The sequence below is a fragment of the Streptomyces sp. NPDC034111 genome, assembly GCF_055575375.1.
Map to the genome: position 1 here is coordinate 620419 of NZ_JBVIST010000002.1, position 56291 is coordinate 676709.

Sequence of the window (56291 nt, forward strand, 5' to 3'; positions counted from 1 at the left end):
CGGATAGCGCTTGCCGGCCAGTTCGGCGTGGAGCGCGCGCACCCCGGTCAGCTCCATGTGAACCGTGGAGCCGGGGGTCGCATCGCCGTGGTGCTCGGACAGGTGCAGGACGAGCCCGCCGCGCGAGACCTGGGTGTAGAGCGGCATACCGGGCTCGAAGCGGTGCTCCCAGTCGACGGTACAGCCGAGGTAGTCGACGTAGAACTCATGGGCCTTGGCCACGTCGAAGATCCGGAAGACCGGCGCGGTGCGGTGGAAGACGATGTCCATGGCCGCCATCCCATCACGTCGCTCTCGCCTCACGCCGCCCTCACAGCGCAATCGGCGTCGCCTCACCCCGCCCCGCCCGGAAACATCTCGCTGGTGATCGCCCACCGTTCGTGGTCGCGCCAGGCGCCGTCGATGAAGAGGAAGTCCGGGGAGAAGCCCTCCAGGCGGAAGCCGGCCCGTTTGGCCAGGGCGATCGACTGTTCGTTGGCCGGCTGGATGTTGACCTCCAGGCGGTGCAGACCCAGCCGGGTGAAGGCGTGGTGCAGTACAAGGCGCAGGCCCTCGCTCATCAGGCCGCGGCCGGCCGCGTGGGCGAAGGCGCCGTAGCCGATCGCGCCGCAGCGGAAGGCGCCGTGCACGATGTTGTTGATCGTGAGGTAGCCGGCGATCCGGCCGTCGTCGAGTTCGCAGATCAAGAAGCCTTCGCGGGACGGCTCCTGGAGCCTTTGCAGATAGCCGTCGTACGCGGCGTCGTCGGCCGGCGGGAAGAGCCACGGCCGGTGCAGCTCCGCGCTCTCCCGCGCGGCGGTGGTGAACTCGTCCCGGTCGGCGGCGGTGAAGTGGCGGATGCCGACCCGTGGGCCTTGAGCCAGGTAGCGGTCGCTGGTCGTCATCGGCAGATGGTACGGAGCGGCGGCGGTGGCCTGCCAGTGATCGGCCGGGTCGCCCTGTTCCGCGGGCGGAGCACACCGGCCACGCCTGTGACGGATCGCGCCCATCCGATGACAAAGTGTGATCATTCGTCCCCGTGTGACCCCAGGAGTCCGTTATGGCCCGTATCACCATTAATGGCATCACCATGGACCCATTGGTCCAGTCCGCGGAGCTGGCCAGTGCCTCACTGGTCTCGGAGGACGCCTCCGCGTCCAACTACCTGCTCGTACAGACCACACATGTGCCCACCGCCGAGGAGCGGGAGCAGCTCGCGGCGCTCGGCGTGGAGATCCACGAATACGTTCCGGAGAGCACCTATCTGTGCGGCTACCGGCCTTCAGACCTGGAGGCCGTACGCGAGCTGCCCTTCGTGACCTGGGCGGATGTGTATCTCAAGGGGTTCAAGATCGCGCCGTCGCTGCGTTCGGCCCGGATGCGGCCGGCCGTCGCCGTCCTGGCCGATCCCCTTGCGGGTGCCGGCGGGCCCGACACCCGTACGGTCGATGTCGTCGTCCATGACGATGTCGACGCCGGGGCGGACGGTGTGCAGCAGCGGATCGCCCGGGCCGCGGGCTCCCAACCCGAGGCGGTCGAGGCGAACGGGCACAAGGTGCGCATGACGGTCCGGGAACAGGACCTGGCCGCGCTGGCCTCCCTCGACGAGGTCCGGCATGTGGAGGAGGTCCCCAAGGCGGTGCTGTACAACACCGTCGCCGGAAAGCTGATGAATGCCCAGGTATCCGTCAACGGCACCAAGTTTCGAGGAAAGGGCCAGGTCGTGGCCGTCGCCGACACCGGCTTCGACCGCGGTTCCACGACGAATGTGCACCCCGCCTTCACCGGCCGGGTCAAGCGCCTGACCGCCTTCGGCCGTACCAACCCCAATAGGACGGACGACCCCGACGGGCACGGAACCCACGTGGCGGGCTCGGTCCTCGGCGACGGGACATCGGCGTCCATGGGCGGTCCCATCACGGGCACGGCGCCCGAGGCGACGCTGGTCCTCCAGTCCCTCCTGGACGACTTCGGCGGACTCGGCGGCATCCCGTCCGATCTGCGGGATCTTTTCGAGCCGCCCTTCCGCGACGACGGGGCACGGATCCACACCAACTCGTGGGGGCCCAAAGACCCGGGCCTTCCGTATGGCACCACCGGTGGCGAGGTCGACAAGATGGTCTGGGACCACAAGGACCTCGTCATCCTCTTCGCCGCGGGCAATGACGGCCGCGACCAGAACCGGGACGGCCGTATCGACGAGGGAGCAGTCAGTGGGTGGACAGGGGCCAAGAACTGCATCACCGTGGGCGCCAGCGAAGGCAAGCGCCCCGACATTCCCAAAACCTATGGCCAGCTGAGCTTCGCCCGGTTCGGCGTGAACCCGATCCGCGACGACCCGATGGCGAACAACCCGGCCGGGATGGCAGCCTTCAGCAGCCGCGGACCGACCCGGGAGGGCCGTATCAAGCCGGACGTCGTCGCGCCCGGAACCTCGATCCTGTCGACGCACTCGCGGGTGGCGCCCACCGACGTACGCTTCGGTGTCTCCTCGGACCCCGATTTCTTCTTTGAATCCGGCACCAGCATGGCCACCCCTCTGGTCGCGGGCTGTGTGGCGGTGCTGCGCGAGACCCTGGTGAACAACGGCACCCCCAAGCCGAGCGCCGCGCTCATCAAGGCCATGCTGATCAACGGAGCGGGCGAACTTCCCGGCCAGTACAACCCCAGCGAGGCGGGCCCCTCCCCGAACAACAGCTCCGGCTTCGGGCGCGTCAACCTCGAACGGTCCATCATCATCCCTGGTAACGCCGACGAGGCGGGCTTCGCCGACGAGGCGGAGCTGGAGCAGGACGAGGAACGCGCGTTCAACATCGCCATCCCGAGTCAGGGCGATCACACGCTGAAGATCACCCTGGTCTGGACGGACCCGCCCGGAGCGGCCCTGCAGAACGACCTCGACCTCATCGTCCGCGCCGGTGGTCAGGAACGCCACGGCAACATGGGCACGGGGCCGGGATTCGACCGCGTCAACAACGTTGAGCAGGTCAACTGGAAGACGATTCCCGCCGGGAACGCCGAGATCGTCGTGCGGGCGCACCGGATCACTCGGTTTGCTCAGCCGTACGCGGTTGCCTGGCGCGTCTCCTGACCCGTACCGGCCCCATACCGGCGCGTCCAGCAAGGTCGCCGCCGAGCGCCGCCCAGGCCTGCTCCGTCCCCGAATGCGCCCCCGCTCAGACCCGCGCCGCCTCGCGCTCCGCCGCGCTCGGTGCGGCCAGCGCCAGCCGGCGGTGGAAACGGCGCAGCATCAGCCGGGCCATGTACGGGTGGACTTGGCGCACGACGGCGAAGTAGAGCCGGCCCGCCGTGTTGTGGAGGCGGACGACCGTACCGAGGGTGACCTGGCCGTCCGCGACGAGGATCGAGGCGCGGAAGTCCAGGTGCCCGGCGTCCCGGCCGAGCAGGATCTCACCGCCCGCGCGCCCCATGACGGGGAAGGACGCACCGGGAAACACCCCCTCCCAGGCCTCCGGTTCGCGCGGCATGCCCGGCAGCAGCTCCATCTGCCAGGCGTCCTGGAAGTCGGGGCGGGAGAAGGCCTGGTGCGCCAGCCGGGCGGCGGCGGGGAGCTCGACGGCCTTGGGGCGGTCCCACAGCAGGCGGTTGAGAAGCCGGACGAGGGGCCTGCGGCGGACCGGTGCCAGGACCCGGCCGGTGGCGGCCCTTTCGATGTTGTCGAAGATCTCCTCGACGACCGTGCCGTGCACGGCGCGCACCGCCAGCGACCACGTAAGCCGACCGGTGAACGTCAGGCGGCTCTCCAGTACGTGTTCCACCCGGCAGTGGTCCGGTCCCACCGGCCGCACGGTGATCTCGTGCCAGCCGTGACCGTCCGTGAAGTCGAAGCGGATACGGCGGCCCGGCTCGTAGGCGGCGACGCGGTAGCGGACGGGTCCGTGCCCGCCGTCGGCGCCGACGCCGAGCGGCCGGTCGAAGCGCATCGCCGGCCACACGGGGGTGGGGAAGAGCGGATCACGGTCGCCGCCCAGCCGGTCGAGCAGGGCGCCGACGGCCTCGGCAGGGGCCGCGACGGTGCGGGCATGGACGTCTCGGACGGTACTCACAAGGGCACCTCCATACGGTTGCGTATGTTTGACCATACGGTAGCGTATGGGTATGGCACGACAGCGGGCGAGGGAGACCGGCGGCAGCGGCGCGCGACAGCGACTGACCGCCCAGGACTGGGCCGATGCGGCCCTGGCGGCGATCGGCGAGGGCGGGCTCGCGGCGGTGGCCGTGGAGCCGCTGGCCGCCCGGCTGGGCACCACCAAGGGCAGCTTCTACTGGCACTTCGCCAATCGGGACGCGCTGATCGAGGCCGCGCTGGAGCGCTGGGAAGAGCTCGGCACGGAGGCCGTGATCACCGAGATCGAGGCCGAGCCCGACCCCGGCAAGCGGCTGCGCCGACTGCTGCTGCGGGCCACCGAGCGGGCCGCCGAGGACCCCCTGGAGCTGGCCCTGCTGGCCACCGCGGCACAGCCCCGGGTCGCCGCCGTGCTCGCCCGGGTGACCGACCGGCGGATCGGCTATGTCGCCTCGCTCTTCGCGGAGTTGGGCTTCCCCGAGGACGAGGCGCGACGGCGCGGCCTGCTCGCGTACACCGCCTACCTCGGGCACGCCCAGCTGGGGCACGCGGTCCCCCAGATCCTGCCGGCCGGCGCCGCACGCGAGCGCTATCTCGACGGGGTGATCGACACCCTGATGCACCCCTGCGATAGCGCCCAGTAGGGCCATGAAGGTACTCAACTCGGCCGATTTTCCACCAAGTTGGCCGATCTCCGGGTAGACGGGCCCGAGGCCCTCGACGTGAAGTGGAGATCAGCGCGGCCAATACGGCGCGCTTCAGCATTGACAACTCAACACACGGGGGCTTCGAGTCCACTCGAACCCCCCGCACGGGAGGAATTCGTGACCGAAGCCATCCCCTACTTCCAGGACCGCACCTGCCCCTACCACCCCCCGTCCGGCTATCAGCCGCTGCGCGAGGCGGGCCCGCTGACGCACGTCACCTTCTACGACGGCCGCAAGGTATGGGCGGTGACCGGCCACGCCGAGGCCCGGGCGCTCCTGAGCGACCAGCGGCTCTCCGCCGACCGGCAGAATCCGGCCTTCCCGATACCCGTCGAGCGCTTCGAGGCGATCCGCCGGGTGCGGCCCCACTGATCGGGGTGGACGACCCGGAGCACAACACCCAGCGCCGGATGCTGATCCCCAGCTTCAGCACCAAGCGGGTCGCCGCACTGCGGCCGGAGATCCAGCGGATCGTCGACGAGCTGCTCGACCGGATGCTGGCCCAGGGCCCGCCCGCCGAGCTGGTCTCCGCGTTCGCGCTGCCGGTGCCCTCGATGGTGATCTGTTCGCTGCTCGGCGTCCCGTACTCCGACCACGAGTTCTTCGAGGGGGCCTCGCGCCGCATGCTGCAAGGGCGGACAGCCGCGGAGGCGGAGGAAGCCAGCCTCGAACTGGAGCGGTACTTCGCCGGACTGATCGCCGACAAGGTGAAGAAGCCGGGCGACGGGCTGCTGGACGAACTGATCCAGGACCGGTTGCAGTCCGGTGCCCTGGAACACGACGAGCTGGTCCGGCTCACGATGATCCTGCTGGTGGCCGGCCATGAGACCACCGCGAACATGATCTCGCTCGGCACCTTCACCCTCCTCGAACACCCCGAGCAACTGGCGCAGTTGAAGGCCGAGGAGAGCCTGATACCGGCCGCCGTGGAGGAGCTGCTGCGGTTCCTGTCCATCGCCGACGGCATGCTGCGGGTGGCGAAGGAGGACATCGAGATCGGCGGGGTGCTGATCCGCGCCGATGACGGGGTGCTGTTCCCCACCTCCCTGATCAACCGGGACGACACCGCCTATCCGTCGCCGGACCGGCTGGACCTGCGCCGCTCCGCCCGCCACCACGTCGCGTTCGGCTTCGGGATCCACCAGTGCCTGGGGCAGAACCTCGCCCGGGCGGAGATGGAGATCGCTCTGCGCTCCCTGTTCACCAGGATTCCGGATCTGCGACTCGCCGTGCCGGCTGCCGAGATTCCCTTCAAGCCGGGGGACACTCTGCAAGGAATGATCGAACTGCCGTTGGCCTGGTAGCGGTCATGACGGCGGACGAACGAAAGGGGTCCGGGATGCGGATCACCATCGACACAGATGTCTGTATCGGCGCCGGTCAGTGCGCCCTGACGGCTCCTGGGGTGTTCACCCAGGACGACGACGGCTTCAGCGCGCTGCTGCCCGGCCGTGAGGACGGCGCGGGCGACCCGCTGGTACGGGAGGCCGCCCGCGCCTGCCCGGTACAGGCCATCTCGGTCGACGAGGCCTGAGCCACCCCCTCCGCGGACGGTTCGGACGATGCCCGCGGCCCCCTCGGCCGCCGGCGCACCCGGCCCGTTCCGCCCTTGACTCCTGTCCCTACGGCATCCACCTCATCCGCTACCGCAACACCCCTTCGGTGACGGGGAGTTCGAGGACCCCGGTGTCCTCGGGCGCGCTGGTGACCGTCACCCGCTTCACACCGCGATTGCCCGCATAGGCGTCGTCACTCGCGGCGAGCACGAAGCGCAGTCGGTGCCCCGGCTCGTACCGGTGCACGATGCCCGGCAGTTCCACGGTGAACCGCCGGGTCACATCGGGCACCCGGGCCGGGGCCACCAACCGGTGCACCAGCGTCTGCCGGCCGTCCGGCGCGACGTCGTAGAGCTTGGCGAAGACCACGAGGCGGTAGGCCGCGTCGGCGGAGTTCTGCACCCGCTCGGCCCCCGGCGAGACCACCCGCAGCGTCACCCTGGGCGCACCCACCACCTCCACCGGCCGGCCGGTCACCGGCCGGGACGTCCAGTCCGCGAAGGTGCCGCCGGCGTCGTACGGCGCCGGGTCGGCCAGGCCCAGCATCCCGGAGAGCGAGCTCTCCGAATGGCTCGTCGCGAACCGCAGATTGCGGTACGTACGGCTGCCGCGCGCCACCTCGCCGCGGTGGCCGACCAGCTGGCCGTCGCCGGAGAGGTACAGCCGCTGCCTGCTCTCCGGCAGGCCCGACGAGGTGCCGTACGCGGACCCGCCGGTCACCCAGTCCCGGTAGTACGCGAAGGCCGGTCCGGTGCCGGTCGCCGTCCGGTGGTGCAGATACCGCCCGAACCAGGCGAGGATCCGCCGTCCGACGTAACTGGTCTCCAGGTTGCCCCGGGCCAGGTCGAGTTCGCCCTTCGCGGGCTTCTTCATCCCGCCGCTGTGCCCCCATGACTGCCAGATCATCCTGGCCGGGGTGCCCTGTGCGGTGAGCGTGCGATAGGTGGCGGTGGCCTCGTTGAGGTTGAAGAGGGTGTCGGCCTGGCCCTGGATCAGCAGCGTCGGCGCCTTGACCGCCTTCAGGTACGAGACCGGGGAGACGCTGCGCGCATAGCGGAGCACCGCGCGGGTCCGCTCGGCCGGGTAGCGCCCCGAGTCCAGCAGCCGCTTGGTGGCACAGGCCGGTGCGGCGAAGTGCAGACAGCCGGCGCCGCCGGCCCGTGACCGGTCCAGGTCCGGGTGCAGCAGCCCCTGCGCCTCGCCGAGCAGGAAGAACCCGTTGGTCCACTGCCACTTGTATGCGCCGGGCAGCGGTCCGCCGCTGCCCTGGGTACGGACGGCGTTGTTGGGGTCGAGGGAGTAGACGAGGTCGTGCCAGGTGATCAGCGGGACCAGTGCGTCGACGCGGTGGTCGACGGCGGCGGTGGCCAGCTGGATCGCCCCGCCGTAGGACCCGCCGATCATGCCGACCCGTGGGTCGTGGCCGCCGTCCTTGGTGACGTAGTCGATACGGGTGCCGTTGTCGGCCGTCCGGCTGCCGGCCAGCAGATCGAGCAGTTGACGCGCCGCCCGGCCGTCGATGCCGGGGTCGTCGAGGGTGATCGGGCAGCCGGTCCGGCCGAAGCCGAGGCCGGAGTAGGCCAGCGCCACATAGCCGCGGGCGGCGAAGGCCTTGGCGAGCCCGGCGGTCGCGGCGTCGGCCTTGCTGCCGCCGAAACCGTTGGTGGTCAGCACGGCGGGCGCCGGGTGCCCGGCATCGGCACCGGCCGGGCGGTAGACGTCGGTGTCCAGGGTGCAGTGGCGCGCTCCGGCGCGGACGGTGACCTTCAGGGCGGTGACGGTGTACGGGGCGGTGGCCGCCGTCGTGGGGGCGGTCAGGACGGGGGCGACGAGAGCACCGGCGGCCAGCAGCGCGAGGGAGGTGCGGCGCCGGGCGCGGGGCACTGCTCGGGGTTCGCTGGACACCAGGACCTCCACAGGGACACGTCGTACCAACCGGTCGGCAGCGGCGCGCTCATGGTGTGATGTGCGTCACGGCCGTGTCAACGCGCCCGGCGCAAGCCTCTGATAGGACGTCAGTTCAGTACCGCTCCCCGGACGGTGCGGGGGCACACCGCGCAAATGGAACGGCCTGCCGGGCCTCAGTCGAGGGCCGGGACGGTGAAGGTCAGCGTGCCGGCCGTGGCGTCCAGCTCCGCGGCGATCCCCAGCGGAACGGTCAGCGCACTGTCCCCGTGACCGAAGCCGAACTCCTCGGCCACCGGCACCCCCAGCCCGCCCAGCCGGTCCACCAGCACCTCCCGCACCCGCTCGTACGGACCGCACCGCGCCCAGGAGCCGAGGACGATCCCGGCCACACCGTCCAGCCAGCCGGCCCGCAGGAGTTGGGTGAGCGCACGGTCGATGCGGTACGGCGGCTCCCCGACGTCCTCCAGCAGGAGCAGACCGCCCGCCGTACCGGGTCTGGCCTGCGGGGTGCCCAGCTCGCTGGCGAGCATGGCGAGGCATCCCCCGACGGTGACGCCCTGGGCACGGCCCGGCACCAGCGGGCGGGACGAGGCCGAGGCGAGGGTACGGACGGACTCCGGCGCGAAGAGCGTACGGCGCAGCTGCTCGCGGGTGGCGTCGTCCTTGAGGAAGACCTCGCCCGCGACCGCCGGGCCGTGCAGGGTGGAGACCCCGGCGCGCACCGCGAACGCCTCGTGCAGCACCGTCACATCGCTGAACCCGATCAGGGGCTTGGGCGTCGCGGCCCGGAGGGCGTCCCAGTCCAGCAGGTCGACCATCCGCTGGGCGCCGTAACCGCCGCGCGCCGCGAAGACGGCCTTGACGGACGGATCGCACCAGGCGTCCTGGAGGTCACGGGCCCGGTCCTGGTCAGGGGCCGCGAGATGGTCCAAGGTGCCGTGGGTGCCCAGGACATGGGGTGCGGCGACCGGGTCGAGGTCCCAGCCGCGCAGCACATCCAGCCCGCGGTCCAGCCGCTCCGGCACGATCGGGCCGCTGGGGGCGAGCACCACCACCCGGTCGCCGGGCCGCAGTCGCGGCGGCCGGCGCAGCGGTGCGGCCGGCACGGCGGTCATCGGCGCAGCTCCAGTGCCGGGACGTCCTCGCGGCGGAAGCCGAAGGTCTGGGCGTAGAGGGAGAGTTCGGCCTCCAGCGCGCGGATGAGGGTGTCCGCGCGGCGGAAGCCGTGGCCCTCGCCGGGGAAGGACAGATAGGCGTGCGGTATACCGCGCCCGGCGACCTCGGCGAGGAAGCGTTCGCACTGGGCCGGCGGGCAGATCACATCGTCCAGGCCCTGGAGCAGCAGGAACGGGGCGGTGATCCGGTCCGCGTGGTGCAGCGGCGAACGCTCGCGGTAGCGCTCGGGCACCTCGGCGAACGGGCCGACCAGGGACTCCAGGTACTGCGACTCGAAGTCATGGGTCCCGCCGGTCGCCCAGCCGGCCAGATCCAGGACCGGGTAGCTGATGGTGCCGCAGGCGTAGAGGTCGGTGGCGGTCAGCGAGACGGCGGTGGTCCAGCCGCCGGCGCTGCCGCCGCGGATGGCGAGCCGGGCGCGGTCGGCGGTGCCCTCGTCGGCGAGCGCCCGGGCCACGGCCGCGCAGTCCTCGACGTCCACCACGCCCCACTGTCCGCGCAGCCGCTCGCGGTAGGCGCGGCCGTAGCCGGTCGAGCCGCCGTAGTTGACCTCGGCGACGCCGATGCCCCGGGAGGTGAAGTAGGCGATCTCCAGGTCGAGCACGAGCGGGGCGCGGCCGGTGGGGCCGCCGTGCGCCCACACCACGAAGGGCGGCAACTCGCCCTCGGGCGCGGTGAATGCGGGGCTGTGCGGCGGATGGACATGGGCGTGGATGTCCCGCCCGTCGGGGCCGGTGAAGGTGCGGTGCCGCGGCCGGGGGTAGTAGGCCGGGTCCAGCGCGTCGGTGTGCCGGCAGGCGATCGCCCGGGCGCGTCCGGTGCAGGTGTCCAGCTCGACGATCTCGTACGAGCGGTGCGGTCCGGCGGCGATGCCGAGGACCCGGCTGCCGTGGACGGCGAGGGTGGGCGCCCACTCCGTCCAGGGACCCGCCGCGTCGACGAGTTCACCGCTGACCGGGTCGAGGATGCCGAGGGAGGTGGTGCCGCGGCCGTGGATCACCGCGAGGGTGCCGTCCTCCAGCGGCAGGAACCAGCGCTGTCCGACGTTCCACAGCGGACCGCCGAACTCCTCTTCCCGGGCGGGGCACAGCGCACGGCTCGCCACCACCCCGTCCGCCTCCGCACCGGGGTCGATGCGCTGCACCTCCCACCAGCCGCTGAGATCCGAGACGAACAGCAGCGAGCCGTCGGCGGCCCACTCGATCTGGGCGATGGACTCCTCGCTCCCGCCGTCACCGGCGCCGGGTCCCGGTGCGCCGACGAGCGGCCGGACGTCCGCGAACTCCCCCTTGCCGGGCTCGATCCGGGCCAGCATCACCACGGTGGCGTCCCAGGGCATATGGGGGTGGTCCCAGGCGATCCAGGCGGCCCTGAGCCCGTCCGGCGAGATCCGCGGACCGGTGACGAACCGGTGCCGGTCGTCGCTCAACTCCCTTACGGCAGCGCGGCGTTCGGCTGCCGATCCGTCGAGCGGCACGGCCGCGATCACCCGCCGGACGTCCGTCGGCCGGTCGCCGGTGAACTCCTCCAGGACGCACCACACCTCGCCGAGTTCCGGGCGCAGCACCGGATCGGCCCAGCGCAGTCCGTCGCCGACAGCGGAGAGCGGGGTGAGCGGGCGGGGCGGGGCATCGCGGTCCGGCTCATAGGCGTAGAGCCGCTGGTCGGCGAAGTCGCTGAAGACGACCAGCGGGCCGTCCCCGGTGACCGCGCCGGCCCAGGGCTGGCCGCCGTACTCCAGCACCCGGCTGCGGACGTTCCAGGGGGCGGGCAGCACCGACTCGACGGTGCCGTCCGGACGCCGGCGGACCAGCGCCCGCCGGCCGCCCTCGGCGGGCCGCGGTTCGGTCCACCACACCTCGTCGCCGACCACGCCGAGGAAGGCCGGCCGGCCGTCGTGCGCGGCGACCGTCCGGGCGTCGACCGGGGACGCCCAGGTGCCGTAGGGAGCGGTGGTGAGCATGCGTGCAGTTCCTCTCGTCCGCCGGCCGGGCCGGGCGTCCTCCTCGTCAGGCCGTGCGCAGGAAGTGGTCGAGCACCCGGACGCCGAAGTGCAGCCCCTCGACCGGTACCCGCTCGTCCACCCCGTGGAAGAGCGCCTGGTAGTCGAAGCCCTCGGGCAGTTTGAGCGGTGAGAAGCCGTAGCCGGTGATGCCCAGCCGGGAGAACTGCTTGGCGTCCGTGCCGCCGGACATGCAGTACGGCACGACATGGCCGTCCGGGTCGAAGCGCTCGATCGCGGCCCGCATCGCGGCGAAGGCCGGGGAGTCGACCGGGGCCTCCAGGGCGGTCTCGGCGTGGTGGTAGTCCCAGCTGACGTCGGGCCCGGTGAGCTCGTCCAGGGTCGTACGGAACTCCGCCTCGCCGCCGGGGACCACCCGGCCGTCGATATGGGCGACCGCCGAGCCCGGGATCACATTGACCTTGTAACCGGCGGACAGCATCGTCGGGTTGGCGCTGTTGCGAACCGTCGGCCGGACAAGTCCGGCGGCCGGGCCGAGCCTGCGGAGCAGCGCATCGACGTCGAGGCCTGGCGAGTCGACGTCCACGTCGATGGCGTGCAGCGCGGCGAGTTCGCGGAGCGCGGCCCGTACGGTCGGGGTGAGCCGGACCGGCCACTCGTAGGCTCCGATCCGGGCCACGGCGGCCGCGAGCCGGCTGACGGCGTTCTCGGTGTTGACCTTCGAGCCGTGTCCGGCCCGGCCCCGGGCGGTCAGCTTCAGCCAGGCCGTACCGCGCTCCCCCGCCGCGACCGGGTACAGCCGCTTCCCGCCGGCGTGGAAGGTGAATGCGCCGGACTCGCTGATGCCTTCGGTGCAGCCGTCGAAGAGGCCGGCGTGCCGGTCGGCCAGGAAGCCCGAGCCGTCGACGGCGCTGGCCTCCTCATCGGCGGTGAAGGCCAGCACGAGGTCCCGCCGGGGCCGTACTCCGCTGCGCGCCCACTGCCGTACGGTCGCCAGCACCATGGCGTCCATGTTCTTCATGTCGATGGCGCCCCGGCCCCAGACCACCCCGTCGCGGACCTCGCCGGAGAAGGGGTGCACGCTCCAGTCGGCGGGCTCGGCGGGCACCACGTCCAGATGGCCGTGGACCAGCAGGGCATCGGCCGCGGGATCGGTGCCCTCGATCCGGGCGACCACATTCGTCCGGCCCTTGCTGCGTTCCAGCAGCACCGGTTCGAGGCCGGCCCCGGCCAGCCGCTCGGCGACGTACTCGGCGGCCGGCCGTTCCTGGCAGGCGCCGTCACCGGCGTTGCTGGTGTCGATCCGGATCAGCTCGGAGGTGAAGCGGACCACCTCGTCCAGCGCCTGCTGGTCCGGTCCGGCACCGGGTCCGGCGCCGGGCTCCGCGGCCTTTGCGACCTCAGCCATACTCTTCCTCCACGGCCGATGACACGACGGTGGTGACCGTCTTGAAGCACCGGATGGCTTCGTACATGTTCTGACTGGTATACGCGACGCGACGTTCCCCGCTGCGCTCCACGCCGGGCACACAGGTCGCGGCGCCCACCAGATGCTCGGCGTCGAACTCCAACTCGAAGCGGAACGGGCCCTGCCGCGCCGGTTCATGACGGACCGCCAGCGCCGCACCCTTGCAGGCCGCGGCCCGGATGTCGGCGGCGGTACGTGCCGGTGGCCGGCAGACCGCCGCATAGCGCGAGACATAGTCCTTGACCGCCACCGCGGGCGCCTGCGGGGCGTAGCCCCGTGCGTCCTGGCAGGTGCGGTCGTCACCGGTGACCAGCACCACGGGCACGCCGTACTCGGCCACCACAAGGGAGTTGAGGTGGCCCTCGCTCGCGCGGGTGCCGTCGACCCAGACGCCGGTGAGCGAGTTGGCGAGGTAGGTGTGCGCGAGGACGCCCTCGGTGCCGGCCCCGGTGTGGTAGCCGACGAAGGCGATGCCGTCGACGTCGCCGTGCTGGACACCCTCGACCATGCTCAGCGACTTGTGCTTGCCGGTGAGCATCTGCGCCCGCTCGTCGAGCTGTTCCAGCAGCAGATTGCGCATCGACCAGTGCGCCTCGTTGACCAGCACCTCGTCGGCGCCGCCGTCGAAGAAGCCGGCGATCGCCGCATTCACGTCGGACGTGAACATGGGGCGGCAGCGCTCCCACTGTGGCGTACCGGGCAGCACGTCCGCCGGCCAGGTCACGCCGGTGGCGCCCTCCATGTCGGCGGAGATGAGGATCTTCACATTCACCAGTCCTATCGCAGCTAGGAGGTGGTACGCACGATTCCCGACAACACTCGTTCACAACAGTTTCGAGGCGTCGAACGTACTCCCCACCCTAGGCAGACCCTTAGACATGACGCCCCGTCCAGCAGCCTCCAGGACCGCTCCGTTGGCCCGCAACACCGCCGCGCTGACGGCGAGAAGAGCCTGGAACGTTCGTGTGGCGCAGCATCCCACACAGTTTCTGTCGCAAAGCGGAAGGACTTCCGCCAGTATTCTGACCGGGTACCGACAGACATCTGTCAGCTGCCGACGGCACTTGCCAGGTGAGGTAGAACATCCCGGACCGGCCTCCCACAGGATGAGACAGAGGCAGAAATATGAGCAAAGCAGTCAACGGCGTCTGGTTAACGCAGCCCGATGGCGTGCGGCCCGACAGCGACGACGAACACCTCTCCCGCCTGACCGAGCTGATCGCGCAATCTCTTTGCGAGCGCAATCCGCGCTTCCGGGAACTCCTCGAACACGGCGCCCACGCCCAGGTCACCCGGCTGATCGCGGACGTACTGCGCAGCGGCCGCCCCCTGCCCGAGACCGTGCGTGCGGTCATGCTGCGCACCGACACCGACATCCACCTCGTTGCGTCCGCGCTCGGCGACTGCCTCGTCAGCGCGCCGGACGAAGCACCCGGCCTGCTGATCCCCGGCGAGCTCGCCGAGGGCCCCGAAGGCCGGGCCCGGCTCAAGGGCGTACTGCGCCATCGGGCCGCCGCGGTCGGGCACGCCGTACCGGCGCAGGACGCCGCCGCGTCCGCACGCGCCGCATCGCAGCTGCTGGACCTGGCGGCCGTGCACGACGGTCCCGAGGCCGGAGTGATGTTCGTCGACGATCACCTCTCCTCCCTCGTCCTCCTCCAGGACGAGTCACTGGCCCGCACCTTGATCGCCCGCCGCCTCCGCCCCCTCGCGGGGCTGTCGCCGGAGCGCTGCGAGCGTCTGGAGGCCACCCTGCTGGCGTGGCTGGGCGGGATGGGGGCGCCGGAGGTGGCCAAGGCGCTGAGCATCCATCCGCAGACCGTGCGCTACCGGATGCGACAGCTGGAGAAGCTGTTCGGCGCCCGGCTGCGCGATCCACGGACCCGCTTCGAGATCGAGATGGCGCTGCGCAGCCGGCGACTGATCGCGAGCGCCCGCCACCGGCGCGCGGCCGTGGACCGCCGCCGCCGGACCGTCCCCAGGCAGCGCCGCCCGCTGCCACGGCCCTAGGGGGTGTCTCCCGCCAGAAGCGCTGGAAAACGCCGGGTCCGGGCCGGTCCGGTTTGGCGAATCTCACACAGCGACCAGCCCCCCAAATACGGACAAAGCGCCCTGCTCTTCCGGGGTGACCGCAGCCGTGCCACGTATCGTCCACTTTCATGCACGGAACACGCATATCGACCTGGACGCGGCGCGGGCTGGCCGCGGCCGTGGCTGCCGGATCGCTGCTCACGGTGCTCACCACGGCCACCTCGGCCTCGGCCAGCACCGCCAGCACGCCGGTGAACGGCGCACAGGTCGTATGCACCTCGAAGAAGCCGGGCCTGGCCCCCGCGCTCTCCCACGACCTCGCCGAAGCCCTCGACGACCGTCCGGGCGCCTCGGCGCTGGCCGTCTACGACCGGCGCACCGGGACGCACTGCGAGTTCAAGGCGGGCTCCCACTTCGACTCGGCGAGTGTGGTGAAGGTCACGGTGCTCGGAGCACTGCTGCGGCAGGCCGAGGAGACGCACCGCAAGCTGACGCCGCACGAGGTCAAGCTGACCACCGCCATGATCACCAAGTCCGACAACGCCGCGACCTCCACGCTGTGGCACCGGCTCGGTCCCGGCGCGGTCCAGCACTTCCTCACCCTGGCCGAGATGCGGCACACCGTCCCCGGCCGGGGCGGCGCCTGGGGCCTCACCCAGATCACCGCCACCGACCAGCTCACGCTGATGCAGCTGCTCACGACGGACAACCCCGTGCTCGCCCCGGCCTCCCGCGGCTACGCCCTCGACCTGATGCACCGGGTCGCCCCCGACCAGCGCTGGGGAGCCCCCGCCGGCGCCCCGGCCGACGCGACCGTGCACGTCAAGAACGGCTGGCTGCCGCGGAAGACCCACGGCTGGCGGGTGAACAGCGTCGGCACCTTCACCGGCCACGGCCACGACTACGGCATGGCCGTGCTCTCCACCGGAAGCCGGACCATGCACGACGGGGTGGCGACCGTCGAGAGCGCCGCCCGGGTCATACACCGCGACCTCCGGCGCTGACACCCACCACTCCCCTTAGGGGGTGTCTCCCTCTAGCACCGAAGTCCCCCTGACGGGCGCCCCGTTGCCCTCCGCTCTGGACAACTGACGGGCGCCGTAAGGACATTTACCGCGGTACGACTATGCACTCGCCCGAGTGACCGGCACGTCGATCGCCCCCACGGGCCACGGAACGGCGATATCAACGCCGCATGAGCGAGGCAGACCTCACGGGAGTTCCCGAAACGGCGTTGTGGACCCTCTACCACCGGGCCGCCGAGGCCGCCCGCCCCGACACGGTGCTGCCCGACCCCCGTGCCGTACAGCTCGTCGCCGGGATGGACTTCCCCTTCCGGGAGCGGCTGGGCGCCGTCCGCCCCTGGGTGGCACAGGCCATGGCGCTGCGCGCCCTCGGGTTCGACCGCGTGGTACGCGACTTCCTCGCCGCCCGCCCGGACGGCACGGTGATCGCACTCGGCGAGGGCCTGGAGACCCAGTTCTGGCGGGTGGACAACGGCCGCGCCCAGTGGGTCAGCGTCGATCTGAGCGGCCCGTTGGCGGTGCGGGGGCGCGTACTGCCCCACGGCGCGCGGCAGCGGCTCGTCGTCGGCGATGTGCGCGACAGCGACTGGCTGGCGGGCATCGATGCCTCCCACGGGGTCCTGGTGACCGCCCAGGGTCTGCTGATGTATCTGCAACGCGCACAGGCGACCCGGCTGATCGCCGCCTGCGCCGAGGCCTTCCCCGGCGGCACGATGGTGTTCGACACCGTCTCGCGGCGCTTCAGCGCCCGGACCCGCGCCGGCGCCAAGGGGCCCGGCGGCCACCGCCTGCCCCCGATGGCCTGGGGCATGGACGCGCACGAACGGGATCTGCTGCGCGCCGCCCATCCGGCGATCATCGATGTGGCCGACGTCCCGCTCCCGGCGGGCCGCGGCGTCCTCGGCTACCTCGCGCCCCGCGCCGGGACCCTGCCGCTGCTCCGCGGCGACCGCCCACTCATCACCCGGCTGCGGTTCCGGACCGGCCGGCCTCCCGGAGAAACGCCCCCACCCGCTCACCGCTCCGCTCCGGACACCCGCCGTTGAGCGCCCGGGACGCCTCCGGCCGCACCTCCACCGTGGCGTTGCGGGGCGTCCGCGCCCGTGCCGTGGCCTTCGCCGGATCGTGCGCGAGGCTCCTCCCGCGCCGCTCCCCCACACTGTCCGGCCGCCCCCGCCACCACCCAGTTCGTCGGCAGCGCGATCCGCGCCCCGTCCGTGGCGAACTCATTGGTGTACAGCGGAAGTTGTCCGCCGTCGACGACCCGCAAGCCGAACGCCGTCAGCAGTTCGGGGACCTCCGTATCGGCCATCTCCCCGGGCGCGATGCCGTGCGCGAGGACCGCCCGCAGCTTCGCCGGCGGGCCGCCGGGGCGCTGGGCCAGCGACCTCAGGACGTCCTTGGCCGACTCGGCCGGCTCGACGGCGAAGACCCGGCCCCGGGAGCCGAGCAGGACGGCGATATGGGCCACGATCCGGGCGCGGTCCTCGGGGGTGCACTGGTGCAGTACGCCCCGTAGATAGATGTTGGCGTCGCCCAGTTCGCCGTGCAGCGCGTCGATCGCCACCTTGTCGGTGGCGTCCAGCGCCCGGAATTCGGCCGCGCCCCGCGGGCCCTCGGCCCGTGCGCGCCCGATCGCCGCCGGGGAGAGGTCGATGCCGAGGGTTCGCGGGCAGCGGCCCGCCAGCCAGCGGGTCTGGGTGCCGTTGCCGCAGCCCAGATCGACCAGCGGCAGCCCGGCGTCGAAGTGCGGTGCGAAGTAACGGAGATGGAGCTCGGCGGTCAGCGAGGGCTCGGCGTCCCAGAAGACCCCGCCCCGGCCGGCCGGCGCATCGCGCCAGAAGCCTTCCCATGCCTGCCCAGCGCGGTTCCATGCGGTCATGGCCCCATTGCTACGCCCGCGGATGATCGCCCGCAAGGGCGCCCTGGGCGAGGAAGGCCGCCACGGTCCCCGAGAAGCGGGCGGGGTCGTCGAGCCAGGGGAAGTGGCCGGCGGACGGCTGGACGGTCAGTTCGGCCCTGGGGAACAGTGCCGCGATATCGGCGGCGATACGGGGCAGCGGGCCGCTGTCCCACTCGCCCGCGAGGAGCAGGACCCGGGCGTCCAGTGCGGCGAGGGCGGCGCGGGCCGCGGCAGGGGCGAAGGCGCCCGGGGCGGCGTAGCGGTCCGCTGCCGGTTCGTTGGTCTGTGCCACCTCGGAGGCGGCGTGCGCCTGGGCGGCGGCGTCCCAACGGCCGTAGAAGAACGGGGCGGCGGCATCGAAGTCGGCGTCGGTCGCGGTGCCGGTCCAGAGGGCTTCAAAGGCGTCCCGCGCGGCCGTGAACCATGGCTCGGCGGTGCGCAGGGCGGCCGCCTCCCGGCGGTGTTCCAGGGTGAAGTCCACGCCCAGGGCGCGCGCCCGGGCGGTGATCAACGTGAGGGTGCGGAGGCGCTGCGGGTGCCGGACTGCGTAGAGGAGGGCGAGATCGCCGGCTGCGGAGTGCGCAAGCAGATCGATGCGCTCCAGGCCGAGGTGGGCGCGCAGCGCCTCGACATCGGCGACCTGCCGGTCGCAGCGGTAGGTCGCCGGATCGGCGGGGAGGCCGGAGTCGCCGGTGCCCCGCAGGTCGAGCAGGACCAGTCGGCGGTGCCGCGACAGGCCGCCGAGGTCCCCGAGGTAGGCGGACGCACGCATGGGCCCACCGGGGAGACAGACCAGCGGTTCGCCCTCCCCCACGAGGCGGTAGGCGAGTGGGGTTCCGTCGGGCGCGGTGAAGGCGGGCATGGCGCGATCCTTGTCACCGCCTGACGCCCACGGCAAGTGCTTTACGCCCGGGGCGGCCGCCCAGGTCCGGTGCGCCCGGTTCGCGGCGCACGCGGCAGCGACTGTTCGAACCAGACCGTCTTGCCGGAGGCCGTACGGCTGGTGCCCCACTCCCGCGCCAGCCGGCTCACCACCCGCAGCCCGCGGCCGTACTCGTCCTCGGGGCCCGCGCTCAGCAGCTGCGGCAGCGCATGGTCATCGTCCGAGACCTCGCACAGCAGCGCGTCGGTGCGCACCAGGCGCAGCACCACATGCTGGGTGTGCGCATGCCGTACGGCGTTGGTGACGACCTCGCTGACCAGCAGCCGAGCCGTCTCGACGGACGAGGCCAGCCCCCAATCGGTGAGCTGCCGGCCCACCAGCTCCCTGGCCCGGCCGACCGCTTCGGGTTCGATGGCCAGCCGCCATTCGGCGACCGCGTCCGGTGCGATGCCGTTGAGCCGCGCCATCAGCAGCGCCACATCGTCCTTGCGGTCGTCGGTGACGTTCAGCGCCCGGATGATGGCGTCGCAGGCGTCGTCCATGGAGGCCGCCGGGTGCGCGGCGGACTCGGCGAGCGCGGCGAGGCCCACCCCGATGTCCTTGCCGCGCACCTCCACCAGGCCGTCGGTGCACAGCACGAGACGGTCACCGGGCTCCACCGGCACCGTCACCGCCTCGAACGGCACCCCGCCCACCCCGATCGGCGCCCCCGTCGGCAGCTCCAGCAGCCGGCTGCGGCCGTCCGCGGCGCGCACCAGGACGGGCGGGACATGCCCGGCGTTGGCGAGCGTCAGCCGCCGGCCGATCGGGTCGTAGACCGCGTACAGACAGGTCGCGAGGTAGCCCTCGCCGAGCCGCTGGGCGAGGTCGTCCAGGCTGCGCAGCAGCTGCGCCGGGGGCAGGTCGATGGCCGCCATGGTCTGGACGGCTGTTCTCAACTGGCCCATCATCGCTGCGGAGTTGAGGCCGTGCCCCATCACGTCGCCGACGACGAGTGCGGTGCGGGAGCCGGGCAGCTTGATGGTGTCGAACCAGTCACCGCCGACCCGGCCGAGGCGGGTGCCCGGCAGATAGCGGGTGGCGGTGTCACAGCCGGCCATCCGCGGTGCGATCTGCGGCAGCATGCTGTCCTGGAGCGTTTCGGCGACGTTCTCCTGGTACGTGTACATCCGGGCGTTGTCGAGGACCAGCCCGGCCCGGGCGGCCAGTTCGGCGCCGGTCACCCGGTCCATGTCGTTGAACTCGGTACGCTCCGGGTGGCGCAGCAGGATCATGAAGCCCAGTACGACGTTGCGCGCCTTGAGCGGTACGACCAGCAAGGAGCGGCGGTTGATCAGCGGGCTGATGTCCCGCTTCTCGAACTGTGCCGCGATGGCGTTGCCCATCTCGTCGCTGATCCGCGGCACGAGGACGGGCTGCCCGGTGGTCATGCACTGGAAGAACGGGGTGTGGACGGGGAACGGCATGGACTCCCCGACCGGGACGACATCGTCCCAGCGCCCCGGCTCGTCGTTGTGCTCGACCGCGACGCGGTGCCACATCGTCGTGGCGTCCGGAGGCCCGTCGGGGAAGCCCTCACCCGCCAGGACCTGTTCGCGCAGGTACGTACCGGCGACATCGGTGAAGCGCGGTACGACGGCCGCGCTGACCTCCTGGATCGTCCGGGCCAGGTCGAGCGAGGAACCGATCCGCCCGCTGACCTCGTTGAGGAACTCCAGCCGCTCGCGGACCGCGGCGTATTCGAGGTCGGAGGCCAGCTCGGCGGCGGCCGCGGCGGCCGCCTGCGGGTCGTCCTCGACCGCGTTCGCCGTCCGCAGCAGCCGGGTGCGGCGCTCGACGCGGCGTGGTACGCCCCAGTCCGGGGTCACCGGGAAGCGCTGCTGCCGGCTGATCTCCAGTACGGGATAACCCAGTTCCAGTACCTGGGCGACGATCCGGGCGCTGTCCTGGGGGCTCATGCTCGGCAGGATCTCCGGCAGCCGGCGGGCGAGCTCCGCACCGCCGGGGAAATCGGTGTGCAACGCAAAGGCGGGCGCGAACCGCTCGCGCCCGCCACTGCCTTCACCCTGCTCGCCGTGCCCGCCCTGTTCTTCGTCCGCACCGTGCAACCGGCCGGCGTCCGCGGCGAGTACGAGGATCCGTCCGTCTCCGGGGCCGACCAGGGGGTAGGCCCACCACAGCAGGTCCACCGGCCCCGTTCCGCCGGTGGCCATCCGGGCCCGGCCGGCCGTGGGGTAGCCCGTATGGCCGCCCAACGAGGCCTCCAGACCGGGGCCGTCGGCTTCCCCGAGGCCGTCCGGAGGTCCACCCGCGAGTCCGTTCCACTCCCCGTCGCCGAGTGCGCCGGTGACCGGCAGCAGATCGACGGCGGGGGCGCCCACCGCCTCCTCGCGGGTGGGTCCTAAGAGTCTGCGGGCGCCGCTGCTCCAGTGGGAGATCCGGCCGTCCGCGTCCACCACCACGACGGCAAGCGGAATCCGTCCGGGCACCGCGCCCCGTGGCCCGGCCCCGCCGGGTGCCGCATCGGACCTGCCGGCGCCGTTCGACGGACGCTCCATGGGCGGCTGCTCCTTCGTACCCCGATCTTGCACCACCCCCACCACGGTACGGGCGCGCGGCGGTGCGGCGGGCGGCATTCCCGGAAGAGGCCGAACGGGTGGTCCGTCCGTCCATCGGGTCCGCCGGCCGCCGCGCCCGACGGTGTGCGCTCAGTCCTCGTGGCCCAACTGGAGGTCGCGTTCGGTACGCCCGCCGCCCGCCACCTGGAGGACGGTGGCCACCGGCGGGTATCCGGCGGCGATCACGGTGTACTCACCGGCCGACAGGTCCACGAAGCGGAACAGCCCGTCGGGTCCGGTGGTCGCGGTGTCAACGACATTGCCGGCGGCGTCCAGGAGGGTCACCCGGGCGTCCTCGACGGGCCGGCCGCCACCGGCCCGTACGGTGCCGCGCAGCACCGCACCGCCGGCGAGTTCGATGTCCTGCCGGGTCTCCCGGGCCGCCTGGACCGTGACGGGCAGCGCGGCCGGCCGGTACGCCGGGGCGCTGGAGGCCAGGGTGTACTCGCCGGCCACCAACTCCCCGATGACATAGCCGCCTTCGCGCCCGCTGCGGGTGGTCGCCACGACCTCGCCGCGTACGTCGGTGAGGGTGACCATGGCATCGCGTACGGGGGTGCCGTCGGCAGTCGTGACGGTGCCCGCGAGGCGTCCGGCGCCGCCGAGCACCACATCCAGCTCGACCGGGCGTTCGCCGACGGTGACGCTGACGGCCTGCGGCTGGTGCCCGCCGGCCGCCGCGATGAGCACATACGAGCCGACGCCCGGCGTGCTCAGCGCATACCGCCCGTCCTCGCCGGTGGCGCCGCGGCCGATCTGCCGGCCGGCGACATCGATCAGGGTGAGCGCGGCGCGGGGCACGATGGAGCCGTCATGGTGCTGGACGGTGCCGCAGACGGGGACGCCCGCGTGACCGGCGGCATGGGGGTTCGCCCGGGAGTAGGCGGAGCCGTTGAGACGGGAGTTCATGGCCGACGGGGCGGCGGCGGAGCGGGCCTGGGGCACGCCGGCGGTTTCGGCCGCGTCGCCGTACGGCGGATGCGAGGTCGGGGAGGCCTGGGAGGCGGGAGAGGCGTGGGACACCAGTGGGTTCTCTTTCAGGAAGAAGGCGAGCAGAAAGCCCAGGACGAGCACCGGCACGAGGTACAGGAAGATCCCCGGCATGGCATGTACATAGGCGGCGACATAGCTGTCGCGCAGCGAGGCGGGCAGCGCGCGCACCAGCTGCGGGGTGATCGACTCCGGGTCGGGCAGCCGGTCACCGAGCCGGTGGGCCAGCCGGTCGGCGAGGAGGGCGCCGAAGAGGGCCGTGCCGATGCTGCCGCCGAGGTGCCGGAAGCAGGTGTGGGCGCTGGTCGCGGTGGTGAGGTCGGAGCGGCGTACGGAGTTCCGCACGGCGAGCACCAGCACCGGCAGGACACCGCCGAGGCCGAGACCCAGGACGCCCGTCCAGAGGCTGAAGGCCTCGCGGGGGGTGTCGTGTTGCAGCCGGGTCAGCAGCCACATCCCCACCGCGGCCACCGCACAGCCGAGGACGGGGAGGATCTTGTAGTGCCCGGTGCGGCCGATCAGCCGGCCGGAGACGACGGACCCGAGCACGAGCCCGCTCGTCAACGGCAGCATCAGCAGCCCGGATTGGGTGGCCGAGGCACCGTCGGCCATCTGGAGGAAGGTCGGCAGATAGTTCGCGGTGCCGAAGAGCGCGAGTCCCACGGCGGCGCCGATCAGGCCGGTGACGTTGAAGACCGCGTCGCGGAACAGCCGTAGCGGGATGAGCGGTTCGGCGGCGAAGTACTCGACGGCGAGGAAGAGCAGTGCGGTGCCGAGCGCGCCGGCACCGAGTCCGAGGACGACCCGCGAGTTCCAGGCGTACTCGCTGCCGCCCCAACTCGCCAGCAGCACAACGCAGGTGGAGAACGCGGCGAGCAGCAGCGCCCCGGCGACGTCCAGTTTGCGGCGCCCGGTGGGCCGCGGCAGCTTGAGGGCGAAGGCGATGACGAGGAAGGCCAGCACGCCGCAGGGGACATTGAGGTAGAAGCACCAGCGCCAGGAGGCGTGGTCGGCGCAGAGCCCCCCGACGAGCGGCCCGGCCGCCGAGGCGAGCCCGAAGGCGGCGCCGAGCAGGCCCGTGGAGCGCCGGCGGGCCCGGGGCGGTACGACCTCGGCGAGGATCGCCTGCACGCCGATCATGAGCCCACCGCCGCCGATGCCCTGGACGGCCCGGAAGACGACCAGTTCGGCCATGGTGTGCGACCAGCCGGCCAGCACCGAGCCGACGGTGAAGACCAGGATCGCGAGGAGGAAGACCGGCTTGCGGCCGAAGAGATCGCCGAGCTTGCCGTACACCGGCAGGCCGAGCGCCGAGGCGAGGAGGTAGGAGGTGACCGCCCAGGACATCGCGCTCAGGCCGTGCAGCTCACCGACGATCTTCGGCAGCGCGGTGGCGACGACGGTCTGGCCGAGGGCCGCTAGCAGCATCGTCAGCAGCAGACCGGGAAGGACCATCCGAACGCGGCGCGGGACGGGCACCGATGCCCCGCCGTCCCCCGACCACTCATACCGCTCGGCCGCTTCGGCCCCACCACGAGGCCCCTCGAACCCCCCGGGCCCCTCGAACCCCCCGGGCCCCTCGAACTCCCCGGCCCCTTCAAACTTCCCGGGCCCCTCGAACTTCCCAGGCCCCTCGAACTTCCCAGGCCCCTCGAACCGGCCGGGCCCCTCGGACCTGCCGGGCCTGTCACCGACGGCCGGAGCCGTCGCCGCGCCGGATACGGGCAGACCGGTCCGCCCGGTCCGCTCGCTCAGAGTGGTCCCGCCCACGTGCTGCTCCCCTCGCCACGCCTGTTGCCGCCCAATTTCTCGCATTGGGCGACAACAGCGATCAAGCGCGGCGAATGGGGAGGAGCGGGGTGGGGCCGGACGTCAAGTGCCTTGCGCCGAGCGCCCCTTGGGCTCCCATCAGGGCTTTCCGTACAGAACCGCTCCGGCGGGCCGCACACTCAGGTCCGCCGGAAACCACCCGAACCGGTGAGTGTGAGGTCATACACCCAGGGTGACGGACGTGACGGCAGGTCACTTCTCCACGTGAGCCGCGAGGTTGGCCAGGAGCGCGTCGTAGATCCGGGCGAGCCCCTTGGGCGCAAAGGTCTTCTCGAAGAAGCCGCCGACCCCGCCGGCGCCCTTCCACGTGGTGGTGACCACGACCTTGGCGCGCCCCTCGCCGGCCGGCGTGACGACCCAGGTGGTCACCATGGAGGAGTTGCGGTCCTTCTCCACCAGCTGGCCGTCGGTCGGCTCGTCGACCTCCAGCAGACAGTCGCGCACCCGCTTGCTCGTGGCCTGGAGCTTCCAGTGGACGAGCGTGCCCTTGCCGTCGCCGCCTTCGCGGACCTCGTACTCACTGAAGTGCTCGGGCAGCAGCTGCCGGCGCGTACCGGCGTAGTCGGCGAGCGCGTCGAACACGCTCGCCGGGTCCGCCGCGATCTCGCGCTGCGTGATGGCCTCGACCTGACCCATGTGTGTCTTCCTCCAGTAGTCGGCTGCCGGTCCTGCGATGCGCGCCAAGCCAACCACCCCTGTGCGGCACGCCCAAAATCCAGGGCCGATACCTCACAAGGGAACACTTGTTCTATTATCGCGGAGGGGGCTCGTCGAGACACAGAAGGAGACCCCATGCGCTGGGACAATCTGGGTGAAAGCTCCTCCGCGCTGTTCGGCACGGACGTCGTCAGCCGGACGATCGACACCCCCGAATTCCGTGGGATCACCTTCCACGAGGTGCGCGCCCGCTCGATCGTCAACCGGGTGCCGGGCGCCTCCCGGATGCCGTTCGAATGGACGGTGAACCCCTACCGCGGCTGTAGCCACGCCTGCGTCTACTGCTTCGCCCGCAAGACACACAGCTATCTCGACCTGGACACCGGCCTCGGCTTCGACTCGCAGATCGTGGTGAAGGTCAACGCCCCCGAACTGCTCCGTCGCGAGCTGGCCGGGCGCCGCTGGCGCGGTGACCACATAGCGATGGGCACCAACGTCGACTGCTACCAGCGCGCCGAGGGCCGCTACCGCCTGATGCCCGGCATCCTCACGGCCCTGCGCGACCACGCCAACCCCTTCTCGATCCTCACCAAGGGCACGCTGATCCTGCGCGACCTGGACCTGCTCCGGCAGGCCGCCGAGGTCACCGACATCGGCATCTCGGTCTCCGTCGGCTTCCTGGACCACGAGCTGTGGCGCACGGTCGAGCCCGGCACCCCGGCACCGGAACGCCGGCTGGACGTGGTGCGCACGCTCACCGCGCACGGCATTCCGTGCGGAGTCCTGATGGCGCCGGTGATCCCCTTCCTCGGCGACGCGCCTGACCAGCTGCGGGCCACGGTCCGGGCCATCGCGGAGGCCGGCGCAGGCTCCGTCACCCCGCTCGTCCTGCATCTGCGGCCCGGCGCCCGGGAATGGTTCATGGCCTGGCTGAGCCGGCACCACCCGCATCTCGTACGGCGCTACGCAACGATGTACGCGGACGGCGCCTACGCCCCCAAGTGGTACCAGCGCCGGATCACCCGCCAGGTCCACGAACTCGCCACCGAGTACGGCATCGGCCCGGCCCAACCGGGCGAACACCGCCGACTCCAGCCGCCGGCCCCGATCCCGGAACCGGACCCGGCCCCCACACCGGAGGGGACAGCCAACCCCACCCCTGAGCCAACCCAGTTGACCCTCATCTGACCCTGCCCCTCAGGTCATGCCGATGAGTTCAAGCCGATGGGTTCATGGCGTTGAGCTCATGGGCTTGAGCTCATGGGCTTGAGCTCATGGCGAGGAGATCGCGCCTAAGGGCCGAAGCACTGGCCACAGGCATGCGTCAACAGGGCGTCACCGAGGAAGCACCAAGGCGGAGTCCGCGTGGAGCGTGAGACGTATCGGCAGGAAGTCGGTTGCGTCGACCGGTGACTCCCCGGTGCCGGGGTTGCGGGGGAAGCGCGGATGGGCACCGCCGCTGATCTGCCAGCGCATACGGTGGCCGGCGGCGAAGCGGTGGGCGGTGAAGCTCATCGGTACGGTGAGCTCCGAGGCCGCCTGGCCCACCGTGCGCAGCGGTGCCAGTCCGTCGCAGACGTTGGTGGAACGGCCTTCGGGGTCCACGTCGCACAGGCGGGTGAAGACGTCGGCGTGTCCGGTGTCCGTGGAGACGCTCAGGCGCGCGGAGACCGGACCGAGGACGTCCACGGGCTCGGTCAGCGGCGGGCCGGTGAACGTCAGGACGTCCTCCCGTGCTTCCAGGGCACGGTTGTCGCGGGGTCCCGCACCGGGGGAGAGCAGCCGGCCGCCGACGGACGGGGTGGGGGCGTCCGGGTCGTAGCGGAAGGACGCCAGCAGTGCGGACTCCGTGGGGGCCTGCTGGGTGAGATGCCCGTCCGGGGTGGGGAACCATGACGTGACGGCAACCGGGGACAACGGCCAGTCGTCGAGGTCCCGCCACGCGTTCTCACCGCCGACGTGTACGCGCACTTCGGTGGGGCGCAGGCCGGAGGGGTCGTCACACAGGTGCGCGCGCAGCCAGGCCAGGCTCTCCGCGAACACCTCGGGCCAGCCCTGTTGCATCGCGGAGGTATGGGTCCAGGGTCCGACGAGCAGGGCGGTTTCGCAGCCGGCCCGACGCAGCCGGCCGTACTGCTCGAAGGTCTGGTCGGCCAGGGCATCGTGCCACCCGGCGATCAGCGCGGTGGGCACGCTCAGTCCGTCCGCCGCCGCCCCCACGAACGTGCCGTCCCAGTACGGGTCGTCGGCGTCCGGTCGCGTCATCACACCGTCCAGCCAGGGCACTTCTCCAAGGGCAGGCACATACGCCCTGCGCAGCGGCCGCGCGGTGGTGATGTCGCGCAGCCGGCGCTTCAGCCGCAGCGTCGCCCTCACGAGGGGCAGTACCCCCTGGTGCTGGTACGTCATCCCGGCGCCGACGGCGAGCGCGTTCTCCAGGTGCAGTGCACCGCCCCCGTGGAAGAAGGCATGGGGATCGTGCATGCCGACCTGCACCACCATCGCCTTCAGCTCCGGCGGCGGATCGAGGGCGAGCGCCCATTGCACATAACCGAGGTAACTGGGACCGACCGTGCCCAGTACGCCGTGGAACCAGGGCTGCTCCCGCAGCCAGGACACCGTGGCCCGGCCGTCGGCGGCCTCGTTGCGCCACAGGTCGAGCCGGCCGCCCGAGCCGCCGGTGCCGCGGCAGCTCTGGAGGACGACGTGGAAGCCCTGTTCGGCGAAGAGCATGCCGTACATGGGTGACCACGGCACGCCCCTGCCGTAGGGCGAGCGTACGAGGAGCGTGGGGAAGTCGCCCTCCGCGCGAGGGAAGTAGTGGTCCGTACGCAACGGGCTGCCGTCGGCGGCCGGGACCAGCAGGCCCGGCTCCCAGCCGACGTCGTGCCGTTTGGCGGGGAGGTTGCGCCAGGTCGCCCGCATCATCCGGGAGGACAGCGGCGGCTTTCCGGAAGGCGGTGTCCAGGCCGGCTTCGGCGTGGTGCCGCGGGTGGGTGTCGTCATCGTTCCCCTCCACTGGTGGTTCACCGGTGGATCCGACTGGTGGTTCACCGGCGATGCGACCATTTACGTACGGCGTACGAGAATAGTCGATGCTTGGATGGCCTCGGCAACCGCCCGCAGCGGCGAGAGAGGGAGTACGAAGATCGTGACCCGAGAGGGCGAGGCCGGCGCCATGGGCGTCGACCCCCAGGAGCTCTGGCTTGCCACCCGGCCCCGGAGGGGGCGCAGACCCGCCTTCAGCCGCGAGGCGATCACCGCGGCAGCCGTCGCCCTGGCAGACGCGGAAGGGCTCGACGCGGTCACCATGCGGCGGGTGGCCGCACAGGTCGGGGCCGGAGTCATGTCGCTCTACAGCTACGCCCCCGACAAGGAGACGCTGCTGGAGCTGATGGTGGACCACGTCAGTGGGGAACTGCCGCTCACGGACGCCCTGACCGGCGACTGGCGCACCGACCTGAAGGCCCTCGCCCACCTCCAGCGCACCCTCATGCTGCGGCACCCCTGGCTGCCCGCCACCCTGACCACCCGCCGGACACCCGGCCCCAACGCCCTGGCCTTCCTGGAACGCGCACTGACCGCCTTGCGGCCCACCGGGCTGGACGGCGCGGCGAAGCTGGAGATCTTCGCCCAGCTCACCGGGTTCGTGGCCGGGCACGTCGGCCACGAGATCGCGCAGACCGCAGCCGCTCGTTCGCCCGAGCGGGCCGCGGCGGAGGCCCGCTACCTCGCCGCGGTCGCCGCGGACGGCAACCACCCGGAGCTCGCCGAAGCGCTCTCCGCCCCCGGCCGCCCCCTCGCCGCCGAGGCCACATTCACCCGGTTCCTCAACCGCCTGATCGACGGCCTCGACACCGACTGATCACGGTCCGTCCCCTTAAGGAAGGCCCAAGGGGACACCCTTAGGAGGCGTCACCCGGCTCCGCCGCCTCGGCGGCCTTCTCCTCGACGCTCCGCTGACCCGGCACCTCGTGCACTCCGAGCCGTGCCAGCGACGCCGACGCGGCGGCCGCGAGGCGGGGGTGGGCGACGGCGGCGGTGAGCGCGGGCACGGCCCGCCGGTCGCCCAGTGCGCCCAAGCCCTCGACACAGGCGAGCGCCACCCGCCAATAGGGGTTGTGCGGGGTCAGCAGGCGCTCCAGGGTGGCGATCAGTGCCGGTACGGACTGCGGCGCACGGAGTTCGGCGAGCAGCCGGACCGGATGCAGGGCGTAGGCGGTGCGCAGCGGGTTGGTGGCGAGCGCCGCCGCGGCGCGGGCGGTGCGCGGGTCACCGAGCCGGCTCAGCGCGTGCGCGGCGGTGGCGCAGCGCACCGGGTCGCGGTAGTTCAGCAGCAGGACGAGCGTTTCGAAGGCGCGCTTGTCGCCGGCGCAGCCGAGGACGAAGGCGGCGATCTCCCTGGCCCATAAGGGGCGTTCGACGGCGACCAGCATCCGGGCCAGCTCCTCCCGCCCGGCGGGGGTGTTCTTGCGGGCCAGCCCCAGCAACCGTTCATAGGCGACCAGATCCTGCGGAGAGCGGAGTTCGGCCCGCACCCGGTCCGTCAACTCGTGGAATTCGTCTTCCATTTGCCGCTTCCCTCCCGCCGGGCCGTCCCGGTCCCTGCGACGTGGCCTGCACCACAGCCTAATGACCCGGACTACCCCTGGCGCTTCGGTTACCCACCGGTTAACCTGCTGGGACGAACAGCACCCCTGTTCGGGCGGCCTGGTGACGCAGCCGCCACAGAGTGAAGTCGGTTCGGCACCGCACAGCACGACACAGTACGGAGAAACGGCACGGCCCCGGGACAGGGCCCGCCGGACCTCCCACACCGCCGGCGCGCCAGCAGCGCTGCGGCTCCTCGCGGCCACTGCCGCAGTATTTGCCGCTGCGTATTGCCACCCCTCGCGTCCGCGCGGACACCCCTCAGTCGTCACTTCTCCCCTGCCTTCAGGGGAACACCCTCAGGAGTCTCGCGATGGGCCCTCACTCCACCCCTGAACTGTCAACAGAAGCCTCCCCACTGTCCCTTTCCACCGTGGCCGTCGTCGGACTCGGCACCATGGGCACCGGCATCGCCGAGGTGCTGACCCGGGCCGGCCGCGAGGTCATCGGGATCGACACCGATGAGGCCGCGGCGCGCCGTGCCGTCGCCGCCCTCGAAAGCGCCACCGCCCGCGCGGTGCAGCGCGAGCGGATCACGGAGCGCGAGCGCCAGGACATCCTGGCCCGCTTCCGCACCTTCACCGATCTTCAGGCCGCGGCGGACGCCGACCTGGTCATCGAGGTGGTGCCCGAGGACTACGAGCTCAAGCGGCAGGTCTTCGCCGAGCTGGACGGCATCGTGCGCCCGGACACCATCCTGGCCACCGGCACCAACGCGCTGTCCGTGACCCGTCTCGCGGCCGATTCACAGCGCCCCGAGCGGGTGCTCGGCGTGCACTTCTTCAACCCCGCGCCGGCCATGAAGCTGGTCGAGGTGGTCTCCTCGGTGCTCACCGCGCCGACCGCGGTCGCGGCCGTCACCGAGCTCGCCCGCGACCTGGGCAAGGACCCGATCGCGGTCGGTGACCGGCCCGGCTTCGTCGCCGACGGGCTGCTGTTCGGCTATCTGAACCAGGCCGCGACGATGTACGAGGCCAAGTACGCCACCCGCGAGGACATCGACGCCGCCATGCGGCTCGGCTGCGGGCTGCCCATGGGTCCGCTCGCGCTGCTCGACCTGATCGGCGTGGACACCGCCCGTACGGTGCTGGAGGCGATGTACGCCGAGTCCCAGGACCGGCTGCACGCCCCCGCGCCGATCCTGGGCCAGCTGTCCGAGGCCGGCCTGACCGGCCGCAAGGCGGGCCGCGGCTTCTACACGTACGACGCCCCGGGCAGCGCCACGGCGGTGCCGGACGCGGAGACCCCGGCGGCCGCCGATGAGCTCGGCGCCGGCCGTACGGTCGCCGGCGTCGGCGTCGCCGGTTCCGGCACGATGGCGAGCGGTATCGCCGAGGTCTTCGCCAAGGCCGGGTTCAAGGTCGTGCTGGCCGCCCGCAGCCTGGAGAAGGCCGAGACGGCCAAGGCCCGGATCGCCAAGTCGCTGGGCCGCTCCGTGGACAAGGGCCGGATGACCGCCGAGGCCCGGGACACCGCACTGGCGGCGATCACCCCGGCCGGGTCGCTCGATGCGTTCGCCGACGTGGACCTGGCGGTCGAGGCGGTGGCCGAGGACCTGGCGGTCAAGCAGGAGCTGTTCAGGACGCTGGACAAGGTCTGCAAGCCGGGCGCCGTCCTGGCCACCACGACCTCGTCGCTGCCCGTCGTGGCCTGCGCCCGCGCCACCTCGCGCCCGCAGGATGTCATCGGAATGCACTTCTTCAACCCGGCACCGGCCATGAAGCTGGTCGAGGTGGTCCGTACGGTCCTGACCGCCGACGATGTGCACGCCACCGTGCGGGCGGTCTGCGCCAAGGTCCGCAAGCACCCGGTGGACTGCGGCGACCGGGCCGGCTTCATCGTGAACGCGCTGCTGTTCCCGTACCTGAACAACGCGATCAAGATGGTCGAGGAACACTACGCGTCCCTGGACGACATCGACGCCGCCATGAAGCTCGGCGGCGGCTACCCGATGGGCCCGTTCGAACTCCTCGACGTGGTCGGCCTGGACGTGTCCCTGGCCATCGAGAAGGTGCTGCACGCCGAGTTCCGCGACCCCGGGCTGGCCCCGGCGCCGCTGCTGGAGCACCTCGTCGCCGCGGGCTGCCTCGGCCGCAAGACCGGCCGCGGCTTCCGTGAGTACGCCCGGCGCTGACCCGTGGCGTCGCCCCCGTCCGAGAGGGGAGGGCTGGGGTGGACTGCTGGAACCCGACGGCGGTCCGCCCCCGCTCACGAGGGCGGAGGCGGCACCTCATGCCGCAGGTCGCGTAAATATGCAGTACCGTCCCCACATGTCCCAGCCCGCTCGCACACAGCCCAACGACACCACCGACGCCGGCACGCCCGGAACGCGCCGCGCGGCCGCACAACGGCTCAAAATGCGCCGCGAATTGTCGGCGGCGGCCATGGAGCTGTTCGCGACCAAGGGCTACGAGGCGACGACGGTCGATGAGATCGCGGCCGCCGCGGGCGTCGCCCGGCGCACCTTCTTCCGCCACTTCCGCTCAAAGGAAGAGGCGATCTTCCCCGACCACGACGACACCCTCGTACGCGCCGAGGCCGTCCTGGACGCCGCCCCGCCGCACGAGAACCCGCTCGACACGGTCTGCCGCGGCATCAAGGAGGTCATGCGGATGTACGCGGCGTCCCCGGCCGTATCCGTGGCGCGCTACCGCCTGACCCGCGAGGTGCCCACGCTGCGCGAGGCCGAGATCGCCTCGGTGGCCCGCTACGAGCGGCTGTTCACCCGCTACCTCCTGGGCCACTTCGACGAGGGCGCACACCGCGAGGGCGACGACGACCCGCTGCTCGCCGAGGTCGCCGCGTCCGCCGTGGTCACCGCGCACAACCATGTACTGCGCCGCTGGCTGCGGGCCGGCGCCGAGGGCGATGTGGAGGCGCAGCTCGACCACGCCTTCGAGATCGTCCGGGAGACCTTTGGCGCCGGCATCGGGGCGGGCCGTACCACCACGGGGGAGCAGCCCCCGGCGTCCGTCTCCCGGGAGGGCGAGGTGCTGGTCGCGGTGGCCCGTACCGATGCCCCGCTGGACGAGGTCATGCGCACCATCCGCAAGGCCATCAAAGAGCGGAAGTAGCGGAAAAACACCCAGAACCGAACAGGGCCGCGGTCCGGTCCCCCCGGTACCGCCCGGGTAGCGACCCGAACGGCCTAATCCCGTCCGTGCGCACGGTGCGTACGGACGGGATTCCTCTGTGTGAGCACCGGGCCCCCGATCGGCCCCTCTGTTGCTCATGCGTGCCGACCAAATGACATCTGAGAGAAATTGTTGGCACTCAGTGTCTTGTCGACTGGCACGCGGTGTCATACGTTGAGAGTGTCCGGGCGGCCGGCGCGTTGGGAACCAACCCTGCGCGCCGGCTGTCCCACCAGCCCCACGTGGCTGTCCGCCCGGACGCCTGCGTCACAGGCACCTCCCAGCTCTGCTGGGCTCCGCGCTCACCACAGCGCTGCCAGGCACCGCGGCCAACGGCTCTGCGAGCACCGCAGAGACGGCGGAAACGGCGCCACCCCGGCCGAACCGACGGCACCACCTCCGCACCACCCCCGACGTTCCCTCAAGCCGTTTCCCCAACGAGCTTCGCCGGAGGCACACCGTGAACGAGATCCTGGACGCAATCCTTGCGCCTGACACCACCAGCGCCGACTTCGCCGCGCTGACCATCCCCGAGTCCTACCGCGCGGTGACCGTGCACAAGGACGAGGTCGAGATGTTCGCCGGCCTGACCACCAAGGAGAAGGACCCCCGCAAGTCGCTGCACGTCGAGGACGTGCCGGTGCCCGAGCTGGGCCCCGGTGAGGCGCTGGTGGCCGTGATGGCCTCCTCCGTGAACTACAACTCCGTGTGGACCTCGATCTTCGAGCCGATGTCCACGTTCGGATTCCTGGAGCGCTACGGCAAGCTCTCCCCCCTCGCCAAGCGCCATGACCTGCCGTACCACGTCATCGGCTCCGACCTGGCCGGTGTGGTCCTGCGCACCGGGCCCGGCGTCAACGCCTGGGGCCCCGGCGACGAGGTCGTCGCGCACTGCCTGTCCGTCGAGCTGGAGTCCTCCGACGGCCACAACGACACCATGCTCGACCCCGAGCAGCGCATCTGGGGCTTCGAGACCAACTTCGGCGGCCTGGCCGAGATCGCGCTGGTCAAGTCCAACCAGCTGATGCCCAAGCCCAAGCACCTGAGCTGGGAGGAGGCGGCGGCGCCCGGTCTGGTCAACTCGACCGCCTACCGCCAGCTGGTGTCCCGCAACGGCGCCGGGATGAAGCAGGGCGACAACGTCCTGATCTGGGGCGCGAGCGGCGGACTCGGCAGTTACGCCACCCAGTTCGCGCTGGCCGGCGGCGCCAACCCGATCTGTGTGGTCTCCAGCGAGCAGAAGGCGGAGATCTGCCGGAAGATGGGTGCCGAGGCGATCATCGACCGCAGCGCCGAGGGCTACAAGTTCTGGAAGGACGAGCACAACCAGGACCCCAAGGAGTGGAAGCGCTTCGGCAAGCGCATCCGCGAACTGACCGGCGGCGAGGACGTGGACATCGTCTTCGAGCACCCGGGCCGGGAGACCTTCGGCGCGTCCGTGTACGTCACCCGCAAGGGCGGCACCATCGTCACCTGCGCCTCGACCTCCGGCTACCAGCACGAGTACGACAACCGCTACCTGTGGATGTCGCTGAAGCGGATCGTCGGCTCGCACTTCGCCAACTACCGCGAGGCGTGGGAGGCCAACCGCCTGATCGCCAAGGGGAAGATCCACCCGACCCTGTCGAAGACGTACACCCTCGAGGAGACCGGCCAGGCGGCGTACGACGTGCACCGCAACCTGCACCAGGGCAAGGTCGGCGTGCTGGCGCTGGCGCCCGAGGAGGGTATGGGGGTGCGTGATGAGGAAATGCGCGCCAAGCACCTCGACGCCATCAACCGGTTCCGGGACGCCTGAGACCCCTCGGGCTTACGGAACCACGAAGATACGGGCCTGATATGACTGAGCGTCAGAAGGATCGTCCGTGGCTGATGCGGACTTACGCCGGGCACTCCACCGCCGAGGCGTCCAATGAGCTGTACCGGCGCAACCTCGCCAAGGGCCAGACCGGTCTGTCGGTCGCGTTCGACCTCCCGACGCAGACCGGTTACGACCCCGACCACATCCTCGCCCGCGGCGAGGTCGGCCGGGTCGGGGTCCCGGTGTCCCATCTCGGCGATATGCGGCGGCTGTTCCAGGACATACCCCTGGACCAGATGAACACCTCGATGACCATCAACGCGACGGCCATGTGGCTGCTGGCGCTGTACCAGGTGGTCGCCGAGGAGCAGGGCGCCGACATCACCAAGCTGTCGGGGACCACGCAGAACGACATCGTGAAGGAGTACCTCTCGCGCGGGACGCATGTCTTCCCGCCGGGGCCTTCGCTGCGGCTGACCACCGACATGATCACGTACACGGTCAACCACATCCCGAAGTGGAACCCGATCAACATCTGTAGCTACCACCTCCAGGAGGCGGGGGCCACCCCGGTCCAGGAGATCTCCTACGCGATGTCCACCGCGATCGCCGTGCTGGACGCGGTGTTCGCGTCCGGTCAGGTCCCGGAGGACCGCAAGGGCGATGTGGTGGCCCGTATCTCCTTCTTCGTGAACGCCGGTGTCCGGTTCGTCGAGGAGATGTGCAAGATGCGGGCGTTCTCCCGCATCTGGGACCGGATCACCCGCGAGCGCTACGGCATCGAGAACCCCAAGCACCGCCGCTTCCGCTACGGCGTCCAGGTCAACTCGCTCGGACTGACCGAGGCGCAGCCGGAGAACAACGTCCAGCGGATCGTGCTGGAGATGCTGGCCGTCACGCTCTCCAAGGACGCCCGCGCCCGGGCCGTCCAGCTCCCCGCCTGGAACGAGGCGCTGGGACTGCCGCGCCCGTGGGACCAGCAGTGGTCGCTGCGCATCCAGCAGGTCCTGGCGCACGAGAGCGATCTGCTGGAGTACGAGGACATCTTCGCCGGCTCGCACGTCATCGAGGCCAAGGTGGACGCACTGGTCACCGACAGCCTCGCGGAGATCGAGCGGATCCAGGAGATGGGCGGCGCGATGGCCGCGGTGGAGTCCGGCTACCTCAAGTCGCAGCTGGTCTCCGCGCACGCCGAGCGGCGGGCCCGGATCGAGGCCGGCGAGGAGAAGATCGTCGGCGTCAACTGCTTCGAGGGCACCGAGCCCAACCCGCTCACCGCGGACCTCGACACGGCCATCATGACGGTCGACCCGGCCAACGAGGCGCGGGTGGTGCAGGCGCTGCACAACTGGCGGGACAACCGCGACGAGGGGCGCGCCCAGGAGGCGCTGTCGGTGCTGAAGAAGACCGCGGCGGGCGACGCCAACCTCTTCGCGGCCACCCTGGAGTGCGCCCGGGCCGGTGTGACGACCGGTGAGTGGGCCTGGGCGCTGCGGGACGTCTTCGGCGAGTTCCGGGCACCCACCGGCGTCTCCAGCGCTCCGCTGGCGGTCGCCGCCGAGGAGGGCAGCCCGCTGGCGGCGGTCCGCGAGAAGGTCGCCAAGACGGCGGCCGAGCTCGGCAGCGGCAAGCTGCGGCTGCTGGTCGGCAAGCCGGGCCTGGACGGGCACAGCAACGGCGCCGAGCAGATCGCCGTACGGGCCAGGGACGCCGGCTTCGAGGTGATCTACCAGGGCATCCGGCTCACTCCTGAGCAGATCGTCTCGGCGGCGGTCGCCGAGGACGTGCACTGTGTGGGCCTGTCGATCCTGTCCGGCTCGCACGCCGAGCTGGTCCCGGACGTCCTGGCCCGGCTGCGCCGCACCGGTGTGGACGACATCCCGGTCATCGTCGGCGGCATCATTCCCTCCGCCGATGCGACCGCGCTCAAGGAAGCCGGAGTGGCGGCCGTCTTCACCCCCAAGGACTTCGGTATTACGGAGATCATCGGCCGTATCGTCGACGAGATCCGGAAAGCGAACCAGCTCGACCCCCTGGAGGTCCCCGCATGACAGCGCCAGCGCCGTCCCTCCCGTCGCCCGCCACCACCCTAGCTGGAAGTCGCTCCGCTCCTGCCCCTGCCAATCGTCTGCGGCCGCGCCGCTCCTGCCTGGCGGTCCCCGGCAGCAATCCGCGGTTCCTGGAGAAGGCCCAGGGCCTCCCGGCGGACCAGGTCTTCCTGGACCTGGAGGACGCCTGCGCGCCGCTCGCCAAGGAGGGCGCCCGGCACAACATCGTCGAGGCGCTGAACGGCGGCGACTGGACCGGCAAGACACGGGTCGTACGGATCAACGACTGGACGACGCACTGGACGTACCGCGACGTCATCACGGTCGTCGAGGGCGCGGGGCCCAACCTCGACTGCCTGATGCTGCCGAAGGTCCAGGACGCCCAGCAGATCGTGGCGCTGGACCTGCTGCTGACGCAGATCGAGAAGACCATGGGCTTCGAGGTCGGCCGGATCGGCATCGAGGCCCAGATCGAGAACGCCAAGGGCCTGGTGAACGTCGATGAGATCGCCGGGGCCTCACCGCGCCTGGAGACCATCATCTTCGGCCCGGCCGACTTCATGGCGTCGATCAACATGAAGTCCCTGGTGGTCGGCGAGCAGCCGCCGGGTTATGGCGCGGATGCCTATCACTACATCCTGATGCGCATTCTGATGGCGGCTCGGACCTACGATTTGCAGGCGATTGACGGGCCGTACCTTCAGATCAAGAACATTGACGGCTATCGCGAGGTGGCCGGCCGTGCCGCGGCCCTCGGTTTCGACGGCAAGTGGGTGCTGCACCCCGGTCAGGTCGAGGCCGCCAACGAGGTGTTCTCGCCCTCCCAGGAGGACTACGACCACGCCGAGCTGATCCTGGACGCCTACGAGTGGCACACCTCGGAGGCGGGCGGAGCCAAGGGTTCCGCCATGCTCGGCGACGAGATGATCGACGAGGCGAGCCGGAAGATGGCCCTCGTGATCGCCGGCAAGGGCCGGGCCGCAGGCATGATCCGTACATCCAAGTTCGAGGCCCCGGAGGCATAAGCGCGATGCAGTTCGGCCGTACCTATGAAGAGTTCACCGTCGGCGATGTGTACAAGCACTGGCCGGGGAAGACCGTCACCGAATACGACGACCACCTCTTCTGTCTGCTCACGATGAATCACCATCCGCTGCACATGGACAGCAACTACGCGGAGCAGACCACCGACTTCGGAAAGAACGTCGTGGTCGGTAACTACATCTACTCACTGCTGCTGGGCATGTCGGTGCCGGATGTCTCCGGAAAGGCCATCGCCAATCTGGAGATCGAGTCGCTGAAGCATGTGGCGCCCACCTTCCACGGCGACACGATCTACGGTGAGACCACGGTGCTCGACAAGACGCCGTCGCGGTCCAAGTCGGACCGCGGCATCGTCCACGTCGAAACCAAGGGTTACAAGCAGGACGGCACCCTGGTCTGCGTCTTCCGGCGCAAGGTCATGGTCCCCACGGCCACGTACATCAAGGAGCGCGGCGGCGAGCAGCCCGGCCGCCCGGAGCTGAAGGCCCCTCCGGCCAAGAAGGAGAAGTGACCGCCATGTCCCGTCTTGCGCAGACCGAGGGCCTGACCGACATTCAGCGGGAGATTCTCTCCACCGTCCGCGACTTCGTGGACAAGGAGATCCTTCCGGTGGCCACGGAGCTGGAACACCGCGACGAATACCCGACGCAGATCGTCGAGGGCCTGAAGGAACTCGGCGTGTTCGGCCTGATGATTCCCGAGGAGTACGGCGGCCTGGGCGAGTCCCTGCTCACCTACGCCCTGACCGTCGAGGAGATCGCCCGCGGCTGGATGAGCGTCTCGGGCATCATCAACACCCACTTCATCGTGGCGTACATGCTCAAGCAGCACGGCACGCAGGAGCAGAAGGACTACTTCCTGCCGAAGATGGCGGCCGGAGAAATCCGGGGCGCCTTCTCGATGTCGGAGCCGGCGCTGGGCTCGGACGTTTCGGCCATCTCCTCCAAGGGCGTACGGGACGGCGATGATTACGTCCTCAACGGCCAGAAGATGTGGCTCACCAACGGCGGTTCGTCCACGCTCGTGGCGGTGCTGTGCCGTACGGACGAGGGCCACCCGGAGGGCACCGCTCCGCACAAGTCGATGACCACCTTCCTCGTGGAGAAGGAGGCCGGCTTCGGTGAGGTGCGGCCCGGTCTGACCATCCCGGGCAAGATCGACAAGATGGGCTACAAGGGTGTCGACACCACCGAACTGATCATGGACGGGCTGCGGATCCCGGCCGATCGGGTGCTCGGCGGCCAGACCGGACGTGGCTTCTATCACATGATGGACGGCGTCGAGGTCGGCCGGGTCAATGTCGCGGCGCGGGGCTGCGGCGTCGCCCAGCGCGCCTTCGAGCTGGGCGTTTCCTACGCGCAGCAGCGGCACACCTTCGGCAAGCCGATCGCCCAGCACCAGGCCATCCAGTTCAAACTGGCAGAAATGGCCACAAAGGTCGAAGCGGCCCATGCAATGATGGTGAACGCCGCTCGCAAAAAGGACTCGGGCCAGCGAAACGACCTTGAGGCGGGCATGGCGAAGTACCTGGCCTCCGAGTACTGCAAGGAGGTGGTGGAAGACGCATTCCGCATCCATGGCGGTTACGGCTTCTCCAAGGAGTACGAGATCGAGCGGCTCTACCGCGAGGCCCCGATGCTCCTGATCGGCGAAGGTACCGCCGAGATCCAGAAAATGATCATTGGGCGCCGGCTACTCGAGGAGTACCGAATCCAGGGGTAAGTATCCCATTTGGGCCAGTTTGACCTAGACGAAGATCACACCCCGTCATCGTACTTCGGCCACGGATTGGCTCTGGCTCTTGGCCAGTTGCCGCTCGCAACCGATAGCATCCCCGGAAAGCCGCCGTCCCCCGTATCCATACGCGGCATCCTCCGCTACGAAGGTCATCCATGCCCCACAGCCAATCCTCTGCACAACGCGGTCGCGTCCGCCTCGCGCGCGGAGCGTCGCCGTGGCTCCTGCCGACCGTTGCCACGGCAGCGGTCAGCCTCGCCCGGTCCCGCCGGTCGGGCCGCTGGGCCGCCGTTGCCGTGCCCACCACCGCACTGGCGGCGGGCATGCTGTGGTTCTTCCGCGACCCGGAGCGGGAGATCGCTCAGGGTCGCGTCATCTCCCCGGCCGACGGTGTGGTGCAGAGCATCATGCCGTGGAAGGACGGACGCACCCGCGTCGCGATCTTCATGAGCCCGCTGAACGTCCACGTCAACCGTGCGCCGCTGGCCGGCACGGTGACGTCCGTGGAGCACATCCCCGGCGGATTCGTTCCGGCGTTCAACAAGGAGAGCGAGAACAACGAGCGGGTCGTCTGGCACTTCGACACCGAGCTCGGCGACATCGAGATGGTGCAGATCGCCGGCGCGGTGGCCCGCCGTATCGTCCCCTACGTGCCCGAGGGCACCAAGGTGGAGCAGGGCGAGCGGATCGGTCTGATCCGCTTCGGCTCGCGCGTCGACGTCTACCTCCCGGAGGGCGTCGAGGTGGCGGTCGAGGTCGGCCAGGCGACCACCGCGGGGGTGACTCGCCTTGACCGTGATTGATCCCGAGACACAGGCGGGCTGGGCGCCCGAGACCGACGAGGACGAGGACGACATGCCGCTGTCCACGCGGCTGTCAATAGCGGACACCCTCACCCTCGGCAACGCCATCTGCGGCTTCATGGCCGTGTACTTCACCACCACCGGCGTGCTGATCCCGCACCTCACGGGGACCGAGGACGGCGGGATGGCCCGGCACAGCGCGGCCATGGCCGTGATCCTGATGCTGCTCGCGTCGGTCTTCGACCTCTTCGACGGGCTGGTGGCGCGCAAGCTGCGGGCCTCGGCGATGGGGGCCGAGCTCGACAACCTCTCCGACCTGATCAGCTTCGGGCTCGCGCCCGCGTACTTCGTCGTGACCTGGGGCATGGTCGCCCTCCAGAACGCGCACCAGCGGGTTTCCCTGGTGGCCGCGGTCGTCGTGCTGCTGGCGGTGGTGCTGCGGCTTGCGCGGTTCTCCTGCGTCACCCTGCGTGACGGCATCTTCCAGGGCATGCCGAGCCCCTTCGGCGCCCTGACCGTCGTCGCCATCGTGCTGCTGGAGCTGCCGTTCCTGCCGACGCTGCTGGCGATCATCGGGGTGGCCTGGCTGATGGTGAGCCGGGTCGAGTACCCCAAGCCGCGGGGCCGCCTCGCGGTGGCGATGCTCAGCTGGATCGTGCTCAGCATGGGCATGCTCGCGGCCTGGGCGCTGGACGCCCCCGGCGGCCAGCTGCTGCTCCAGACCGGCTGCGCCCTCCAGGTGGTCATGGGCGCCATGATCCCGCTGTTCGCGACGGCCCGGAGGGTCAACACCTTCCGCGACAACCGCCGCGAATCGCGCGCCGAGTCGCGCGCCGCACAGCTGCCGTAGCGGCCGCCACACCGATACACACACCGAGAGCCCCGGGCGCATCGCCCGGGGCTCTCGGCTTTCGTGTGCGGCGCCGGCTCAGCGCAGGAAGTCGCGCGCCAGGTTCTCCGCCGCCCGCTCCAGCAGCGGGCCCGCCTGGGCCATACAGCGGGCCGGGTCCGGCTCCAGGTCCGTCAGGGCGTAGGCGCGCTGGATCCCGGCCCGGGTCAGGGCCTCCTGCGGCAGCTGGAGCCGGCCGCAGACCGCGACCACGTCCAGACCGGCCGCACGGGCCGCGGCGGCGACCCCGGCCGGGGCCTTGCCGTGCAGCGTCTGCTCGTCCAGCGAGCCCTCACCGGTGATCACGAACGTGGACCTGGCGAGCGCCGGCGCGAAGCCCAGCACATCGAGCATCACCTCGATGCCCGGCCGGAACGTCGCGTCCAGGCCGACCAGCGCGCCGTAGCCGATCCCGCCTGCCGCGCCCGCGCCGGGTGCCAGGGCGTACTCCGCGGCCTTGGGCCCCACCGCACGCTCCAGCACCTCGGCGTAGTGGGCGAGCGCGGCGTCCAGTGTGGCGACGTCGTCCTCGTCGGCGCCCTTCTGCGGGCCGTAGACCGCCGGGGCTCCCTTGGGGCCCGTGAGCGGATTGTCGACGTCGCTCGCGAGCACGATCTCCGTCGCGGCCAGCCGGGGGTCCAGGCCCGACAGGTCGGCCGTGGCCAGCTCGCGCAGCGGGCCGCCGCCGGGGGCGACGGGCTCGCCGTCCGCGTCCAGGAAGCGGGCGCCCAGCGCCGCGAGCATGCCCGCGCCGCCGTCGGTCGTGGCGCTGCCGCCGACGCCGAAGACGATCGAGGTCGCGCCCGCGTCGAGGGCCGCGAGCAGCAGCTCACCGGTGCCGTACGTGGTGGCCGTCAGGGGCGCGAAGGCACCCCCGGGAAGGTGCTGGAGGCCGGATGCCTCCGCCATCTCGACGACCGCGGTGCCCTCGTCGCGCAGCGCGAAGGTGGCCGTCACCGGCACACCGGTGGGGCCGGTGACCCGCACCTCGTGGCGGTCGAAACCGGCCGCGAGGGCCGCGGCGACCGTGCCGTCGCCGCCGTCCGCGACCGGGACGGCCGCCACGTCCAGACCGGGGACCACGCGTCGCAGACCGGCCGTGACATGCTCGGCGACCTCGACGGCCGTGAGCGAACCCTTGAACTTGTCCGCGGCGATCAGCACATGTGCTGTGTGTGTCCTTGCTGCGTCCGCCACCGTGTTTCCTTTGCTTTCGAACTGGCAGTCGCGCCGCTGTGACCTTATCCGCCGAGCGCCCCCGCGAACAGGGCACACCGGCTCGGGGGCGCAACCGAGCGCCTGGGGAGTGCGCCTCGAAGATCCGCCGGCCAGGCTCTAGGCTCGCGCCGTGACGACCATGGATTACGCCACCTATATCGCCGGTCTGCCCCGTGTGCTCGCGGGCGCGGGCGCCATCTTCCGTGACGCGGAGGGCCGCATCCTGCTCGTGGAGCCCAACTACCGCGACACCTGGATCCTGCCGGGCGGCACCGTCGAGTCGGACGCCGGCGAGTCGCCCCGCCAGGCGGCCCGCCGCGAGACCGCCGAGGAGATCGGCCTGGACCTGGAGCTGGGCGCGCTGCTCGCCGTCGACTGGGTCCGCGGGGAGGGCAGGCCGCCGCTGGTGTCGTACCTCTTCGACGGCGGGGTGCTGGACCCCGCGCAGCTGGCCGCGATCCGGCTCCAGGACACGGAGCTGCTGTCCTGGCGGCTGGTCCACTGGGACGAGGCCAGGACGCTGGTGAACCACGAGATGGCGCTGCGGATCGGCGCCGCCCTCAAGGCCCTCGCCGAGGGCAGCGGGCCTGCGGAGCTGGAGGACGGGGTGCCGCCGGCGGGGGCCCAGCGCACACCGGAATAATCAGCTGAGGCCGGGGATCCGCGCATCTAGGCTGCCCTCCATGGAGGACATTGCCGTACGGATCGCCCGGGTGCCGGGAGTGGTCGGAGTGATGCTCGGGGGGAGCCGGGCGCGGGGGACGCACCGGGCGGACTCCGACTGGGATCTGGGGGTCTATTACCGGGGCGAGCCGGATCTGGCGGCGCTGGAGGCGCTGGCCGCGGAGGTGGCCGGCCGGCCCGTGGAGGTGTACGGGCCGGGGGCCTGGGGCTCATGGGTCAACGGCGGGGCCTGGCTCGTCCTGCCCGACGGCAGCCATGTGGACTGGATCCTGCGGGACGTCGACCGGGTGCGGCGGGTGTGGGAGGAGTGCCGTGCGAGCCGCTTCGAGATCGGTGTCCAGGCCGGTCATCCGCTCGGCTTCTGGTCGCCCGCCTACCCGGGCGAGGTGGCACTGGGCCGGGTCCTGGCCGATACCGACGGGGAGTTGGCCCGCCTCAAGGAGGCGGCCGGGGACTACCCCGAGGCGCTGAGTACGGCGCTGACCGGCGCGGCGGTCTGGGACGCGGGGTTCTCGGTGGCGATGGCGGGCAAGTCGTACGCGGCCCGGGACGTGCTGCATGCGGCGCTCTGCCTGTCCCGGGCGGTCGGCGACCTCGTCCAGGCGCTGCATGCGCACCACCGCGTCTGGTGCCTCAACGAGAAGGGCGCCCTCGCGGCGGCCGCGGCCCTGCCGGAGACACCGCCCGGGTTCGCCGACCGCGCCGCCGCTCTCCTGGCCCGGCTCGGGCATACGGAGGAGGAGCTGGGCCGCAGCCTGGCCGCGGCGGAGCGGCTGGTGGCCGAGGTGCGGAGCGTGGTCAGCGGCTGATGCCGACGGCGTGGCGGTAGGTCCGCGGGTCCTCGATGAAGTCGAGCATGGCGCGGGCGACGTCGGCGCGGGTGACGGTGGCGCCCGCCGGGCCGGCTTCGACGGCGTGGCGGTAGCGGCCCTCACCGGGCTTGTCGAGGAGGCGGGGCGGGCGGACGGCGGTCCAGTCGAGGTCGGCTGCGCGCAGTACGGCTTCCATCCGCTCCAGGTCGGTGTAGAGCTCCTTGAGGGCCGCCCAGAGGAGCGGGCCGAAGACCCGGTGGGTGAGGAAGGGCTGCCCCGCGCCGCTGCGGTTGAGCGGGCCTGCGCTGACCACGAGGAGGCGCCGTACACCGGTCGCCGTCATCGCGTCGGTCACGGCGCGCGCCGAGGTGGAGGCGGGTCGCAGCGGGTCGTGCCGGCCGGCCTGGCCGATGCCGGAGAGCACCGCGTCGGCGCCCTCGACCACCGGCTCCAGGGAGGCGGCGTCGAGCGGGTCCGCGCGGACGACCGTCAGCCGTTCGTGTCGCTCGGTCAGCTTCCCCGGGCTGCGCAGTGCGGCGGTCACCTGGTGTCCGTCGGCCAGGGCGTGCCGGACGAGTTGCCGGCCGACGCCGCCGGACGCACCGAGGACGGTGAGTTTCATGATCTCTCCAAGGAAGCATCGGAGCGGGGTGAGTGAGCACTTACCCACGAGTGTGAGTGAGTGCTCACTCACCTGTCAATGTAGACTCCGCCCCATGACCCGAGACGCCACCGCTCCCCTGACCGGAGGCGCGCTGACGCGCTCCCGCATCCTCGATGCCGCCGCCGCGCTGATGACGAGCGTGGGGCTGACCCGCACGACGACGAAGCAGATCGCCCGCGAGGCCGGCTGTTCCGAGGCGGCGCTGTACAAGCACTTCCACAACAAGGAAGAGATCTTCGTCCGGGTGCTGCACGAGCGCGCTCCCCGGTTCTCGGAGGCACTGGAGCAGCTGCCGGACAGCGCGGGCGACGAGCGGGGTCCGGCCGGTCACCTCCAGGAAGTGGCGCTGGCGGCCCTGCACTTCTACCGCCGCTCCTTCCCGATCGCCGGATCGCTGTTCGCCAGCCCGGAGCTGCTGGCCACGCACCGGCGCAAGCTGGACGAACTGGGCACCGACGGGCCGCAGAACGCCACCCGGCACCTGGCCGCCTACTTGGCGGCCGAGCAGGCGCTGGGCCGGGTCTCGTCCGGCATCGACCCGCATGCGGCGGCCACACTGCTCATCGGCGCCTGCTTCCACCGCGCCTTCCTCGACCTGTTCCTCGGCAGCCAGGCGCCGGCCGGTGCGCTGCGCCCGGAGAGCGAGGAGGAGTTCGCGGCGGAGACGGTACGGGCCCTGCTCGACGGGATCAGCCCGCCGGAGGGCAGGTAGCCGCCGCCGGACGGGCTGCCGCCGCCGGCTGCCGGCCGGCAACCGGCTGCCTCAGGATTCAGCCGCATGCCTCCGCGGGGAACAGCGCCTCGGGGAACAGCGCCTCCTCCGTGCGCTCGAAGGCGAGCAGCCGGCGCTTGCGGTCCAGTCCGCCGCCGTAGCCGGTGAGGCTGCCGTCGGCACCGACGACGCGGTGGCAGGGGACGATGATGCCGACCGGGTTGCGCCCGTTGGCCAGGCCCACCGCCCGCGCCGCCGACGGGGCGCCGAGCAGGCCGGCGAGCTGCCCGTACGAGCGGGTCTCGCCGTACGGGATCGTGCACAGCGCCGCCCAGACGCGACGCTGGAAGGGCGTACCGCGCAGCGCGAGGGGCAGGTCGAAGGTGGTCAACTCGCCCCGGAAGTACGCCCGGAGCTGGGCGATGGTCGCGGCGAACGGCGGCTCGCCGGGGTCCGCCGGGTCGCCGAAGGCCTCCTGGGGCGGGCGGTGCCGCTGGCCGGTCATATAGAGGCCGGTGAGGGCGTCCCCGGCGGCGACGAGGGTGAGCGGGCCCACCGGTGTGCCGTCCAGGACGGTGTGGGTGAGCGGGGTGCCGGGTTCGGGCCCGGAGGTGTCAACGGTCATGGCTGCGGGCTCAGTTCGTCGGAAGGTGATTGATGGGGTGGTCGTCGGTCGCCCAGAGGTACTGGACCGCGTAGGCGCGCCAGGGGCGCCAGACCGCGGAGTGCCGGACGAGGGCCGCGGGAGTGTGCGGCAGACCGAGTCCGGCGGCCGCGCGGCGCACGCCGAGGTCGGTGGGGGTGAAGGCGTCCGGGTCGCCGAGGCCGCGCATGGCGATGCATTCGACGGTCCAGGGGCCGACGCCCGGCAGCGCCGCGAGCCCGGCACGGGCCTCGTCCCGGTCGCTGCCGACGCCGAGGCGCAGCGCACCGGAGTTGAGGGCGGCGATCACGCCCCGGAGCGTGGCGCGCCGGGTACGGGGCATGGCCAGCGACTCGGGGTCCAGTACGGCGAGCGCGGCGGCGGAGGGGAAGAGGTGGCTCAGACCGCCGCCCGGGTCGTCGACCGGCTCACCGTGCGCCCGGACCAGCCGGCCGGCGTGGGTGCGGGCGGCCGCGGTGGACACCTGCTGTCCGAGGACCGCGCGCAGGGCGAACTCCTCGGCGTCCACGGTGCGCGGGACCCGGCGCCCGGGCGCCTTCTCGACCAGCGGCGCGAGGCTGGGGTCCTCCCGCAGCAGGCCGTCGACGGCCTCCGGGTCGGCGTCGAGGTCGAGCATCCGGCGGCAGCGGGCGATGGCGCCGGCCAGATCGCGCAGATCGGTCAGGGCGAGCCGGCAGTCGATGTGGTCAGGGCGGGGCGCGAGGGCGACGATGCCGTGCCCGTAGGGGAGCCGCAGGGTGCGGCGGTAGGCGCCGTCCCGCCACTCCTCGACGCCGGGGACGGCGGTGGCGGCGAGGTGCCCGAAGAGGTTGTCGGGGTTCAGCGGCTGCCGGAAGGGGAGCCGCAGGGTGAGCGTGCCGGGCACCGCCGTACGGGCGCCGGGCCTGGCGCGCTGCCGCAGTTCGGTCGGCGAGAGCGCAAAGACCTCCCGTACGGTCTCGTTGAAGGTGCGGATGCTGGCGAATCCGGCGGCGAAGGCGACCTCGGCCATCGCCAGCCCGGTGGTCTCCACCAGCAGCCGGGCGGTCTGTGCGCGCTGGGCGCGGGCCAGGGCGAGCGGTCCTGCGCCCAGCTCGGCGAGCAGCTGGCGCTCGATCTGCCGGGTGCTGTAGCCGAGCCGGGCGGCGAGTCCGGGCACGCCCTCGCGGTCGACGATCCCGTCGGCGATCAGCCGCATGGCCCGCGCGACGAGATCGGCCCGTTCGTCCCACTGCGGTGACCCCGGGCTGGCGTCCGGGCGGCACCGCTTGCAGGCCCGGAACCCGGCCTGCTGGGCGGCCGCGGCGCTCGGGTAGAAGCGCATGTTCTCGGGCTTGGGCGGCACCACCGGGCAGCTGGGGCGGCAGTAGATACGGGTGGTGAGCACGGCCGTGTAGAACCAGCCGTCGAAGCGGGCGTCCTTGGACTGCACGGCGCGCAGACAGCGCTCGGTGTCGTGGTGCATGCCCCCAGGATTGCTCACCCGTCCGGGCCTTCGCTGGCGAGAATCCGACATCGACGTCGGACCACCAGGGACGCCGCGGGTCACCCCTCGTCAAAGGACGCACAGGACGGGCGTCCGCCGCGCGGCACGCTCCCGCCCCTGCGCCGCGGTACCGGCCGCCGGGGCGGGGACAGGGGGACCACCTAGACTCGGCGGATGGCGAAGTATTTCGACGTACACCCAGAGAATCCTCAGCGGCGCACCATCGGCAACGTGGCGGACAGCATCCGCTCCGGCGCGCTCGTCGTGTATCCGACGGACTCCTGTTTCGCGCTGGGATGCCAGCTGGGCAGTCGCGACGGCATCGACCGGATCCGGTCGATCCGTGAGCTCGACGACCGTCACCACTTCACCCTGGTGTGCCAGAACTTCGCGCAGCTGGGGCAGTTCGTGCACATCGACAACGATGTGTTCCGCGCGATCAAGGCGGCGACGCCCGGCAGTTACACCTTCATCCTCCCGGCCACCAAGGAGGTGCCGCGCCGGCTGCTGCACCCGAAGAAGAAGACGGTCGGCGTACGGATCCCGGACCACGCGGTCGCCCAGGCGCTGCTCGCCGAGCTCGGTGAGCCGCTGCTCTCCAGCACCCTGCTGCTGCCGGACGAGGACGAGCCGATGACCCAGGGCTGGGAGATCAAGGAGCGGCTCGACCACGTGGTGGACGCCGTGCTCGACTCGGGCGACTGCGGTACCGAGCCGACCACGGTCATCGACTTCTCCGGCGGTGTGCTCGACATCGTCCGCCGCGGGGCGGGCGACACCGCGCGCTTCGAGTAGCCGCACCGACGGCCACCACGTGGCGAACCTCCGATCCGGGGCGCGCGTTCACCACCCCCGTCTCGCCACTCGCCTCAGCGGGCCGCGGCGATACGGGTGAGCGCTTCGGTGAGGGTCTGCGGTGCGCAGCCGAAGTTCAGCCGGACCCATCCGGCGCCGGCCCGGTCGTAGCGGTGTCCGGCATTGAGCGCGACCCCGGCCGCGGCGAGGAGGTGGGCGGCGGGGTCGTCGCCCCAGCCCAGCTCCCGGAAGTCGATCCAGGCGAGGAAGCCGGCCTGCGGTGGTGTCCAGTGGGCGCCGGGGAGCAGCTTCACCAGCAGCTCGTCCAGCAGTCCGCGGTTGTGGTCCAGGGCGGCCAGCACGCCGGCGAGCCAGGGCTCACCGTCGTTGAACGCGGCGACCGTTGCCAGCACGCCGAGGTGCCCGGTGCGGTAGAGCGAGTGCGGTGACAGGCGGTCGACGTACCGCTTGGGGGCCGGGTCGGCGGTGATGACGGTGGCGGCCTTGAGCCCGGCCAGGTTCCAGCCCTTGCTCGCCGACAGGAACGCGAACCCCCAGCGCCTGGCCTCGTCCGACACCGACAGGAACGGCACGAACTCGGCCCCCGGCAGGACGAGGGGGGCATGGACCTCGTCGGACAGCACATGGACGCCGTACCGGTCGGCCAGCTCGGCGAGCGCGATCAGGTCCTGGCGCCGGTGCACCAGACCGACGGGATTGTGCGGATTGCACAGCACATACGCCGTGGCCCCGTCCGCGAAGGCACGCTCCAGCGCGTCGAGGTCGAGCCGCCACCCGTGTGTCTCCCGGGCCAGCGGTGCCTCGACGACCTGCGCCCCGACCTCGCGCACCCACCAGGAGAACGGCTCGTACACCGGCGGGCTGATCACCACGCGGTCTCCGGCACCGACGAGACGACGCAGCGTTTCGACGATGCCGATGCCGACATCGGCGACGGTACGCACCCCGTCGGGGTCGATCCGCCAGTTCCAGCTGCGCCGGGCGTAACCGCGGACCGCGTCCGCGAGGTCCCGGGTCGGTGCCGCGTACCCGGTGTCCGACCGGTCGACGGCCTCATGGAGGGCCCTGGCGACCGGCTCCGCCAACGGGAAGTCCATCTCCGCGACCGGCAGGGGCAGCACATCGTCAGGGAACGTCCGCCACTTCGCGCTACGGCGCTTCCTCAGCTCGGCGAGCGGAGGGATCGGGAGGGGACGCATGACGGGACTCCTGACGGTCGTTCCGGGGATGCGGGCGGTCTGGCCGGAGACGGCGGGGCCCCGGGCCCGGTCTGCCGTCACTCCCCGATGATCGGCGCGCAGAGCCCCCGCCCGCTTCCGATAAAGTGCCAAGGAATGCCGAAAATCCGCCACGCCCCGCATGCCACGACCGGACTCCGTCCGCTGCCCGCCGGTACGGGGATCGACGCGCACCGGCACGACGAGCATCAGATCGTCTACGCGGGACGCGGCGTGCTGTCGGTCACCACCGACGCGGGCAGCTGGATCGCCCCTGCCACCCGGGCGATCTGGATTCCGGCCGGCACCGTCCATGAGCATCGCGCCTACGGCGACACGGACCTCCACCTGGTGGGACTGCCGGTGCGGGACAACCCGCTGGGCCTGGACCGGCCCGCGGTCCTCGCCGTCGGGCCGCTGCTGCGGGAGCTGATCATCGCCTACACCGGGCAGCCCGCCGGCCGCGGCGCCGAACGCCGCCGGCTACGGGCCGTCCTGCTGGACCAGCTCCACCACTCGCCCGCGCAGCCCGTCCATGTGCCCGCCGCCAAGGACCCGCGTCTGGTCGCGGTATGCGCCGTCCTGCGCGACGACCCGGCCGACAGCCGGACCCTGGCGCAGCTGGGCGCCGTGGCAGGCGTCAGCGACCGCACGCTCACCCGGCTCTGCCGGGCCGAACTCGGTATGAGCTTCCCGCAGTGGCGCACCCAACTGCGGCTGCATCACGCCCTGCGCCTGCTGGCCGAGGGCACTCCGGTGACCGCCGTCGCCCATCGCTGCGGCTGGGCCTCCAGCAGCGCCTTCATCGATGTCTTCCGCCGGGCGTTCGGGCACACCCCCGGCGCGCACCGAACACGCCACTGACCAGCAGAAACATCCGAACGCGGCCGGCTTACTCGCCCTGCTCCGCGCTCTTCTGCTTGTTCTTCTCCTTGATGCGCGCCGCTTCCTTACGGACCTCGGCCTGCGTGGCGCGCTCCTTCTGGAGCCACTCGGGAAGGTCGCGCTTGAGCGCGTCGATCTGCTCGGTGGTGAGGGGGTCGGTGATACCGCCCCGTGCGAGGCCCGAGATGGAGATGCCCAGCTTGGCCGCGACCACCGGGCGGGGGTGCGGGCCGTTGCGCCGCAGCTCCACCAGCCACGCGGGCGGATCGGCCTGTAGCGCGTTCAGCTCGCTGCGTGAGACCACACCCTCCTGGAACTCGGCGGGGGTGGCCTCGAGGTACACACCCAGCTTCTTTGCCGCGGTCGCGGGCTTCATCGTCTGGGTGTTCTGGTGCGACGTCATGGTGTCAAGAGTAACGAGCGTGTGCGAGGCCTCCGAACACGACCGGTAATCTGGCGACGTGACAGGCTCCGACGTACCTCCTTCGTTCCGGCTCGCGTACGTTCCCGGCGCGACGCCGGCCAAATGGGTACGCATCTGGAACGAGCGGCTGCCCGACATCCCCCTGACCCTCGTCGCGGTGTCCGCCGGCGAGGCCGCCGATGTGCTCCGGGACCGCGGCGCCGACGCGGGTCTGGTGCGGCTGCCGGTCGACCGGACGTACTTCAGCGCGATCCCCCTCTACACCGAGACGACGGTGGTCGTGGTCCCGAAGGACCACCTGGTGGCGGCGGTCGACGAGGTGTCCGCCGAGGACCTGGCCGACGAGATCCTGCTGCATCCCCTCGACGACACCCTCGACTGGGAGCACCGGCCGGGGCGGCCCGCGATCGAGCGCCCCGCCACGACCGCGGACGCCATCGAGCTGGTGGCGGCCGGAGTGGGCGTCCTCGTCGTCCCGCAGTCACTCGCGCGGCTGCACCACCGCAGGGACCTCACCTACCGGCCGGTCACGGACGCCCCCCAGTCGAGCATTGCGCTCTCGTGGCCCGAGGAGGCGACCACCGACCTGGTGGAGGACTTCATCGGGATCGTCCGCGGGCGGACCGTCAACAGCACCCGGGGCCGCACCACCACCCCGGCCCAGCCGAAACCGTCCCAGCGCACCGACACCGGGAGCGCACGGCGCAAGCCCACCGGCGGCAAACCGGCCGGCAAGAGCGCACGGGGCGGCTCCGGCGGCTCCAAGGGCGGCGGCCAGAAAGGCGCCAGGCGCGGCCGGCCGCGCCGGCGCTCCTAGCCCCCGGAACAGCCCCAACTCCCGTCCCGGTCAGCGCATCTGAGCGGCGAACGCCTCGTAACCCCGCTCGTCGAAGAGCACGAAGCGGATCTCTTCCGCTGCCGTCTCCGTAGCCCGCACCGCCTCAACGGCGATCCGGGCCGCGTCGTCCATCGGCCAGCCGTAGACGCCGGTGGAGATGGCCGGGAAGGCGACCGTTCGTGCGCCCAGTTCGTCGGCGACGCGGAGGGATTCGCGGTAGCAGGAGGCGAGCAGGTCGCTGCGGTCCTCGGTCTTGGCGTGGACCGGGCCGACGGTGTGGATGACCCAGCGGGCCGGCAGTTCTCCGGCGGTGGTGGCGACGGCCTGGCCGGTGGGCAGTCCGTCGCCGTACTGGGAGGCGCGCAGTGCGCGGCACTCGGCCAGGATCTCCGGACCGCCGCGCCGGTGGATGGCGCCGTCCACTCCCCCGCCGCCGAGCAGCGAGGAGTTGGCGGCGTTGACCACGGCGTCCACGGCCTGTTCGGTGATGTCGCCCTGGACGAGGGTGAGGGAGGTGCGGTGGGGGTTCATGGTGTTCGAGGGTAGGGGGTGTCTCCTCGGTCTCCGTGGACCGGCCTGCGGTGGTCAGCGGCGGTTCGCGCGGAGGCGTCGCCAGACCGCCTTGGCCGCGTAATGGCCGGACATGCCGTGGACGCCGGGGCCGGGCGGGGTGGCCTGGGAGCAGAGGAAGACGGCGGGGTGGGCGGTCTCGTAGGGGACGCGGGTGAGTTTGGGGCGGATGAGCAGGCGCAGACCGGCCGCGGAGCCGGTGGCGGTGTCGCCGCCGACGTAATTGGCGTTACGGGCGGCGAGTTGGGGCGGTCCGGCGACCGCGCGGGCCAGGACGAGGTCGCGGAAGCCGGGGGCGAAGCGCTCGATCTGCCGCTCGACGACCTCGGTGGCGTCGCCCTCCCAGCCGTTGGGGACATGCCCGTACGCCCAGAAGGTGTGCTTGCCGTCGGGGGCGCGGGTCGCGTCGATCAGGCTGGGCTGAGCGGTGATCAGGAAGGGAACGGACGGGTCCCGGCCGTGCGTGGCGGCGTCGAGGGCGGCGGCGATCTCGCCACTGGTGGGGCCGATGTGGACGGTGCCGGCGCGGCGGGCCTCCTGGGCCGTCCACGGCACCGGTTCCGCCATCGCGTAGTCGATCTTGAAGACGGCGGGGCCGTACTTGACGTCGCGGTAGGCGTTGCCCAGGCCCGCGATCCGGGCCAGCGCGGTCGGTGAGGTATCGAAGACATACGCCCGGGCCGGCGGCAGGTCGTCCAGCCGCTTGACCTCGAAGTCGGTGTGCACCGCACCGCCATGGGCGCGCAGCAGACCGGCGAGCGCGTCGGAGATGGCCTGGGAGCCGCCGCGGGCCACCGGCCAGCCGTTGGCATGTGCGGCGAGCGCGAACATCAGGGCGATGCCGGAGGTGCCGATGCCGCCGAGCGGGGAGATGGCGTGCGCCGCGAGGCCGGCCATCAGGGCGCGGGCCTTCTCGTCCTGGAAACGGCGGTTGAGAAGGGTGACCGGCTGCGCGGCGACCAGGCCGAAGCGGGCGTAGGTCAGCGGGTCGCTCGGCAGGCCGAGCCACTGGGTGCGCAGGAAGTCATGGGCCATGGACGGCCACTTGCCGATGAACGGTGCGACCAGCCGCCGGTAGGAGCCGGCGTCGCGCGGCCCGAAGGACATCGCGGTCTCTCCGACGGAGTGCGCGAGCACGGCGGCCGTACCGTCCGGGAACGGGTGCGCCATCGGGAGGTCGGGGTGCAGCCATTCGAGGCCGTACCGCTCCAGCGGCATGGCGGCGAAGGCCGGTGAGCCCGCGCCCGTGGGGTGTACGGCGGAGCAGGGGTCGTGGCGGAAGCCGGGGAGGGTCAGCTCCTCGGTACGGGCGCCGCCGCCGATGGTGTCGCGGGCCTCGAAGACCTCCACGGACATCCCACGGCGGGCCAGTTCGACGGCCGCCGTCAGGCCGTTGGGTCCCGCCCCGATCACCACGGCATCGAGCATCCTCGGCACCTGCGCCACTCCCCTCACGTCCGACCCTCGTCGGTGAGGATCAGTTGGCGGCCGCCAGCAGTCCGAGGATACGCCGCGCGGTTTCGGCGTCACGCGCCGCCGTGAACGGCAGGTCGTTGCCGCCTTCGATCCGGAACGGCTGCCCCGTGACCGTGCCGCTCGCGCCGCCCGCCTCATGGACGAGCAGCAGCCCGGCGGCGTGGTCCCAGGCGTTCTCCCAGCTGAAGGCCGTGGCGTCGAGCTCACCGCGGGCTATGTGCAGATACTCCAGTCCTGCCGAGCCACAGGGCCGCGGGGCGACACCGCCGGTGTCCAGGGCAGCCAGCACCCGCTTCTGGTCGTCGTCGGTGAAGTCGTGGTGGGACGTGGCGACATCGAGGACCGCGTCCGCCGCCGGGCTGCCGGCCCGCAGCGGGACGCCGTTGAGCTCGGCGCCGGCGCCCCGGCGGGCGATCGCCATCAGACCGAGCGCGGGGGCGTACGTCCAGGAGGCCAGCACCTCGCCGCGGTGGGCGAGCGCGACGAGCGTGGCGAAGCCGGGGTCGCCGTGCACGAACTGGCGGGTGCCGTCGACCGGGTCGACGATCCAGACGGGGGCGTCACCGAGGAGCGCGTCGAGGACGCCGGGGTCGGCGTGCACCGCCTCCTCGCCGACCACCCGGGAGCCGGGCAGCAGCGCCGTCAGCGCGGCGGTGAGGTGCTCCTCGGCCCGGCGGTCGGCGATGGTGACGAGGTCGTGCGGGCCGTTCTTCTCGACGATGTCCTCGGCGGCGAGCTGCCGGAAGCGGGGCATGATCTCGTCGGCCGCGGCGCGGCGGACGGCGGCCTCGACGGCGGCCAGGTCCAGTCCGGAGAGGTCCGGCGAGGGGGCCACGGTCTCGGTCACGGTGTCGGTCGAGGAGACGGTGTCGGTGCTGGGCGTGGCGGCTGCCACATCGGTGATATTCGTGATCTCTCCCGAATCTTGGGTACGAAGTGCTTCGATCATGCGTCCATCGAACCATGAGCCACTGACACGGCGCCTGGACTCCAGGTGAACTCCGGGTGCCACCGGACGCACGCCTGGGATGCGGTACGGGCGCAAAGGCCCAGGCCCAGGCCCCGGCGCCTCAGCGCCCGACCGCGTACCCCTGCATCCCCCGTGGATTCGCCGCCGCGGACAGCACTCCGGTCTCCGGATCCCGTGCCACCGCGCACAGCCGCCCCTCGGACCATGCCTCACCCACCGTGACACGGTGCCCACGCCGCCGCAGCCCGTCGATGGTCTCCGCGCCGGTCCGTGACTCCACGGTGACGCTCCCCGGCCGCATCCCGCGCGGGAAGAACGAGCCCGGGAAGGAGTCGTTGTGCCAGTTCGGCGCATCGACCGCGCCCTGGAGATCGAGCCCGCCGCGGACCGCCCCGCGCAGCGCCACGGCCAGGAAGAAGTGGAGCTGCCACTGGTCCTGCTGGTCACCGCCCGGCGTACCGAAGGCCATCACGGGGACCCCGCCGCGCAGGGCGAGGGACGGGCTGAGGGTGGTACGGGGACGGCGGCCCGGGGTGAGGGAGTTCGGCAGGCCCTCCTCCAGCCAGGCCATCTGAAGCCGGGTGCCCAGCGGAAAGCCGAGGGCCGGGATCACGGGGCTGGACTGGAGCCAGCCGCCGGAGGGCGTGGCGGAGACCAAGTTCCCCCAGCGGTCGACGACATCGATGTGGCAGGTGTCGCCCCGGGTGGCCCCGCGCCGGTCGACCTCGGGCGCCGGTCCGGGAACCCCGCGCGCCACGGTCGGCTCACCCGCGCCGCGCCCGGACATCGCCCGCGCCTCCAGGCCGTCCGCACCGGCCGCGACCGCCGCCGCATACGTGCTCAGCCGCGGACTGCGGCCGTCCGGACTGCCGGGCCGCAGTGCGTACGAGGCCCGCTCACCGATGAGCGCCCGCCGCGCGGCGTTGTACTCGGTGCTGAGCAGCGCATCGAGCGGCACCTCGGCGGCGTCCCCGTACCAGGCCTCCCGGTCCGCCATCGCCAGCTTGCAGCCCTCGATGAGCAGATGCAGGTAATCGGGGCTGCCGTACGCGGGCAACTCCGGCGGCAGCAGGGCGAGTTGCTGGAGGAAGGCGGGGCCCTGGGACCAGCCGCCCGCCTTGGCGACGGTCCAGCCGTTCCACTCGTAGGTGACCGGCGCTTCGTATGTGGCGCGGAATGCGGCCAGATCGTCGCCGGTGAGGGTGCCGGCATGGCGTTCGCCCGAGGTGTCCATGGCCGGACGGGCCGCGAACGTGGCGAGCGCTTCGCCGATGAAGCCCTCGCGCCACGCCCGGCGGGCGGCGTCGATCTGTGCCTCGCGCGACGCCGAGGCGGCCTCCGCCTCCGTGATCAGCCGCCGCCAGGTGGCCGCCAGCGGCCGGTTCCTGAGCAGTCCGCCGGGGGCGACGGACGCGCCGTCCGGGAGGTAGAGCGCGGCGGAGGAGGTCCACTCGGTCTCGAAGAGCTCCCGGACCGTCTCGATGGTCTCGCCGATCCGCTCGACCGCGGGGTGGCCGTGCTCGGCGTAGCCGATGGCGTACCGCAGCACCTCGGCCAGCGGTTTGCTGCCGTGGTCGCGCAGCAGCAGCATCCAGGCGTCGAACGCCCCGGGGACCGCGGCGGCGAGCGGCCCGGTGCCGGGCACCAGATCCAGTCCGAGCGAGGTGTAGTGCCGCACGCTCGCCCCGGCCGGCGCCGGCCCCTGGCCGCACAGCACCCGCACCGGCCCGTCCGAGGGCGCCAGAATGATCGGCACCTCCCCCGCAGGCCCGTTCAGATGCGGCTCCACGACGTGCAGCACGAAGCCGGCCGCCACCGCCGCGTCGAAGGCGTTCCCGCCGTCCTCCAGCACCGCCATCGCGGACTGCGACGCCAGCCAGTGCGTGGAGGAGGCCATCCCGAAGGTGCCTTGGAGGGTCGGGCGGGTGGTGAACACGGGCGGCTCCTCGTCGGATGCACGGTGCGGAGGCGAGCGATGGGCGGACGGAC

48 protein-coding genes and 1 pseudogene (1 of these 49 running past the window's edge) are annotated in these 56291 nt (G+C 71.7%); 24 read left to right on the forward strand and 25 right to left on the reverse strand.

Annotation, left to right across the window (positions count from 1 at the left end):
- Together ACZ55A_RS08505 and ACZ55A_RS08510 are read right to left on the reverse strand one after the other, a co-directional pair.
- Positions 1 to 270, reverse strand: partial view of a glyoxalase superfamily protein gene (locus ACZ55A_RS08505; protein WP_468836138.1) — the 5' portion only. The gene continues 108 nt to the left of window position 1, outside the view; the window shows 270 of its 378 coding nt (coding positions 1–270); the start codon lies at positions 268 to 270; its stop codon lies beyond the left edge, outside the window.
- Positions 271 to 332: 62 nt separating this feature from the next.
- Positions 333 to 884 carry a GNAT family N-acetyltransferase gene (locus tag ACZ55A_RS08510; protein ID WP_468836140.1) on the reverse strand — a complete coding sequence of 184 codons (552 nt, stop codon included), beginning with the start codon at positions 882 to 884 and terminating at the stop codon, positions 333 to 335.
- 155 nt (positions 885 to 1039) lie between these two features.
- Between ACZ55A_RS08510 and ACZ55A_RS08515 the strand changes: the two genes are divergently transcribed.
- Positions 1040 to 3070 (forward strand): S8 family serine peptidase, encoded by a 2031-nt coding sequence (locus ACZ55A_RS08515; protein ID WP_468836143.1) that lies wholly within the window; start codon positions 1040 to 1042, stop codon positions 3068 to 3070.
- An 85-nt stretch (positions 3071 to 3155) separates the two neighbouring features.
- Here the strand turns inward: ACZ55A_RS08515 and ACZ55A_RS08520 are convergent, their stop codons facing one another.
- Complete coding sequence (locus tag ACZ55A_RS08520; protein ID WP_468836145.1) at positions 3156 to 4046, reverse strand: DUF2867 domain-containing protein; 891 nt, start codon at positions 4044 to 4046, stop codon at positions 3156 to 3158.
- A 46-nt stretch (positions 4047 to 4092) separates the two neighbouring features.
- On the opposite strand from ACZ55A_RS08520, the gene ACZ55A_RS08525 reads away from it, so the two are divergent.
- The 3 genes and pseudogenes from ACZ55A_RS08525 (at position 4093) to ACZ55A_RS08535 (ending at position 6307) form a co-directional block, all read left to right on the forward strand.
- Positions 4093 to 4710 (forward strand): TetR/AcrR family transcriptional regulator, encoded by a 618-nt coding sequence (locus tag ACZ55A_RS08525; RefSeq protein WP_468836148.1) that lies wholly within the window; start codon positions 4093 to 4095, stop codon positions 4708 to 4710.
- Positions 4711 to 4890: 180 nt separating this feature from the next.
- Positions 4891 to 6077: pseudogene (locus ACZ55A_RS08530) on the forward strand (cytochrome P450).
- A gap of 35 nt (positions 6078 to 6112) precedes the next feature.
- Positions 6113 to 6307 (forward strand): ferredoxin, encoded by a 195-nt coding sequence (locus ACZ55A_RS08535; protein ID WP_468836150.1) that lies wholly within the window; start codon positions 6113 to 6115, stop codon positions 6305 to 6307.
- 109 nt (positions 6308 to 6416) lie between these two features.
- Here ACZ55A_RS08535 and ACZ55A_RS08540 read toward each other — a convergent pair whose 3' ends face one another.
- The 5 genes from ACZ55A_RS08540 to ACZ55A_RS08560 all read right to left on the reverse strand — a co-directional run bounded on the left by ACZ55A_RS08540 (position 6417) and on the right by ACZ55A_RS08560 (position 13610).
- Positions 6417 to 8234, reverse strand: a complete 1818-nt coding sequence (locus ACZ55A_RS08540) for a CocE/NonD family hydrolase (protein WP_468836153.1) — start codon at positions 8232 to 8234, stop codon at positions 6417 to 6419.
- A gap of 176 nt (positions 8235 to 8410) precedes the next feature.
- Entirely contained in the window at positions 8411 to 9352 is a 942-nt protein-coding gene (locus ACZ55A_RS08545; protein WP_468836156.1) for a S66 peptidase family protein, read from the reverse strand.
- On the reverse strand, positions 9349 to 11376 hold the full coding sequence (locus tag ACZ55A_RS08550) for a S9 family peptidase (protein ID WP_468836158.1): 2028 nt from the start codon (positions 11374 to 11376) through the stop codon (positions 9349 to 9351). Before ACZ55A_RS08550 ends, ACZ55A_RS08545 begins: the two co-directional genes overlap by 4 nt.
- A 46-nt stretch (positions 11377 to 11422) precedes the next feature.
- Positions 11423 to 12784: a M20/M25/M40 family metallo-hydrolase gene (locus ACZ55A_RS08555; RefSeq protein WP_468836161.1), complete on the reverse strand. Its 1362-nt coding sequence runs from the start codon at positions 12782 to 12784 to the stop codon at positions 11423 to 11425.
- Positions 12777 to 13610, reverse strand: coding sequence for a M55 family metallopeptidase (locus ACZ55A_RS08560; protein ID WP_468836633.1), 834 nt, complete (start codon positions 13608 to 13610; stop codon positions 12777 to 12779). Before ACZ55A_RS08560 ends, ACZ55A_RS08555 begins: the two co-directional genes overlap by 8 nt.
- 359 nt (positions 13611 to 13969) lie before the next feature.
- On the opposite strand from ACZ55A_RS08560, the gene ACZ55A_RS08565 reads away from it, so the two are divergent.
- The 3 genes from ACZ55A_RS08565 (at position 13970) to ACZ55A_RS08575 (ending at position 16946) form a co-directional block, all read left to right on the forward strand.
- Positions 13970 to 14854 carry a helix-turn-helix domain-containing protein gene (locus tag ACZ55A_RS08565; protein ID WP_468836163.1) on the forward strand — a complete coding sequence of 295 codons (885 nt, stop codon included), beginning with the start codon at positions 13970 to 13972 and terminating at the stop codon, positions 14852 to 14854.
- Between the two features lie 149 nt (positions 14855 to 15003).
- Positions 15004 to 15879: a serine hydrolase gene (locus ACZ55A_RS08570; protein WP_468836166.1), complete on the forward strand. Its 876-nt coding sequence runs from the start codon at positions 15004 to 15006 to the stop codon at positions 15877 to 15879.
- 191 nt (positions 15880 to 16070) lie between these two features.
- Positions 16071 to 16946 (forward strand): class I SAM-dependent methyltransferase, encoded by an 876-nt coding sequence (locus tag ACZ55A_RS08575; protein ID WP_468836168.1) that lies wholly within the window; start codon positions 16071 to 16073, stop codon positions 16944 to 16946.
- On the opposite strand, the gene ACZ55A_RS08580 is transcribed toward ACZ55A_RS08575, so the two are convergent.
- The 5 genes from ACZ55A_RS08580 to ACZ55A_RS08600 form a co-directional block, all read right to left on the reverse strand.
- Positions 16916 to 17782, reverse strand: a complete 867-nt coding sequence (locus ACZ55A_RS08580; protein ID WP_468836171.1) for a class I SAM-dependent methyltransferase — start codon at positions 17780 to 17782, stop codon at positions 16916 to 16918. The genes ACZ55A_RS08575 and ACZ55A_RS08580 overlap by 31 nt on opposite strands.
- A 10-nt stretch (positions 17783 to 17792) precedes the next feature.
- The gene (locus ACZ55A_RS08585) at positions 17793 to 18665 is read right to left on the reverse strand and encodes an alpha/beta fold hydrolase (RefSeq protein ID WP_468836173.1); all 873 of its coding nucleotides are present in this window, start codon (positions 18663 to 18665) and stop codon (positions 17793 to 17795) included.
- A 41-nt stretch (positions 18666 to 18706) separates the two neighbouring features.
- Positions 18707 to 21244 (reverse strand): SpoIIE family protein phosphatase, encoded by a 2538-nt coding sequence (locus tag ACZ55A_RS08590; protein ID WP_468836175.1) that lies wholly within the window; start codon positions 21242 to 21244, stop codon positions 18707 to 18709.
- A gap of 150 nt (positions 21245 to 21394) precedes the next feature.
- Positions 21395 to 24064 (reverse strand): MFS transporter, encoded by a 2670-nt coding sequence (locus tag ACZ55A_RS08595; protein ID WP_468836177.1) that lies wholly within the window; start codon positions 24062 to 24064, stop codon positions 21395 to 21397.
- 252 nt (positions 24065 to 24316) lie between these two features.
- On the reverse strand, positions 24317 to 24760 hold the full coding sequence (locus tag ACZ55A_RS08600) for an SRPBCC family protein (RefSeq protein ID WP_468836179.1): 444 nt from the start codon (positions 24758 to 24760) through the stop codon (positions 24317 to 24319).
- Positions 24761 to 24916: 156 nt separating this feature from the next.
- On the opposite strand from ACZ55A_RS08600, the gene ACZ55A_RS08605 reads away from it, so the two are divergent.
- Positions 24917 to 25969 (forward strand): Rv2578c family radical SAM protein, encoded by a 1053-nt coding sequence (locus ACZ55A_RS08605; protein ID WP_468836182.1) that lies wholly within the window; start codon positions 24917 to 24919, stop codon positions 25967 to 25969.
- 147 nt (positions 25970 to 26116) lie between these two features.
- Here the strand turns inward: ACZ55A_RS08605 and ACZ55A_RS08610 are convergent, their stop codons facing one another.
- Positions 26117 to 27787, reverse strand: a complete 1671-nt coding sequence (locus ACZ55A_RS08610) for a CocE/NonD family hydrolase (protein ID WP_468836183.1) — start codon at positions 27785 to 27787, stop codon at positions 26117 to 26119.
- 172 nt (positions 27788 to 27959) lie between these two features.
- On the opposite strand from ACZ55A_RS08610, the gene ACZ55A_RS08615 reads away from it, so the two are divergent.
- Complete coding sequence (locus ACZ55A_RS08615; protein ID WP_468836635.1) at positions 27960 to 28646, forward strand: TetR/AcrR family transcriptional regulator C-terminal domain-containing protein; 687 nt, start codon at positions 27960 to 27962, stop codon at positions 28644 to 28646.
- Between the two features lie 40 nt (positions 28647 to 28686).
- Here ACZ55A_RS08615 and ACZ55A_RS08620 read toward each other — a convergent pair whose 3' ends face one another.
- Entirely contained in the window at positions 28687 to 29352 is a 666-nt protein-coding gene (locus tag ACZ55A_RS08620; protein WP_468836185.1) for a HEAT repeat domain-containing protein, read from the reverse strand.
- 392 nt (positions 29353 to 29744) lie between these two features.
- Here ACZ55A_RS08620 and ACZ55A_RS08625 point away from each other — a divergent pair, with 392 nt between their 5' ends.
- From ACZ55A_RS08625 to pssA, 9 genes are all read left to right on the forward strand, one after another.
- Positions 29745 to 31565, forward strand: coding sequence for a 3-hydroxyacyl-CoA dehydrogenase family protein (locus ACZ55A_RS08625; protein ID WP_468836187.1), 1821 nt, complete (start codon positions 29745 to 29747; stop codon positions 31563 to 31565).
- Positions 31566 to 31701: 136 nt separating this feature from the next.
- On the forward strand, positions 31702 to 32505 hold the full coding sequence (locus ACZ55A_RS08630) for a TetR family transcriptional regulator (protein WP_468836190.1): 804 nt from the start codon (positions 31702 to 31704) through the stop codon (positions 32503 to 32505).
- Between the two features lie 520 nt (positions 32506 to 33025).
- Positions 33026 to 34363: a crotonyl-CoA carboxylase/reductase gene (ccrA, locus tag ACZ55A_RS08635; protein WP_468836192.1), complete on the forward strand. Its 1338-nt coding sequence runs from the start codon at positions 33026 to 33028 to the stop codon at positions 34361 to 34363.
- A gap of 41 nt (positions 34364 to 34404) precedes the next feature.
- The gene (locus tag ACZ55A_RS08640; protein WP_468836194.1) at positions 34405 to 36417 is read left to right on the forward strand and encodes a protein meaA; all 2013 of its coding nucleotides are present in this window, start codon (positions 34405 to 34407) and stop codon (positions 36415 to 36417) included.
- Positions 36414 to 37439, forward strand: a complete 1026-nt coding sequence (locus tag ACZ55A_RS08645; protein ID WP_468836196.1) for an HpcH/HpaI aldolase/citrate lyase family protein — start codon at positions 36414 to 36416, stop codon at positions 37437 to 37439. The genes ACZ55A_RS08640 and ACZ55A_RS08645 overlap by 4 nt, the downstream gene beginning before the upstream one ends.
- Positions 37440 to 37444: 5 nt before the next feature.
- Positions 37445 to 37969, forward strand: coding sequence for a MaoC family dehydratase (locus ACZ55A_RS08650; protein ID WP_468836198.1), 525 nt, complete (start codon positions 37445 to 37447; stop codon positions 37967 to 37969).
- A 5-nt stretch (positions 37970 to 37974) separates the two neighbouring features.
- Positions 37975 to 39180 (forward strand): acyl-CoA dehydrogenase family protein, encoded by a 1206-nt coding sequence (locus tag ACZ55A_RS08655; protein WP_384432938.1) that lies wholly within the window; start codon positions 37975 to 37977, stop codon positions 39178 to 39180.
- 170 nt (positions 39181 to 39350) lie between these two features.
- The gene (locus tag ACZ55A_RS08660) at positions 39351 to 39998 is read left to right on the forward strand and encodes a phosphatidylserine decarboxylase (RefSeq protein WP_030079423.1); all 648 of its coding nucleotides are present in this window, start codon (positions 39351 to 39353) and stop codon (positions 39996 to 39998) included.
- Positions 39985 to 40848, forward strand: a complete 864-nt coding sequence (gene pssA / locus ACZ55A_RS08665; protein WP_468836202.1) for a CDP-diacylglycerol--serine O-phosphatidyltransferase — start codon at positions 39985 to 39987, stop codon at positions 40846 to 40848. The genes ACZ55A_RS08660 and pssA overlap by 14 nt, the downstream gene beginning before the upstream one ends.
- Before the next feature lie 78 nt (positions 40849 to 40926).
- Here pssA and ACZ55A_RS08670 read toward each other — a convergent pair whose 3' ends face one another.
- Positions 40927 to 42051, reverse strand: a complete 1125-nt coding sequence (locus ACZ55A_RS08670) for a glycerate kinase (protein ID WP_468836638.1) — start codon at positions 42049 to 42051, stop codon at positions 40927 to 40929.
- A 193-nt stretch (positions 42052 to 42244) separates the two neighbouring features.
- On the opposite strand from ACZ55A_RS08670, the gene ACZ55A_RS08675 reads away from it, so the two are divergent.
- Together ACZ55A_RS08675 and ACZ55A_RS08680 are read left to right on the forward strand one after the other, a co-directional pair.
- Positions 42245 to 42748, forward strand: a complete 504-nt coding sequence (locus ACZ55A_RS08675) for an NUDIX domain-containing protein (RefSeq protein WP_468836639.1) — start codon at positions 42245 to 42247, stop codon at positions 42746 to 42748.
- A gap of 40 nt (positions 42749 to 42788) precedes the next feature.
- Positions 42789 to 43598 (forward strand): nucleotidyltransferase domain-containing protein, encoded by an 810-nt coding sequence (locus tag ACZ55A_RS08680; RefSeq protein ID WP_468836205.1) that lies wholly within the window; start codon positions 42789 to 42791, stop codon positions 43596 to 43598.
- On the opposite strand, the gene ACZ55A_RS08685 is transcribed toward ACZ55A_RS08680, so the two are convergent.
- A complete protein-coding gene (locus ACZ55A_RS08685; RefSeq protein WP_468836207.1) occupies positions 43588 to 44223 on the reverse strand; it encodes an NAD(P)-dependent oxidoreductase in 636 nt (211 codons plus the stop codon). The genes ACZ55A_RS08680 and ACZ55A_RS08685 overlap by 11 nt on opposite strands.
- A 94-nt stretch (positions 44224 to 44317) precedes the next feature.
- Here ACZ55A_RS08685 and ACZ55A_RS08690 point away from each other — a divergent pair, with 94 nt between their 5' ends.
- Positions 44318 to 44977: a TetR/AcrR family transcriptional regulator gene (locus tag ACZ55A_RS08690; protein WP_468836210.1), complete on the forward strand. Its 660-nt coding sequence runs from the start codon at positions 44318 to 44320 to the stop codon at positions 44975 to 44977.
- Positions 44978 to 45035: 58 nt separating this feature from the next.
- On the opposite strand, the gene ACZ55A_RS08695 is transcribed toward ACZ55A_RS08690, so the two are convergent.
- Complete coding sequence (locus ACZ55A_RS08695) at positions 45036 to 45602, reverse strand: methylated-DNA--[protein]-cysteine S-methyltransferase (RefSeq protein ID WP_468836212.1); 567 nt, start codon at positions 45600 to 45602, stop codon at positions 45036 to 45038.
- A 10-nt stretch (positions 45603 to 45612) separates the two neighbouring features.
- On the reverse strand, positions 45613 to 47085 hold the full coding sequence (locus tag ACZ55A_RS08700) for an AlkA N-terminal domain-containing protein (RefSeq protein ID WP_468836215.1): 1473 nt from the start codon (positions 47083 to 47085) through the stop codon (positions 45613 to 45615).
- Between the two features lie 195 nt (positions 47086 to 47280).
- Between ACZ55A_RS08700 and ACZ55A_RS08705 the strand changes: the two genes are divergently transcribed.
- On the forward strand, positions 47281 to 47901 hold the full coding sequence (locus ACZ55A_RS08705) for an L-threonylcarbamoyladenylate synthase (RefSeq protein WP_468836218.1): 621 nt from the start codon (positions 47281 to 47283) through the stop codon (positions 47899 to 47901).
- Positions 47902 to 47975: 74 nt separating this feature from the next.
- Here ACZ55A_RS08705 and ACZ55A_RS08710 read toward each other — a convergent pair whose 3' ends face one another.
- Positions 47976 to 49121 carry a MalY/PatB family protein gene (locus tag ACZ55A_RS08710; RefSeq protein ID WP_468836220.1) on the reverse strand — a complete coding sequence of 382 codons (1146 nt, stop codon included), beginning with the start codon at positions 49119 to 49121 and terminating at the stop codon, positions 47976 to 47978.
- 135 nt (positions 49122 to 49256) lie between these two features.
- On the opposite strand from ACZ55A_RS08710, the gene ACZ55A_RS08715 reads away from it, so the two are divergent.
- Positions 49257 to 50003 (forward strand): AraC family transcriptional regulator, encoded by a 747-nt coding sequence (locus tag ACZ55A_RS08715; protein WP_468836223.1) that lies wholly within the window; start codon positions 49257 to 49259, stop codon positions 50001 to 50003.
- Between the two features lie 28 nt (positions 50004 to 50031).
- Here ACZ55A_RS08715 and ACZ55A_RS08720 read toward each other — a convergent pair whose 3' ends face one another.
- Positions 50032 to 50427, reverse strand: coding sequence for a DUF5997 family protein (locus ACZ55A_RS08720; RefSeq protein ID WP_468836226.1), 396 nt, complete (start codon positions 50425 to 50427; stop codon positions 50032 to 50034).
- A 58-nt stretch (positions 50428 to 50485) separates the two neighbouring features.
- Between ACZ55A_RS08720 and ACZ55A_RS08725 the strand changes: the two genes are divergently transcribed.
- Positions 50486 to 51265, forward strand: coding sequence for a LysR substrate-binding domain-containing protein (locus tag ACZ55A_RS08725; protein WP_468836229.1), 780 nt, complete (start codon positions 50486 to 50488; stop codon positions 51263 to 51265).
- Between the two features lie 30 nt (positions 51266 to 51295).
- Here ACZ55A_RS08725 and ACZ55A_RS08730 read toward each other — a convergent pair whose 3' ends face one another.
- The 4 genes from ACZ55A_RS08730 to ACZ55A_RS08745 all read right to left on the reverse strand — a co-directional run bounded on the left by ACZ55A_RS08730 (position 51296) and on the right by ACZ55A_RS08745 (position 56238).
- Positions 51296 to 51817, reverse strand: a complete 522-nt coding sequence (locus tag ACZ55A_RS08730) for an O-acetyl-ADP-ribose deacetylase (RefSeq protein ID WP_468836232.1) — start codon at positions 51815 to 51817, stop codon at positions 51296 to 51298.
- Positions 51818 to 51871: 54 nt separating this feature from the next.
- Positions 51872 to 53284 (reverse strand): phytoene desaturase family protein, encoded by a 1413-nt coding sequence (locus ACZ55A_RS08735; RefSeq protein WP_468836234.1) that lies wholly within the window; start codon positions 53282 to 53284, stop codon positions 51872 to 51874.
- A 49-nt stretch (positions 53285 to 53333) separates the two neighbouring features.
- Positions 53334 to 54281, reverse strand: a complete 948-nt coding sequence (locus tag ACZ55A_RS08740; RefSeq protein ID WP_468836237.1) for an inositol monophosphatase family protein — start codon at positions 54279 to 54281, stop codon at positions 53334 to 53336.
- A gap of 121 nt (positions 54282 to 54402) precedes the next feature.
- The gene (locus tag ACZ55A_RS08745; RefSeq protein WP_468836240.1) at positions 54403 to 56238 is read right to left on the reverse strand and encodes a gamma-glutamyltransferase family protein; all 1836 of its coding nucleotides are present in this window, start codon (positions 56236 to 56238) and stop codon (positions 54403 to 54405) included.
- Positions 56239 to 56291 lie beyond the last annotated feature (53 nt).

Coding starts and splice junctions, on each gene's coding strand:
- ACZ55A_RS08545 (WP_468836156.1), bottom strand. CDS start 9,352: ATGACCGCCGTGCCGGCCGCACCGCTGCGCCGGCCGCCGCGACTGCGG.
- ACZ55A_RS08675 (WP_468836639.1), top strand. CDS start 42,245: ATGGATTACGCCACCTATATCGCCGGTCTGCCCCGTGTGCTCGCGGGC.
- ACZ55A_RS08690 (WP_468836210.1), top strand. CDS start 44,318: ATGACCCGAGACGCCACCGCTCCCCTGACCGGAGGCGCGCTGACGCGC.
- ACZ55A_RS08565 (WP_468836163.1), top strand. CDS start 13,970: ATGAGCAAAGCAGTCAACGGCGTCTGGTTAACGCAGCCCGATGGCGTG.
- ACZ55A_RS08625 (WP_468836187.1), top strand. CDS start 29,745: ATGGGCCCTCACTCCACCCCTGAACTGTCAACAGAAGCCTCCCCACTG.
- ACZ55A_RS08535 (WP_468836150.1), top strand. CDS start 6,113: ATGCGGATCACCATCGACACAGATGTCTGTATCGGCGCCGGTCAGTGC.
- ACZ55A_RS08610 (WP_468836183.1), bottom strand. CDS start 27,787: ATGACGACACCCACCCGCGGCACCACGCCGAAGCCGGCCTGGACACCG.
- ACZ55A_RS08680 (WP_468836205.1), top strand. CDS start 42,789: ATGGAGGACATTGCCGTACGGATCGCCCGGGTGCCGGGAGTGGTCGGA.
- ACZ55A_RS08605 (WP_468836182.1), top strand. CDS start 24,917: ATGCGCTGGGACAATCTGGGTGAAAGCTCCTCCGCGCTGTTCGGCACG.
- ACZ55A_RS08510 (WP_468836140.1), bottom strand. CDS start 884: ATGACGACCAGCGACCGCTACCTGGCTCAAGGCCCACGGGTCGGCATC.
- ACZ55A_RS08685 (WP_468836207.1), bottom strand. CDS start 44,223: ATGAAACTCACCGTCCTCGGTGCGTCCGGCGGCGTCGGCCGGCAACTC.
- ACZ55A_RS08655 (WP_384432938.1), top strand. CDS start 37,975: ATGTCCCGTCTTGCGCAGACCGAGGGCCTGACCGACATTCAGCGGGAG.
- ACZ55A_RS08650 (WP_468836198.1), top strand. CDS start 37,445: ATGCAGTTCGGCCGTACCTATGAAGAGTTCACCGTCGGCGATGTGTAC.
- ACZ55A_RS08515 (WP_468836143.1), top strand. CDS start 1,040: ATGGCCCGTATCACCATTAATGGCATCACCATGGACCCATTGGTCCAG.
- ACZ55A_RS08585 (WP_468836173.1), bottom strand. CDS start 18,665: ATGCCCGCCTTCACCGCGCCCGACGGAACCCCACTCGCCTACCGCCTC.
- ACZ55A_RS08740 (WP_468836237.1), bottom strand. CDS start 54,281: ATGATCGAAGCACTTCGTACCCAAGATTCGGGAGAGATCACGAATATC.
- ACZ55A_RS08580 (WP_468836171.1), bottom strand. CDS start 17,782: ATGACCGCATGGAACCGCGCTGGGCAGGCATGGGAAGGCTTCTGGCGC.
- ACZ55A_RS08715 (WP_468836223.1), top strand. CDS start 49,257: ATGCCGAAAATCCGCCACGCCCCGCATGCCACGACCGGACTCCGTCCG.
- ACZ55A_RS08660 (WP_030079423.1), top strand. CDS start 39,351: ATGCCCCACAGCCAATCCTCTGCACAACGCGGTCGCGTCCGCCTCGCG.
- ACZ55A_RS08645 (WP_468836196.1), top strand. CDS start 36,414: ATGACAGCGCCAGCGCCGTCCCTCCCGTCGCCCGCCACCACCCTAGCT.
- ACZ55A_RS08735 (WP_468836234.1), bottom strand. CDS start 53,284: ATGCTCGATGCCGTGGTGATCGGGGCGGGACCCAACGGCCTGACGGCG.
- ACZ55A_RS08700 (WP_468836215.1), bottom strand. CDS start 47,085: ATGCACCACGACACCGAGCGCTGTCTGCGCGCCGTGCAGTCCAAGGAC.
- ACZ55A_RS08730 (WP_468836232.1), bottom strand. CDS start 51,817: ATGAACCCCCACCGCACCTCCCTCACCCTCGTCCAGGGCGACATCACC.
- ACZ55A_RS08555 (WP_468836161.1), bottom strand. CDS start 12,784: ATGGCTGAGGTCGCAAAGGCCGCGGAGCCCGGCGCCGGACCCGGTGCC.
- ACZ55A_RS08640 (WP_468836194.1), top strand. CDS start 34,405: ATGACTGAGCGTCAGAAGGATCGTCCGTGGCTGATGCGGACTTACGCC.
- ACZ55A_RS08705 (WP_468836218.1), top strand. CDS start 47,281: ATGGCGAAGTATTTCGACGTACACCCAGAGAATCCTCAGCGGCGCACC.
- ACZ55A_RS08615 (WP_468836635.1), top strand. CDS start 27,960: ATGGGCGTCGACCCCCAGGAGCTCTGGCTTGCCACCCGGCCCCGGAGG.
- ACZ55A_RS08630 (WP_468836190.1), top strand. CDS start 31,702: ATGTCCCAGCCCGCTCGCACACAGCCCAACGACACCACCGACGCCGGC.
- ACZ55A_RS08710 (WP_468836220.1), bottom strand. CDS start 49,121: ATGCGTCCCCTCCCGATCCCTCCGCTCGCCGAGCTGAGGAAGCGCCGT.
- ACZ55A_RS08570 (WP_468836166.1), top strand. CDS start 15,004: ATGCACGGAACACGCATATCGACCTGGACGCGGCGCGGGCTGGCCGCG.
- ACZ55A_RS08525 (WP_468836148.1), top strand. CDS start 4,093: ATGGGTATGGCACGACAGCGGGCGAGGGAGACCGGCGGCAGCGGCGCG.
- ACZ55A_RS08590 (WP_468836175.1), bottom strand. CDS start 21,244: ATGGAGCGTCCGTCGAACGGCGCCGGCAGGTCCGATGCGGCACCCGGC.
- ACZ55A_RS08695 (WP_468836212.1), bottom strand. CDS start 45,602: ATGACCGTTGACACCTCCGGGCCCGAACCCGGCACCCCGCTCACCCAC.
- ACZ55A_RS08720 (WP_468836226.1), bottom strand. CDS start 50,427: ATGACGTCGCACCAGAACACCCAGACGATGAAGCCCGCGACCGCGGCA.
- ACZ55A_RS08550 (WP_468836158.1), bottom strand. CDS start 11,376: ATGCTCACCACCGCTCCCTACGGCACCTGGGCGTCCCCGGTCGACGCC.
- ACZ55A_RS08575 (WP_468836168.1), top strand. CDS start 16,071: ATGAGCGAGGCAGACCTCACGGGAGTTCCCGAAACGGCGTTGTGGACC.
- ACZ55A_RS08620 (WP_468836185.1), bottom strand. CDS start 29,352: ATGGAAGACGAATTCCACGAGTTGACGGACCGGGTGCGGGCCGAACTC.
- ACZ55A_RS08600 (WP_468836179.1), bottom strand. CDS start 24,760: ATGGGTCAGGTCGAGGCCATCACGCAGCGCGAGATCGCGGCGGACCCG.